40 protein-coding genes (1 of these 40 cut by a window edge) are annotated in these 43,318 nt (G+C 55.7%); 15 read left to right on the top strand and 25 right to left on the bottom strand.

All coding sequences use genetic code 11. The features are described 5' to 3' along the window. Window positions 1-311: 311 nt before the first annotated feature. Window positions 312-746: an OsmC family protein gene (locus FPY71_RS18355; RefSeq protein ID WP_149301798.1), complete on the bottom strand. Its 435-nt coding sequence runs from the start codon at window positions 744-746 to the stop codon at window positions 312-314. 148 nt (window positions 747-894) lie between these two features. Here FPY71_RS18355 and FPY71_RS18350 point away from each other — a divergent pair, with 148 nt between their 5' ends. From FPY71_RS18350 to FPY71_RS18545, 4 genes are all read left to right on the top strand, one after another. Next, window positions 895-1,836, top strand: a complete 942-nt coding sequence (locus FPY71_RS18350) for a tyrosine recombinase XerC (protein WP_149301797.1) — start codon at window positions 895-897, stop codon at window positions 1,834-1,836. Window positions 1,837-1,851: 15 nt separating this feature from the next. After that, window positions 1,852-2,874: a TraB/GumN family protein gene (locus FPY71_RS18345; RefSeq protein WP_149301796.1), complete on the top strand. Its 1,023-nt coding sequence runs from the start codon at window positions 1,852-1,854 to the stop codon at window positions 2,872-2,874. A 102-nt stretch (window positions 2,875-2,976) separates the two neighbouring features. Further along, on the top strand, window positions 2,977-3,729 hold the full coding sequence (locus tag FPY71_RS18340; protein WP_149301795.1) for a class I SAM-dependent methyltransferase: 753 nt from the start codon (window positions 2,977-2,979) through the stop codon (window positions 3,727-3,729). Window positions 3,730-3,800: 71 nt separating this feature from the next. Further along, a complete protein-coding gene (locus tag FPY71_RS18545) occupies window positions 3,801-3,953 on the top strand; it encodes a hypothetical protein (protein WP_188052411.1) in 153 nt (50 codons plus the stop codon). An 84-nt stretch (window positions 3,954-4,037) separates the two neighbouring features. Here the strand turns inward: FPY71_RS18545 and lpdA are convergent, their stop codons facing one another. The 13 genes from lpdA to FPY71_RS18275 form a co-directional block, all read right to left on the bottom strand. Then, window positions 4,038-5,447, bottom strand: a complete 1,410-nt coding sequence (gene lpdA / locus FPY71_RS18335) for a dihydrolipoyl dehydrogenase (protein ID WP_149301794.1) — start codon at window positions 5,445-5,447, stop codon at window positions 4,038-4,040. A 23-nt stretch (window positions 5,448-5,470) separates the two neighbouring features. Beyond that, complete coding sequence (locus FPY71_RS18330; protein WP_149301793.1) at window positions 5,471-5,875, bottom strand: MAPEG family protein; 405 nt, start codon at window positions 5,873-5,875, stop codon at window positions 5,471-5,473. 27 nt (window positions 5,876-5,902) lie between these two features. Continuing rightward, complete coding sequence (locus FPY71_RS18325) at window positions 5,903-6,664, bottom strand: SDR family oxidoreductase (RefSeq protein ID WP_149301792.1); 762 nt, start codon at window positions 6,662-6,664, stop codon at window positions 5,903-5,905. A 61-nt stretch (window positions 6,665-6,725) separates the two neighbouring features. Beyond that, complete coding sequence (gene odhB / locus FPY71_RS18320; protein ID WP_149301791.1) at window positions 6,726-7,952, bottom strand: 2-oxoglutarate dehydrogenase complex dihydrolipoyllysine-residue succinyltransferase; 1,227 nt, start codon at window positions 7,950-7,952, stop codon at window positions 6,726-6,728. A 44-nt stretch (window positions 7,953-7,996) separates the two neighbouring features. After that, the gene (locus tag FPY71_RS18315; protein WP_149301790.1) at window positions 7,997-11,002 is read right to left on the bottom strand and encodes a 2-oxoglutarate dehydrogenase E1 component; all 3,006 of its coding nucleotides are present in this window, start codon (window positions 11,000-11,002) and stop codon (window positions 7,997-7,999) included. A gap of 168 nt (window positions 11,003-11,170) precedes the next feature. Then, entirely contained in the window at window positions 11,171-12,073 is a 903-nt protein-coding gene (gene sucD / locus FPY71_RS18310) for a succinate--CoA ligase subunit alpha (RefSeq protein WP_149301789.1), read from the bottom strand. Between the two features lie 57 nt (window positions 12,074-12,130). Beyond that, window positions 12,131-13,321 (bottom strand): ADP-forming succinate--CoA ligase subunit beta, encoded by a 1,191-nt coding sequence (gene sucC, locus FPY71_RS18305; protein ID WP_149301788.1) that lies wholly within the window; start codon window positions 13,319-13,321, stop codon window positions 12,131-12,133. Window positions 13,322-13,492: 171 nt separating this feature from the next. Beyond that, complete coding sequence (gene mdh / locus FPY71_RS18300; RefSeq protein ID WP_149301787.1) at window positions 13,493-14,455, bottom strand: malate dehydrogenase; 963 nt, start codon at window positions 14,453-14,455, stop codon at window positions 13,493-13,495. 288 nt (window positions 14,456-14,743) lie between these two features. Continuing rightward, complete coding sequence (gene zapE, locus FPY71_RS18295; RefSeq protein WP_149301786.1) at window positions 14,744-15,910, bottom strand: cell division protein ZapE; 1,167 nt, start codon at window positions 15,908-15,910, stop codon at window positions 14,744-14,746. 146 nt (window positions 15,911-16,056) lie between these two features. Continuing rightward, a complete protein-coding gene (locus FPY71_RS18290) occupies window positions 16,057-16,575 on the bottom strand; it encodes a protease inhibitor Inh/omp19 family protein (protein WP_149301785.1) in 519 nt (172 codons plus the stop codon). Window positions 16,576-16,715: 140 nt separating this feature from the next. Further along, a complete protein-coding gene (locus FPY71_RS18285) occupies window positions 16,716-17,387 on the bottom strand; it encodes a carbonic anhydrase (RefSeq protein WP_149301784.1) in 672 nt (223 codons plus the stop codon). 74 nt (window positions 17,388-17,461) lie between these two features. Then, window positions 17,462-18,370, bottom strand: a complete 909-nt coding sequence (pdxY, locus tag FPY71_RS18280; protein ID WP_149301783.1) for a pyridoxal kinase — start codon at window positions 18,368-18,370, stop codon at window positions 17,462-17,464. Window positions 18,371-18,379: 9 nt separating this feature from the next. Next, window positions 18,380-18,637, bottom strand: coding sequence for a hypothetical protein (locus tag FPY71_RS18275; RefSeq protein WP_149301782.1), 258 nt, complete (start codon window positions 18,635-18,637; stop codon window positions 18,380-18,382). A gap of 191 nt (window positions 18,638-18,828) precedes the next feature. Here FPY71_RS18275 and FPY71_RS18270 point away from each other — a divergent pair, with 191 nt between their 5' ends. Further along, window positions 18,829-23,709 (top strand): NAD-glutamate dehydrogenase, encoded by a 4,881-nt coding sequence (locus tag FPY71_RS18270; RefSeq protein ID WP_149301781.1) that lies wholly within the window; start codon window positions 18,829-18,831, stop codon window positions 23,707-23,709. 104 nt (window positions 23,710-23,813) lie between these two features. Here the strand turns inward: FPY71_RS18270 and purH are convergent, their stop codons facing one another. The 4 genes from purH to htpX all read right to left on the bottom strand — a co-directional run bounded on the left by purH (window position 23,814) and on the right by htpX (window position 29,956). Next, the gene (purH, locus tag FPY71_RS18265; protein ID WP_149301780.1) at window positions 23,814-25,427 is read right to left on the bottom strand and encodes a bifunctional phosphoribosylaminoimidazolecarboxamide formyltransferase/IMP cyclohydrolase; all 1,614 of its coding nucleotides are present in this window, start codon (window positions 25,425-25,427) and stop codon (window positions 23,814-23,816) included. Between the two features lie 350 nt (window positions 25,428-25,777). Next, window positions 25,778-27,463: a heparinase II/III family protein gene (locus tag FPY71_RS18260; protein ID WP_149301779.1), complete on the bottom strand. Its 1,686-nt coding sequence runs from the start codon at window positions 27,461-27,463 to the stop codon at window positions 25,778-25,780. Window positions 27,464-27,596: 133 nt separating this feature from the next. Beyond that, window positions 27,597-28,976 carry an RsmB/NOP family class I SAM-dependent RNA methyltransferase gene (locus tag FPY71_RS18255; RefSeq protein WP_149301778.1) on the bottom strand — a complete coding sequence of 460 codons (1,380 nt, stop codon included), beginning with the start codon at window positions 28,974-28,976 and terminating at the stop codon, window positions 27,597-27,599. Continuing rightward, on the bottom strand, window positions 28,967-29,956 hold the full coding sequence (gene htpX / locus FPY71_RS18250; RefSeq protein WP_149301777.1) for a zinc metalloprotease HtpX: 990 nt from the start codon (window positions 29,954-29,956) through the stop codon (window positions 28,967-28,969). The genes FPY71_RS18255 and htpX overlap by 10 nt, the downstream gene beginning before the upstream one ends. Before the next feature lie 111 nt (window positions 29,957-30,067). On the opposite strand from htpX, the gene FPY71_RS18245 reads away from it, so the two are divergent. From FPY71_RS18245 to FPY71_RS18235, 3 genes are all read left to right on the top strand, one after another. Further along, complete coding sequence (locus tag FPY71_RS18245; protein ID WP_149301776.1) at window positions 30,068-30,262, top strand: DUF1674 domain-containing protein; 195 nt, start codon at window positions 30,068-30,070, stop codon at window positions 30,260-30,262. A gap of 142 nt (window positions 30,263-30,404) precedes the next feature. Further along, window positions 30,405-30,725: a DMT family transporter gene (locus FPY71_RS18240; protein ID WP_149301775.1), complete on the top strand. Its 321-nt coding sequence runs from the start codon at window positions 30,405-30,407 to the stop codon at window positions 30,723-30,725. Window positions 30,726-30,783: 58 nt separating this feature from the next. Next, window positions 30,784-32,082 (top strand): SAM-dependent methyltransferase, encoded by a 1,299-nt coding sequence (locus FPY71_RS18235; protein ID WP_246160719.1) that lies wholly within the window; start codon window positions 30,784-30,786, stop codon window positions 32,080-32,082. Between the two features lie 69 nt (window positions 32,083-32,151). Here FPY71_RS18235 and FPY71_RS18230 read toward each other — a convergent pair whose 3' ends face one another. From FPY71_RS18230 to FPY71_RS18220, 3 genes are read right to left on the bottom strand one after another with little or no spacing between them, the layout of a single operon-like run. Beyond that, entirely contained in the window at window positions 32,152-32,547 is a 396-nt protein-coding gene (locus FPY71_RS18230) for a helix-turn-helix domain-containing protein (protein ID WP_149301773.1), read from the bottom strand. Next, window positions 32,544-33,080: a Smr/MutS family protein gene (locus FPY71_RS18225; RefSeq protein ID WP_149301772.1), complete on the bottom strand. Its 537-nt coding sequence runs from the start codon at window positions 33,078-33,080 to the stop codon at window positions 32,544-32,546. The genes FPY71_RS18230 and FPY71_RS18225 overlap by 4 nt, the downstream gene beginning before the upstream one ends. A 31-nt stretch (window positions 33,081-33,111) precedes the next feature. After that, window positions 33,112-33,807, bottom strand: coding sequence for a Tim44/TimA family putative adaptor protein (locus FPY71_RS18220; RefSeq protein WP_149301771.1), 696 nt, complete (start codon window positions 33,805-33,807; stop codon window positions 33,112-33,114). A 183-nt stretch (window positions 33,808-33,990) separates the two neighbouring features. On the opposite strand from FPY71_RS18220, the gene FPY71_RS18215 reads away from it, so the two are divergent. Both FPY71_RS18215 and secB read left to right on the top strand, forming a co-directional pair. Continuing rightward, on the top strand, window positions 33,991-34,497 hold the full coding sequence (locus FPY71_RS18215) for an FxsA family protein (protein ID WP_149301770.1): 507 nt from the start codon (window positions 33,991-33,993) through the stop codon (window positions 34,495-34,497). A gap of 102 nt (window positions 34,498-34,599) precedes the next feature. Then, on the top strand, window positions 34,600-35,094 hold the full coding sequence (gene secB / locus FPY71_RS18210) for a protein-export chaperone SecB (RefSeq protein ID WP_149301769.1): 495 nt from the start codon (window positions 34,600-34,602) through the stop codon (window positions 35,092-35,094). A 94-nt stretch (window positions 35,095-35,188) separates the two neighbouring features. Here secB and dnaQ read toward each other — a convergent pair whose 3' ends face one another. The 4 genes from dnaQ to FPY71_RS18190 form a co-directional block, all read right to left on the bottom strand. Next, a complete protein-coding gene (gene dnaQ / locus FPY71_RS18205) occupies window positions 35,189-35,902 on the bottom strand; it encodes a DNA polymerase III subunit epsilon (RefSeq protein WP_149301768.1) in 714 nt (237 codons plus the stop codon). Between the two features lie 66 nt (window positions 35,903-35,968). Further along, window positions 35,969-36,547, bottom strand: a complete 579-nt coding sequence (gene coaE, locus FPY71_RS18200) for a dephospho-CoA kinase (protein ID WP_149301767.1) — start codon at window positions 36,545-36,547, stop codon at window positions 35,969-35,971. A gap of 32 nt (window positions 36,548-36,579) precedes the next feature. Beyond that, the gene (locus FPY71_RS18195; protein WP_149301766.1) at window positions 36,580-37,434 is read right to left on the bottom strand and encodes a shikimate dehydrogenase; all 855 of its coding nucleotides are present in this window, start codon (window positions 37,432-37,434) and stop codon (window positions 36,580-36,582) included. After that, the gene (locus FPY71_RS18190; protein ID WP_149301765.1) at window positions 37,427-38,044 is read right to left on the bottom strand and encodes a Maf family nucleotide pyrophosphatase; all 618 of its coding nucleotides are present in this window, start codon (window positions 38,042-38,044) and stop codon (window positions 37,427-37,429) included. The genes FPY71_RS18195 and FPY71_RS18190 overlap by 8 nt, the downstream gene beginning before the upstream one ends. Window positions 38,045-38,640: 596 nt before the next feature. On the opposite strand from FPY71_RS18190, the gene hemE reads away from it, so the two are divergent. The 5 genes from hemE to mnmE form a co-directional block, all read left to right on the top strand. Next, window positions 38,641-39,663 carry a uroporphyrinogen decarboxylase gene (hemE, locus tag FPY71_RS18185; protein ID WP_149301764.1) on the top strand — a complete coding sequence of 341 codons (1,023 nt, stop codon included), beginning with the start codon at window positions 38,641-38,643 and terminating at the stop codon, window positions 39,661-39,663. A gap of 47 nt (window positions 39,664-39,710) precedes the next feature. After that, entirely contained in the window at window positions 39,711-40,187 is a 477-nt protein-coding gene (gene hemJ, locus FPY71_RS18180) for a protoporphyrinogen oxidase HemJ (protein ID WP_246160729.1), read from the top strand. A 37-nt stretch (window positions 40,188-40,224) separates the two neighbouring features. After that, a complete protein-coding gene (locus tag FPY71_RS18175) occupies window positions 40,225-40,734 on the top strand; it encodes a gluconokinase (RefSeq protein WP_149301762.1) in 510 nt (169 codons plus the stop codon). A 203-nt stretch (window positions 40,735-40,937) separates the two neighbouring features. Beyond that, window positions 40,938-42,203: a transcription termination factor Rho gene (gene rho, locus FPY71_RS18170; protein ID WP_149301761.1), complete on the top strand. Its 1,266-nt coding sequence runs from the start codon at window positions 40,938-40,940 to the stop codon at window positions 42,201-42,203. 151 nt (window positions 42,204-42,354) lie between these two features. Further along, window positions 42,355-43,318 carry the 5' portion of a tRNA uridine-5-carboxymethylaminomethyl(34) synthesis GTPase MnmE gene (gene mnmE / locus FPY71_RS18165; protein WP_246160717.1) on the top strand. Its footprint extends 359 nt past the window's final position, so the window shows 964 of its 1,323 coding nt (coding positions 1-964); the start codon lies at window positions 42,355-42,357; its stop codon lies beyond the right edge, outside the window.

The following is a 43,318-nucleotide window of genomic DNA, read 5'->3' as shown; positions in this document are numbered from 1 at the left end:
TCTCCCTTTTGCGTCAATCAAAAAATCAAAACATTCGCCAAAAATTTTCAAACGCAAACAAAATCAATGGCCTAAACTCAAACCATTCGCTCACCCAACCGTCATCATGTCAGAATCATTACAACTCAACCCAACAAATAACCCCGGAATCAGACCCAAATCCAAACGGAATCGGAAAGCAAACCAAAAACGGAACCGGGGTTCAGCCCGATTCCGCTTCGGAAAAATCCGATGGTTCGATTGGATGGCGAGGCCATCGGTCAGATTCGCCCGGATTCGCCTATGCGGGCCTGATGTCTGGCTGGATAGTGTCAGACCAGCCGCGCGTCGAGCGTGACCTCAATTGCGCCCAGAGCTTTCGAGATGGGGCAGCCACTTTTCGCCTTGGCTGCGAGTGACTGAAACGTTGCATCGTCAACGCCCGGCACCTTTCCCTCCAGGGTCAAAGCGCTGGAGCGCACTTCAAATCCGCCATTGGTCTGCTCCACCGTCACGACAGCGCGCGCTTTAAGCTCATCTGCCGGAGTGCCGTTCTCCGCGAGAAAGTGTGAAAGCTGCATCGCAAAGCAGCCGGCATGCGCGGCTGCCAGAAGCTCTTCAGGATTGGTCCCGGACTTACCACTCTCATCCTCGAAGCGGGATTTGAATGAATAGCCATGGTCTGTCAGCGCTCCAGACTGGGTCGTCAAAGCGCCCTGTCCTTCGCCCAATGAGCCATTCCATATAGCGGTCGCATGACGTTTCATGAAGGTTTCTCCAATTTGCTCAGATAAAATTGCCTGGCATTGCTGCCAAAGATGGAACAGCCGCCCCATCTATCCAGAGCCGCTTTCAACTTTCAGCAAGTTTCATCATGCATGGTCGGGCAAGCAAGTGGACAAGTGACGGATGCCAATGAGCCAGATTCTGACATATGCGGATCCAGATGTTCTCATGCATCAGGCCGAATGGATGAAGCGCTTGCAGCATGGCAAGGGTGCCAGCGCCAACACGCTGGAAGCCTATGAGCGGGATGTCCGGCAGTTTCTGGGTTTCATGACCGGTCATCGGGGCCGCCCGGCACAGCTTTCGGACATTGCCGATCTTTCTCCAGGCGATATTCGCGGTTTTCTGGCCGCGCGCCAGCGCAATGGCGCCGGGGCCAGGACTCTGGGGCGCGGACTGGCAGGAGTGCGCTCCTTTATACGCCACCTGGAAAAGCAAGGGCAGGCTTCCAGCGCAGGCGTCATGGCCACACGATCTCCGCGCCAGCCAAAGTCACTGCCACGACCGTTGACCCCGGTTGATGCCATCACCGTGACCGAAGAGGCGGGTGCAATGGCAAATGAAGCCTGGGTTTCCGCAAGGAATATTGCGGTCATGACCCTGCTCTATGGCTGTGGCTTGCGCATATCAGAGGCACTTTCTCTTTCCGGTACGGATCTGGCAGATTCGCAAGCACGGTCGATGCGAATTCGCGGCAAGGGCGGGCGAGAAAGGCTGGTGCCTTTGTTGCCGGTGATTCATGAGGCGACACAGGAATACCGGCGCATTTGCCCCTATGCACTCACTGGAGACCAACCCTTGTTTCGCGGCACACGCGGAGGACCTTTGCGCCCGCAGATTGTGCAAGCGGAAATGCGCAAACTGCGCGGATTGCTGGGGCTGCCGGAATCTGCCACCCCGCACGCCTTGCGGCATTCCTTTGCCACACATCTGCTGGCCGCGGGCGGGGATTTGCGCACGATTCAGGAATTGCTGGGCCACGCCTCACTATCAACGACCCAGGCCTATACGGGTGTGGACGGCGCGAGGCTCATGGCTGTCTATACAATGGCGCACCCCAGAGCCCGATGATCCCGGTGAAGGCAGGTGATTGAAGTGATCCCCAAATATGCGACGACGCTCAGCGGTCTGATCATTGCAACATGCCTTGCTACGGCCACCGCTGCCTCTGCTCAATGTGACACAGGCATAAATATGGTCGATGCTTTGCCGGAGGCGCAACGGCAGGCGATTTTTCAGGAGGCCGCAACGCAAGCCAACGGCAAAGGTCGCTTCTATCGGATCGAAAAAGCCGACAAGGAACCGAGCTACCTTTTCGGCACCGTTCATTTGACGGATCCACGTGTGACCTACCTGCCTGAAAGCATATCGACAGCGTTTGATTCCGCATCGCAGCTTGTGCTGGAAACCACCGACCTGATCGATTCTGACGCTCTGGAAAAAATACTTCTGGAGCACCCAGACCTTACAACTCTGCCAGAGGGGCAGCGAATTACAGATTACCTTTCATCGGATGACACAGAGGCTCTGACGAGACTTGCGCAGAACGCCGGCACGCCACTTGAAAATTTCGCCACATTGCAGCCTTGGCTGGTTGCCGCTGCCGTAATGACAACGCCGTGCGAACAGCAGCGACAGGCTGAAGGCAAAATGATCCTGGATCTGACACTGGCACAAAAAGCTGAGGGGATGGGAAAGCCGATTGCCGGGCTGGAGTCTGCCTCTGAACAGTTCGGTGCCATGGCATCTCTGCCTTACGACCATCAGGCCGAGATGCTGCTGGCGACTTTCAAATTTCAGAATCGCATCCCGGACATCATCGAAACGTTGATTTCCCTGTATCTGCAGGGAAACATTGCCGTCATATCCCCCGCATTGGAACTCATAGCGCCAGCGGGAAGTGACGAAGCCCGATCTCTGGAACTTTGGAAGGAATTTGACGAGCGCATTATCCGGGACAGAAACCGGCTGATGGCGGACCGACTCCAGCCTGCCCTGACTCAAGGCGGGGCATTTGTTGCGGTGGGCGCACAGCACCTGATTGGCGATGAAGGGCTGGTGGAGCTTCTCAGGGATGCTGGCTGGACGCTATCTCCAGTAGCAGAATAGCAGAACGTATACTTCATACAGGTTTCTGGCAGGGGATCACGCTTATGTTATTATTCTAGCAGCGCAGCCCCACAGGCCATAACACGGCCCGATCGAGTCACCATGCCGGACACCTATTTCTCCGACTACCTGCTGAAAACTGACGAACGGGCGCTACACAAGTTCGAGCATTATATGCCGATCTACGACAACCTGATGCTGCCGTGGAAAAACCAGCCGACGACTTTTCTGGAAATTGGCGTTTTTAAAGGTGGTTCCATGCGGATGTGGCGCGATTACTTTGCGCCCGGTTCCAAGGTGAGTTTTCTGGATATTGATCCTGCCTGCAAAGCGTTGGAACTTCCCGACACGCAAGTTTTCATAGGTGATCAGGCAGATACCGCGCTGCTGGCGCAAATAGCCCTGGAACGCGGGCCCTTTGATATTGTGGTTGATGATGGGGGCCACCAGTCCCACCAGCAAACTGGTAGCTTTCAAGCCTTATGGCGTCAGATCAAAAACGGCGGCCTCTACATTGTAGAAGATGTGCACACCAGCTATTGGCCGGGTTTCGGCGGCGGGTATCGCAACCCGCAAAGCTTTATGGAATACAGCAAGCACCTGCTGGACGAGATGCACAGCTGGTATTCAGAAGACCAGAAGCAGTTTCCGCTAAGCTCGAAGGCATGGGAAATCGGGTCCGTGACGTTCCACGACAGCATGATCATTTTCAAAAAGCAGGCGAAGGCGGAGTGGCCAACCGCCATAGTTTCTGAAAATGGCAGGGTGCAGCGCAACCGGCATTATTCCCAGGTTCGGGACAAGCGGTCGATTTTTCAAAGCCAGCCAGGAACTGCATCTCACACAAAAACGTGATGCCCAACGCCTTGCTGTAGCCCGCAACTGCGCAGAACCTGTTGCTGTCAACGACTGTAGGAGAAGCAACCATGAAATACAGGACTGCTCTCATAACCGTGTTTGCGTTCAGCGCGCTCACGGCCACAGCCAGTGCGGCTTGCCCCGGCAAGGCGCATATTTCAGCAGACAACAAAACGCCGGTCAGCATTGAACAACCAACCACATCGGCTGATCGCGGATAAGAAAAGGCCCAGTCAACACATGTTTGACTGGGCCTTCTGCATATAAACAGCGCGTTAAAGCTCGTTCGCTTTTCGTTTCATACCTTAGCTGTGAATTGGCTTGGCAAATGTGGCCAATGCCGCTTCTCGCACAGCCTCTGACATGGTCGGGTGCGCATGGCAGGTCCGTGCCAAATCTTCGGAAGAACCGCCAAACTCCATTAATACCGCAGCTTCAGCAATCAATTCGCCTGCGCCAAAGCCAACAATGTGCACGCCCAGCACCCTGTCTGTAACCTTGTCGGCCAGAATTTTTACAAAACCATCTATATGCTGCATGGCGCGCGCGCGGCCATTGGCCATGAATGAGAATTTGCCAGACTTGTAATCCACGCCTGCAGATTTCAGCTCTTCTTCCGTTTTGCCGACAGACGCGACTTCCGGAGACGTGTAAACGACCGATGGAATGACGTTGTAATTGACATGGCCAGCCTGCCCGGCAAGAATTTCTGCAAGGGCAATGCCCTCATCCTCGGCCTTGTGAGCAAGCATAGGCCCCTTCACAACATCGCCGATCGCGTAAATTCCAGCAATGTTGGTGGCATAATGTCCGTCGATTTCCACGCGCCCGGCCTTGTCCAACTGAACCCCGGCTTCTTCCAAGCCGAGACCGGCCGTGTAGGGCCGGCGTCCTGTGGACACCAGAACAACATCCGCATCCACCGTGACGGGCTCGCCGCCGTTCACCGGCTCATAAGTGACACGGCCCTTGCCATCCACTGAAGCCACGGCCGTGACTTTGGCGCCAAGCTTGAAGTCCAGCCCCTGCTTTGCCAGCAGCTTCTGCAAAGCGGTTGAAGCCTCTGCATCCATCGATCCGAGGATTTTGTCGAGATATTCAACCACAGTGACCTTGGCACCAAGACGCGACCAGACAGAGCCCAGTTCAAGCCCGATAACTCCGCCACCGACAACGATCATGCTTTCGGGCACTTTCGCCAGAGCGATTGCATGATCGGATGAGACAATAACCTGCCCGTCAAACGCAACATCAACACCCGGAATACCGGCAACGTCCGATCCGGTGGCGATGACAATTGCCTTGGCAGAAAGTGACTGGCTGCTGCCATCTTCCTTTGTCACTGACACTTCGGACGCGGAAACAATGCGCCCCGTGCCGATAATGCCGGTGATCTTGTTCTTTTTGAACAGAAAGGAAATGCCATCAACATTGGCTTTGACCGTCTTGTCCTTGTGGCCCAACAGAGCCGCGAGATCCAGCTTCGGGTCTACAATCACGCCAAGGTCGGCATAGGAGTGCTTTGCTTCCGCATAAACTTCGGAAGCGTGCAGCAATGCTTTTGAAGGAATGCAGCCGACATTCAGACATGTGCCGCCGTAAGTCGCGCGCTTTTCCACCACCGCGACCTTCAACCCCAGTTGAGCGGCCTTGATGGCGCATACATAGCCGCCGGGACCTGATCCAATGACCACAAGGTCGAAGTTATCTGCCATTTTAAACTACCCAGTCTGGTTACTCAGAAAAAACGAACGAGCATTAATGTGAGCCCGAAGAACGACACGCCGAATACGATGCTGCGTATCACTGGCGTTCCCATAAGATAGAGCGGAAGGTAGACGCAGCGCGCCACTATCCAAAGCAGGGCCCCAACCGCACCAAGACCGCCTGTCTGACCGGTGACGGCAAGGCCAAGCGCCAGCGCCACAAAAGCCGGATAGGTTTCCTGAAAATTGCGCAGCGCCCGATCCGCGCGACCAGCCATAATACCCAAGGGCTTGCTTTCGTCGCGCGGGCCCGCATTCCATTTAAAGCCGCGTTCTTTGGTTGCAAACTGGCCTTGCAGCATGATGTGCAAAAACAGCAAAAGCACGGACAGGCCAAGAATGACCAGCTCTGTGGGCAACGATGTTTCTGCGTTCATGGCTTCCTCTCAACGATCAACGCCGGGTCAGGGCAGGATTGCTCTGCCGCCGGAAACATCCAGAATTGCGCCGGTTGAATAGGCAGCGTCATCGGATGCCAGCCACATGATGGCCTTTGCAACTTCTTCAGCTGTACCAGCGCGCTGCATTGTCAATGTTGGAACAACGCGCTGCAACCGATCCGGCTGACCACCAGAAGCATGAATTTCCGTGTCAATAATACCGGGGCGGACCGCGCAGACCCGAATACCTTCCATCGCCACTTCCTTGGCAAGCCCAACAGTAAACGTATCAATTGCGCCTTTTGTCCCGGCATAATCGACATTTTCTTTAGGAGAACCGAGCTTAGCGGCGGCCGACGTCAGATTGATGATCGCACCGCCTGCGCCGCCTCTTGAACGCGCCATCCGCTTGATGGCTTCACGGGCGCAAAGATAGCTGCCAAGAACATTGATGCGGAATGATTTCTCAATGCGCTCTGCTGTCATGTCCACGACAGGCATTGGATGAAGGATTACACCGGCATTGTTGATCAGAGCCGAAAGCTGACCGAAGGAGTCCGCAGCCTCGAACAAAGCAATGATATCTGCCTCGCTGGCGACGTCGCCCTTAACTGCAATCGCCTTGCTGCCAAGCGCTTCAATCTGGCCAACAATGTCCTCGGCCGCTTGGGCGTTGGAGGCATAATTGACGACCACGCGGTAACCAGCCTTTGCCGCAAGGAGCGCCGTGGACGCACCAATGCCACGCGATCCGCCTGTAATCACCATAACCCTGTCAGTTGCCATGCCGTATTCCGCTCCCGTTATGAAAACCGGGCGGGTTTAACCCCGCCCGCACCATTCCTGACTACAGGTCCAAAACCAGACGTTCCGGATCTTCCAGGGAATCCTTAACACGAACGAGGAACGTGACCGCTTCCTTGCCGTCAACAATTCGGTGATCATAGGAAAGAGCCAGGTACATCATCGGGCGGATTTCAACCTTGCCGCCAATCGCTACTGGCCGATCCTGAATCTTGTGCATTCCAAGAATGCCCGACTGCGGGGCGTTCAGGATTGGCGTGGACATCAGCGATCCATAAACACCACCGTTGGAAATGGTGAATGTGCCGCCCTGCATATCGGAAACTGTCAGTTTTCCATCACGCGCAGCAAGTCCCAGACGCCCGATTTCCTTTTCAATTTCTGCAATGCTCATCTGGTCGGCATCACGAACCACCGGCACCACGAGACCCTTTTCCGTGCCCACTGCCACGCCGACATGCGCAAAATTCTTGTAGATGAGGTCCGTGCCGTCGATTTCGGCGTTTACGGCTGGAATTTCCTTGAGCGCGTGGCATACGGCCTTGGTGAAAAAGCCCATGAAGCCCAGCTTTACGCCGTGCTTCTTTTCAAAGAGGTCCTTGTACTTCTTGCGCAGGTCCATAACCGCAGTCATGTCCACCTCGTTAAAGGTGGTCAGCATTGCTGCCGTGTCCTGTGCGTCTTTCAGACGGCGGGCAATGGTCTGGCGAAGCCGGGTCATTTTGACACGCTCTTCCCGCACCTCATCCTGTGCTCCAGATGGCGCACGCGCCGCCGCCGGAGCTTTGGCCGCAGACGCTGCGCCTTTGCTCAGTGCATCGATCACGTCACCCTTCAGCACTTGGCCACGCTTGCCGGAGCCAGCAACATCGCTTGCAGCCACGCCTTTTTCCGCCAGCATCTTCTGTGCGGAAGGTGATGCCGGCACACCATCGCTGTGGCTAGGGTTCGGCAGAGTTGTGTCGGAACCATCCGGCGCACCTTCCGGTGCAGCCTTTTCAACTGTCTTGGCGGGAGCGGCAGCAGCGCCGGATCCCTCGCCAATAACGCCAATCAACGCGCCAACTTCTACGGTTTCACCCGCCTGAACAACAATTTCCTGCAACACGCCTGCTGCAGGCGCTGGAACTTCAACCGTTACCTTGTCGGTTTCGAGTTCAGCAATTGTCTCATCCTGCTCCACCCGGTCGCCGGCCTTTTTGTACCACTGGCCAATCGTGGCTTCGGTTACGCTTTCGCCCAGGGTCGGAACTTTGATTTCAGTGCTCATGATCGGTCTTTTCTTTTAGCTGGTGACTGGCTGGTCGAGTACTGTCAGGAAAGGTCGCCGGATTCGCCGGTCCCCAAGGCTTCCTCCAGGAAGGCTTCCAACTGCGAAAGGTGTTTGGACATGGTACCGGCAGCCGGCGAAGCAGCGGCCTGCCTTCCGGCGTAACGCGCCCGGCGCTTTTCAGTGCCGACACGTTCCAGAACCCACTCCAGGTACGGATCGACGAAGGACCACGCACCCATGTTTTTCGGCTCTTCCTGACACCAGACGATTTCCGCCTGCTTGAAGCGGGTCAAAAGGTTCATCAGCGCCTTGACCGGGAACGGGTAAAGCTGTTCGACGCGCAGCAGGTAAATATCGTCAATGCCACGCTTTTCACGTTCGTCCAGCAAATCGTAGTAAACCTTGCCGGAGCACAGTACCACGCGACGTATTTTCTCGTCCTTGACCAGGGAAATGCCGCCGACTCCACGTTCTGCATCGTCGCGAAGCAACCGGTGGAAGCTTGCCTCTCCCGTAAAATCTGCCAGGGTCGAAACCGCACGCTTGTGACGCAGCAACGACTTGGGCGTCATCAGGATCAACGGCTTGCGGAAATCGCGCTTCATCTGACGGCGCAGAATGTGGAAATAGTTTGCCGGCGTTGTAACGTTGGCAACCTGCATGTTGTCCTGTGCGCACATTTGCAGGAACCGCTCCAGTCGCGCGGAAGAGTGTTCCGGACCCTGCCCCTCATATCCATGCGGCAGCAGCATAACCAGTCCGGACATGCGCAGCCACTTGGCTTCGCCCGAGGAAATGAACTGATCAACAACCACCTGGGCGCCGTTGGCAAAGTCACCAAACTGCGCTTCCCATAGTGTCAGAGCGTTTGGTTCGGCCAGTGAATAGCCATATTCAAAGCCAAGCACCGCCTCTTCAGACAGCATGGAGTTGATGACTTCGTAGACAGCCTGACCCTTGGCGATGTTCTGCAGCGGGATGTAGCGGTCTTCATTTTCCTGATGGTACAGAACCGAATGCCGCTGGCTGAATGTGCCGCGTTCGGAATCCTGACCTGACAACCGGATTGGATGGCCCTCTGAAACCAGAGAAGCAAAGGCAAGAGCCTCACCGGTTGCCCAATCAATGCCTTCGCCTGTTTCAATCGCCTTCGCGCGGTTGTCGAGGAAGCGCTGAATCGTGCGGTGGATCTCAAAACCTTCCGGAATCTCGGTCAGTTTGCGGCCAAGTTCTTTCAAGGTCTTGAGCGGCAGGCCGGTGGACCCACGACGTGGTTCATCTTCTTCATCCGCGCGGCGCAAGCCAGCCCAGGCACCATCCAGCCAGTCAGCCTTGTTCGGCTTGTAGCTCTGGCCTGCCTCAAATTCGGCCTCAAGCTGAGTCCGGAATTCGCTGCGGCGTGCGTCAACCTCTTCCTGCGTCATCACACCTTCTTCAATCAGCTTGCGGCTGTAGATTTCAAGTGTGGTCGCATGGTTGCGGATGGTGCGGTACATGATCGGCTGGGTGAAGCCGGGCTCGTCGCCTTCATTATGGCCAAAGCGGCGGTAGCAGAACATGTCGATGACGACAGGCTTGTGGAATGTCGCACGGAACTCCGTGGCAACCTTGGCTGCATAGACAACCGCTTCCGGATCATCGCCATTGACGTGAAAAATCGGCGCTTCGACAATTTTTGCCACGTCGGAAGGATAAGGCGATGAGCGCGAGAAACGTGGATTGGTGGTAAAACCGATCTGGTTGTTGATGATGACATGCAGCGAGCCACCAACCCGGTGCCCTTTCAGCCCCGAAAGGCCAAAGCACTCAGCAACCACACCCTGCCCCGCAAAAGCTGCATCACCGTGGATCAGCAGCGGCAACACCTGATTGCGAATTTCAGCCGGCACCAGTTCGGTGCGTGTTCTGCCGCCGCCGAGCTGGTCCTGCTTGGCGCGCGCCTTGCCCAGAACGACCGGGTTGACGATTTCAAGATGCGAAGGGTTGGCCGTCAGGGACAAATGCACCTTGTTGTTGTCAAACTCACGATCTGACGACGCGCCCAGATGGTATTTGACGTCGCCAGAACCTTCCACCTCGTCCGGCTTGTAGGATCCGCCCTTGAACTCGTGAAAAATGGCGCGATGCGGCTTGCCGAGAACCTGGGCCAGCACATTCAGCCGGCCACGGTGGGCCATGCCCAGCACAACTTCCTTCAGGCCGAGCTGGCCACCACGCTTGATGATCTGTTCCAGCGCTGGAATCAGCGCTTCACCGCCATCAAGACCAAAGCGCTTTGTGCCTTTGTATTTGACGTCGAGAAACTTTTCGAAGCCTTCTGCCTCAATCAGCTTGTTGAGAATTGCGCGCTTGCCCTCACGCGTGAATTCCACGCCTTTGTCCGGCCCTTCAATGCGCTCCTGCAACCAGGCTTTTTCAGCCGGGTTTGAAATGTGCATGAATTCAATGCCGATTGTCGAGCAATAGGTCCGCTGCAGAAGATCGACAATCTCGCGGATTGTCGCAAATTCCAGCCCAAGCACATTGTCGATGAAAATCTTGCGGTCCATGTCTTCCGGCGTGAAGCCGTAAGCTTCCGGAGACAACTCGTTATAATCGTCCTCCGGCTGGGCCAATCCCAAAGGATCAAGCTTGGCGTGCAGGTGACCACGCACGCGGAACGCGCGTATCAACATCAATGCACGCACGGAATCGCGCGTTGCCTGGCTGACCTGCCCGTCTGTCAGCTCAACGCCTTGGCTGCGGGCCTGCTCCTTGACCTTTTTCTCAACCCGGATTTCGGCTGCACCCCAATCGCCATCCAGAGCAGACACAAGGTCGCCATTGGCGGCAATCGGCCAGTTCGGCCGTGCCCACGAGGCACCCTGCGCATTTTTGCGCACCGTGGCCTTGTCGTCCTTCAGCTCGCTGAAGAAACTCTGCCATTCAGCAGCTACGGAAGCAGGGTTTTCCTCATAAGCCGCATACAGCTCTTCAATATAGTCGGCATTGCCACCATAAAGAAAAGAGGTCAGGGCGAAGGTCTCATTCGCTGGATTACGGGCCATCGTGCTTTTCGCGGCGCGGGTCCGTGCGCCGTCTCCCAGATTTTGTCTGGAGGGTCCATTATGGCCCCCCTGCTTACAGGTACACCGGCGCAGCAGCCGCTACGCCGGTTTTCTCTTCATGCCGGTATATAGGAAAGTCCACCGGCATTATCAGGAGTTGAAGGCTTTTCAGCCTTTCAACACTTCAACCAAAGTCTTGCCAAGCTGCGCCGGCGAAGGCGAAACCCGGATTCCAGCAGCTTCCATGGCTGTTATCTTGGATTCTGCATCGCCTTTACCGCCAGAAACGACAGCGCCAGCATGGCCCATTGTGCGTCCCTTGGGTGCCGTGCGGCCAGCAATGAAGCCAACCATAGGCTTTTTGCGACCCTTGCGTGCTTCATCCATCAGAAACTGCGCAGCTTCCTCTTCCGCGGAACCGCCAATTTCACCAATCATGATGATCGACTGGGTGGCATCGTCGGCGAGAAACATTTCCAAAACGTCAATGAATTCGGTGCCTTTGACAGGATCTCCGCCAATTCCAACCGCTGTTGTCTGGCCCAGCCCTTCATTGGAGGTCTGGAACACGGCCTCATAGGTCAATGTACCGGAGCGCGAGACAATGCCGACATTGCCTTTACGGAAAATTGATCCCGGCATGATGCCGATCTTGCACTCTTCAGGCGTCAGGACACCCGGGCAGTTTGGCCCAAGCAGGCGTGACTTCGACTTTTCCAGCCGCGCCTTCACCCGCACCATGTCCAGCACCGGAATGCCTTCGGTGATGCAAACGATGAAGGGCACTTCAGCCTCGATCGCTTCGATAATCGCGTCTGCTGCACCGGCTGGTGGAACATAGATAACCGAAGCGTCGGCGCCTGTGCGCTCTCTGGCTTCCGCCACGCTGGCATAGATAGGCAGCTGTTCACCAGCAGATCCCTGCCAGGTTTCGCCACCCTTTTTCGGGTGGATACCGGCCACCATCTTTGTTCCGAAATAGGCAAGTGCCTGTTCGGTATGGAAAGAGCCGGTCTTGCCGGTCAGGCCCTGGACAAGGACTTTGGTGTTCTTGTTGACGAGAATGGACATAGGATTCTTTCGAAAGTCGGTCGAGCAAAAGGAGCGGAAAGCAGCGCGTTGGCGCTGTTACTTGACCGCCGCGACAATTTTCTGGGCCGCATCATCCAGATCATCCGCCGCGGTGATTGCAAGGCCGGACTCGTTCAGGATTTTCTTGCCCAGTTCAACATTTGTGCCTTCGAGACGCACAACCAATGGCACTTGCAAGCCGACATCGCGCACTGCGGCAACAACACCCTCGGCAATAACGTCGCAACGCATGATGCCGCCGAAGATATTGACCAGAATGCCCTTCACGTTGGGATCGGCCGTGATGATCTTGAACGCCGCTGTGACTTTTTCCTTATTGGCACCACCGCCTACATCCAGGAAGTTTGCAGGCTCTTTGCCGTAAAGCTTGATGATGTCCATTGTTGCCATGGCAAGGCCGGCGCCATTTACCATGCAGCCAATGTCGCCATCCAGCGCAACATAGGCCAGATCATATTTGGAAGCCTCGATTTCCTTGGCGTCTTCTTCACTGATGTCGCGGAGCGCCTTCATGTCGTCATGGCGAAACAGGGCGTTGCCGTCAAAGGAAACCTTGGCGTCAAGAACACGCAGGCGACCATCCGTCATGACGATAAGCGGATTGACTTCCAGAAGAGCCATGTCCTTTTCGACGAAGGCCTTATACAGGATCGGGAAAAGCTTGAGTCCGTCTTCACGGCCAATGCCTGTCAGCCCGTATGCGTCTGCAATTTGTTCAGCATCTGCTGGCGTAACACCGGTTGCCGGGTCAATTGCCACGGTCACAATCTTTTCAGGCGTGTCATGCGCAACGGCTTCGATGTCCATTCCGCCTTCGGTTGAAACAACGAAGGCGACGCGACCGACGGAGCGATCGACGAGAAGCGAAAGGTAGAGCTCCTTGTCGATGTCAGCGCCATCTTCGATGTAGAGGCGGTTAACCTGCTTACCGGCATCACCGGTTTGGGCGGTTACGAGGGTGTTGCCCAGCATGTCTTGTGCGTTGGCCACAACTTCTTCGATTGTGCGGGCCAGGCGCACTCCGCCTTTTGCGTCGGCGCCAAGTTCCTTGAACTTGCCTTTGCCACGGCCACCGGCGTGGATTTGGCTTTTTACGACATAAAGCGGGCCAGGCAGTTGCTTGGCGGCGGCTTCTGCTTCGGAAGCAGCCGTGATTGCTACACCAGAGGCAACGGGAGCACCAAAGCCCTTGAGAACCTGCTTGGCCTGATATTCGTGAATGTTCATGGACGATTATCTCCGGTCCGCGGAAGGGTATTTAAGCAATTCCAGCAAAAGTGTTTACGGTTTTGCGTTCGGAATTGCGGCAGATAAGAATTTAGCAATTCCAGCAAAAGTTTTTCGGCTTTGCGATTGGACTTGCTGAAGGGGCCGCTTTTACAAGCGGCCCTTTATGAATTACTTCAGGTTTGGCGCGATGCCGATGCAGGCTTCCATCAAGCCCTTCACGGAATTGACCGAATTTGTGAATTGCGTCTGTTCATCGCCATTCAGTTCAATTTCAATGACGCGTTCCACGCCAGCAGCTCCAATAACAACCGGCACGCCGACATACAGGTCGTTCTGGCCATACTCGCCCTTCAGGGAAGCGGCGGCTGGCAGAACCCGCTTTTTGTCCTTGAGGTAGCTTTCAGCCATGACAATGGCCGATGCCGCAGGGGCATAATAAGCCGAGCCTGTCTTCAACAGACCGACAATTTCTGCACCGCCGTCGCGTGTGCGCTGAACAATTTCTTCCAGGCGCTCGGCGGTGAGCCAGCCCATTTTAACCAGGTCCGTCAGCGGCACACCGGCAACGGTTGAATAACGGGTGAGCGGCACCATTGTGTCACCATGGCCGCCCAGCACGAACGCGGTGACATCTTCGACCGAAACCTTGAATTCATCTGCGAGGAAGTGACGGAAGCGTGCCGAATCAAGAACGCCAGCCATGCCGACGACCTTATTCTTTGGAAGACCGGAGAATTTCTGCAATGCCCAGACCATTGCATCAAGCGGATTGGTGATGCAGATCACAAAAGCATTCGGCGCATATTTGGCAATACCGGCACCAACCTGCTCCATGACCTTCAGGTTGATACCCAGAAGATCATCGCGGCTCATTCCCGGCTTGCGGGCAACACCAGCAGTGACAATGCAGACGTCGGCGCCTTCAATGGCTGCATAGTCATTGGCACCGGAAAGGCGTGCGTCGAAACCTTCAACCGGGGCGGACTGGGCAATATCCAGCGCCTTTCCCTGAGGGGTACCTTCGGCAATATCGAAAAGAACAATATCGCCCAACTCTTTGAGACCTGCCAGATGAGCCAGCGTTCCGCCGATCATGCCCGAACCGATGAGTGCGATTTTCGCGCGTGCCATTCTTTTTCTGTTCCCTGAAGTTGTGCCGGATTGTTCCGCCAATTTGACTGGATATGCATTTCATGTCTGAACTGTTGTTAGGGCAGATCAGACCACAATTCGACCCTTCGCATAGACGCGGATTGGACCAAATTCAATCATCTTGCAAGTCACTTCAATTCATTCAAACGGTTAGAAGCAGTGGGAGTTACGTAAACGTAACTCAATTTTCCCTTTTCCCTTCAATGAGACACAGGAAAAGGTTGTGGTTGTGCATTTTTTTCGTGACACCGTTGAAATCTGCGAGATTCATGCGGCCTTGCTGCGGATTCGGTAGGCATCGGAACGCATTTCCGTCAAACGAGAAACTGTGCGATCGAACTCGAAGGCCTCGGTGCCGCGATTGCCCTGATACAAAGAGTGCGCAGGAACCTCGGCCGACAGCACAAGCTGCTTGCCTGCGTCATAGAAAGCATCCACGAGAATAATAAAGCGCTTCGCCTCATTGCGTTCTGCCAAAGTCAGTCGCGGCACATTCTCAACAATCAGAGTGTCAAATCGCGCCGCCATTTCCAGATAGTCGCGCGGCCCGAGCGGGCGGCTGAGCAAATCCTGGAAAGTAAAGCGCGCAGACCGGTTGCCATATCGAGGAACCGAAACGGTACGCCCGGTGACGGAGATTGCCGTCGGATGTTCAACTGAATCTTTCAGCAGTTTTTTCCAGACTGCATCAATCCGCTGATCAGCCGCCGGTCCGAGCGGTGTAATGAAAACATCGTCGCTGCCGAGCTTACCCAGCCGATAGTCCAGCGGCGCATCCAGCCAGTAAATTTCGGCGTGCGCCTTCAAAATATCGATGAAGGGCAGAAACAATGCCCGGTTCAACCCATCTCGATACAAATTCTCCGGTGCAACATTCGACGTTGCCACCAGCACCAATCCACGTTCGAACAATGCCGAGAACAGGCGCGACAGAATCATGGCATCGGCGATATCCGTTACCGTAAACTCGTCAAAGCACAGCAATTGAACCTGCTCGCTCAGCGCATCGGCTATCGGCGGTATGGGGTCATCACCCTTGGCGCGCCCCTCCTTGACCGCAAGCCTGTGCGCCTTGATCCTGTCGTGGATATCCGCCATGAAAACCAGAAAATGCATGCGTTTTCGGGCGGTAACGGGAGACAGATCGAAAAACATATCCATCATCATGGATTTGCCACGACCCACATCGCCATAAATGTACAGGCCTTTGACCGGCTCTGCCCGTTTGCGTGCACCAAAAAGCCAGCCAAGAGCACTTTTTTTGCTGGAAAGTGCGCGATCCCGCAGATCACGCGCCAGCCGGTCGAGTTTGTCTGCAAGCTGCTGCTGGATGGGATCAGGAGCAATCAGTCCCTCACGAACCCGCCGTTCAAGCTCGGTTCTGACCGGGCCGCGCTCAAGTCCAACCGCCCCGTATCGATCTGCCTGTGGCATTACGCTGTTCCTGACGCAAAACCGCTATACATCTGGTCATGGAGCGCTTCATGCATCAAACGACACATAAGCGCTCTGACTCATTGTTATTCCGCACTGTCCACCAGTTGAAACGCAATGCTTCACTGGAAAATGCTCTGGCAATGTTAGCGATACAGGCTGATCTGCGTGCCGCCTGAAGTCGTGCCTTCAAACCGCGTGTCGCCACTGTTGTTCAGCGTTGCAACCGTGTTGCCGGAATTGTCCTTCAAGACAACCTGACTGCCCGACACGTCCCAGGCCGACACATCTGCCACTTGGCCCGGACATCCACGCGAGGCAGCCCGGTAGCCGCCGGTCCACTGCGTCAACGCCATGAAAATCTGACAATTGCCCCCGCCGGAAGAAACCCGCCATGCGCCAACCAGGCTTTCCCGCGTGACGGGAGCCGTGGACGCGACCTGCCCCGGCATTGTCTGCGGAGTTGTTTGCGACATCGAAGGTGACTGTTCAACCGGGGCCGCTGGTGGCGGCGGCAGCTGGCTGGAATACACCTGCCCTGAGGGCGCCGGCGTCAACGGTGCAAGCTGGCCATAGCCGCCGCCTACCTGTGGTGCCGATTGCATGCACCCGCCGAGAAACATCAGAGCGGCACCGGCAGCGCCCATTCTCGTCCAATGCGTCATACACCCATCCTCATTTCATTGGCCAAACAGTACTTGTAAATGGCTCTTTAACGCGGTTCGCAAGGGTTCGTCACCCATTTTAAGAAGATTTTACGAAATCTTAAATCATCAACGGGCCCGAAACACATCGATTCCAAGCCTTATTTCGCTTGAATTGCGGCAATTTCAACATCAATGAGCGGTCGCTGAAAATCCCCGGTCGTTGGGTCCATAGCCCAAAGCTCACCGGTAGAAATATCAAACCAGGCGCCATGCAAGGTCAGTTTTCCCTTTGCCTCCAACTGCGACACGCATGGGAAGGTTCGCAAGTTTGCCAGCGAAAGCCGGATGGAAATCCGCTCCAGCGCCGTTTGTTTTTCAGAGGTTGTCAAAAGTTCGTTCGCACTGACCTGGCGCGCTTCTGTTTCCACCAGACTCATCCATTTGCCGATGAAATCACCCGGCGACAGCGGAGAAGAGGCAGGGTCCAGCGCGGCTTTGATGCCGCCGCATCGCCCATGCCCCATAACCACAACATGGCGCACCCTGAGCGCCTGTACGGCAAATTCCAATGCGGCAGACGTTCCGTGAAATTCACCATCCGGGGTGTAAGGGGGCACAAGATTGGCCACATTGCGCACCACAAACAACTCGCCGGGTGCTGCGCCAAAAACTGTTTCCGGTGCTGCGCGAGAGTCACAGCAGGCTATCACCATTGTCTCCGGCGCCTGACCATCCCGCGCCAGAGAGCGGTAGGTCTGGGTTTCTGCCAGATAGCGCCCCTCAATGAAGTGGCGGTATCCATTCAGTATATGTTCGGGCAAAAGGGTCATTGTTGCTCCGCATGACATTTCAAGGCGGGTTTAGCTGATTTTCCCGCCTCAGAACAACTGTCAACAGACAGCACTTAAATTCGCACGCCTGCAACACCGCCAACCTGGCGCATCTGCACCATGGCCAAAGGTGTCTTGAGGCTATCAATATCCGTTTCCAGCGTCAGCTCATCCGCCCCGCGTTTGGTGGTGCGAGCCAGAATTTCATACACAGTCGCCGTTGTCGCTTGCAGCGCCTTTTCCGGCTGTGCGCCGCCCAGTATGCGTGCCAGAAACACCGCAGCCGTCAGGTCACCCAGACCATTGGGGGCACCCTCGATATATCGATGCTCAGCCAGAATTGCCGTTGGGCCACCCACCAGCAGGTTGCCGATTCCGCCTCTCAGCATGGGGAAGGCTGAGGTGACGACCACCAGCCTTGGCCCCAAAGTTGCGGCCGCTTCTATCAGATGCGAATTGGACGACAGTTCAAGCCCGGTCAGAAACTGCAATTCATAACGGTTGGGCGTAGCAATATCTGCCAGCGGCAGCAGCAGATCACGAATACCCTGCAGGGTTGCATCGGGTTGAAACAACCGGCTGCCCGCCTCGCTTCCATCGCCGACCACCGGGTCGCAGACAAAGATTGCAGATGGATTGGCCAACTTTACAGCCTGAACCAGACGAGCCGTATCGGCGATCTGTTCCGGCGCCCCGAAATAGCCCGTTACCACAGCGCCCACCTCAGCCAGTTTTGGCGAAGAGATGAGATCATCAATAAAAGCGGAAAAATCTGCTGCCGAAGGTGTCAGCCAAGTGGAAGGTCCATGGCCAGGATGCCAAGGCATTGTAACCGTCGGGACAGACCAAACGGGAAAACCCAGTGCTTCCAGCGCAAACGCCATAGCCCGGTTCCCCACAGTGCCGCGCACCACGTAGCTGGAAAGACTGAGGACGGCCACCTTATCAGAGCGCGATGCGTCAATTGGCGGTGAACGTGTCATATCTTTGTATCAAGGCAGGAGGTAAGTAACGACAAGGGAAGCAACGAGAAACAGGAAGAAGCCCAAACCTGCCAGCCGGCCAATCCGCGTGCCGACAACCTCGATACGATCATTCTGGTCCGCATCGCCAGCAGTAAAATGCTTTTGCACATTCAGAAGCATCTTTTCGGTGTTGGCACCGATCTGCGGTTCGGTTTCCTCTCGCAGTCGCTTGAGGATCGCCGCCGATTCCTTTGCTCGCGCTTCATCATTGAGTTTTGGCTTCATAACCGTGAAAGTGACCGAAATCCTGACAAAGAGCAATCAGAATCCGGCAAACCGGATGCCCTTATGTTGGTATTGATAGACAAACATGCCCTAGCTGGCCTATGTGCCGCACTAAAGCGAATCGCTTACTTTGCCGCGCCTGCGGCTGGACAGAAATACCGGGAAATACTGGTGGGAGACAGTTACAATCCATGATTAGCAAACCAGCCAAAGCCACAATCATTGAAGACGCCCTGCAGGCTGTAACAAACGAGGGACCGGCAACGCTGCTGGTCCCTCTTTTGCTTGCACGCCCACCTGCAGACGACCTTGCTGCCTTTCCGCCGCGAGCTCTGGCAATTGCCGCCGAACAGGCCGGTGCCGCGCTTTCCAGCCACCGGTCCGGCCAGCCACTGGTGGCGACCGAGCGGCCGGAAGGGTTCACGCTGGAAGGCAAGCCGCTGCTGCTGGTGACCCTGGTTAATGATGACCGACCGTTTCTGTTTGACAGTGTGGTGGCCGAAGTCGCGGACTCGATGTCTGCCATCCACTACATTTCCCATCCAATTCTTGATGTTGTGCGCAACATTGAGGGCGTGATTGTCGACTTCTCGGCCTCCGCTCAATCAGAAACCGCATCCGGTACGCCAGGACGGGTCAGCCTGATTCAGTTTGCGCTGGAAATGCCGGTGGACCCGGAAGCTGCCAACCGGCTGAAAGAGCAGTTGACGACTATTCTGGCGCAGGTGCGGCTGGTCAATCAGGATTTTGAAGCCATGCTGGCCCGAACGGCCAGGGCTATTGACGATTTGCACAAGCAGGCTGAACGCGTTTCTGACCCGGAGGTTCATGCCACGGTTGAAGAGGCGGCCAAACTGCTGCAATGGCTGACGGACAGGAATTTCAGCTTTTTCGGCACGCGCGAATTTTCCTATGCCAATGGTCCAGATGGCGAGTTGATGGGCCGGGTGGAAGGCAGCGAGCTGGGTATCCTGCGCGATCAATCCGTGCGGGTTCTGCGCAAGGAAAACACCGCCGTAGTGACCAGCCCGGAAATGCGGGCTTTTCTGGAAGCGGACAATCCGCTGATCGTTGCCAAGGCCAATGCGCGGTCGCTGGTGCACCGTCGCGTTTACATGGACTATGTGGGCATCAAACAATATGATGATGATGGCAGGCTGACAGGTGAGCTGCGCATTGTCGGCCTTTTCACTTCCAGTGCTTACACGCGGTCCATTCTGACAATCCCCTACCTGCGCCAGAAGGCAGACCGGGTTATTGCCCGTTTTCCATTCCGCCCGCAGTCACATTCGGCCAAGGCACTTCTGAACATTCTGGAAACTTATCCTCGTGATGAGCTGTTCCAGATCGATGTCGACACGCTCACAGAGTTCGTCGGCACAATGATGGAGCTGGACGAACGGCCACGCGTGCGCCTGCTGCCGCGCATAGACCCGTTTCAGCGGTTTGTTTCGGCAATCGTGTTTGTTCCCCGCCAGCAATATGATTCGCGTCTGCGGGAAGAGATCGGCGTTCTGCTTTCCCAGGCCTATGATGGCCATGTATCCGCCTATTATCCATCCTTCTCGGATGGCCCTCTGACGTCGGTGCATTTCATCATTGGCCGGTCCGGGCTGCCCGGAGCATTTCCAGAAGCAGATGTGGCCGCGCTGGAAGCACGGATTATTGAACTGACCCGCGACTGGGCAACTGAATTTGAATCGGTTGTCGCCAGAACCGGCCGCGCCAGCGATCTGATTTCGCTGGTTCCAGGCCTGCCGGATGGCTACCGCGATGTCACCTCACCCGAGGATGCGGTTCTTGACGCCAAACGAATTGTCGATTTGAGCGAGACGTCACCTTTTGCCGTCGATTTCTATCGCCAGGAAGAGGATCCGGACAGTGTTCTGCGGCTGAAGCTCTATGCTTTGGGCGATACATTGCCGCTTTCCACACGCGTCCCGATTCTGGAGCAGATGGGCCTTTTGGCGCTGTCAGAAAAAAGCTTCATCATTCACCGCGCCGATGGGTCTGTGGTGCATCTTCACGACATGGACCTGACCCGGCGCGGCGGCGAAGCCATTCCGCTTGATGATGATGGACGCGCACTGGAAGAGCTGTTTCAGGCGGTATCGGATGGCAGAATTGAAAGTGATGCTTTCAACTCTCTGGTGCTGGAAGCGCGGCTTTCATGGCGTGAGGCCAACGTGCTGCGTGCCTATGCCCGCTATATGCGCCAGACCGGTCTGGCGCTTTCTCAGGAATTCATCGCCGGGACGCTGACGCGTTATCCAGCCATTGCCTCGAGCCTGTTTGCTCTTTTTGCTGCCAGTTTCGACCCGGATGTTTCACGCATTGCCGAAACAACGGACGAAGACGACGCGCTGGCAAAGGCCGCCGCAGCACGTGGTGTTGGCCAGTCCTTCAACGAACTGCGCGAGGCCTTGGAAAAAGTGGATGCGCTGGACGATGACCGTGTTCTGCGGCGCTATCTGACGCTGATATTGGCAACGTTGCGGACAAACTACTACAGCGTAGCATTGGTTTCTGCCGATCCGGCCAGCAGACCCGGCCATGTGGCACCAGCGCTTGCCTTCAAGTTCGACCCGCATCTGATTGACGGATTGCCGCAGCCAGTGCCCTTCGCTGAGATTTTTGTTTTCGACGCGCGTGTCGAGGGCGTGCATCTGCGCTTTGGTAAAGTGGCACGCGGTGGTTTGCGCTGGTCGGATCGCAGTCAGGATTACCGCACGGAAGTTCTGGGTCTGGTCAAGGCGCAGCAGGTCAAGAACTCGGTCATTGTGCCGGTTGGCGCCAAGGGTGGCTTCTATCCCAAGCGTTTGCCGGACCCGGCGGCACGTGATGAATGGTTCGAGGCTGGGCGGTCCGCTTATGTCGTGTTTATTGAATCGCTTTTGACCATCACCGACACGGTGGAAGGAGACGGCAGCAGAACACCTGAAAATGTTGTGCGCCATGACGAGCCTGACCCGTATTTTGTGGTTGCGGCAGATAAGGGCACCGCCACTTTCTCCGACACTGCCAACGCCATTGCCCAATCGCGTCAGTTCTGGCTGGATGATGCTTTCGCCTCTGGCGGCTCTGCCGGTTATGACCATAAGGGAATGGGCATAACCGCCCGTGGTGCCTGGGAAGCGGTCAAGCGCCATTTCCGCGAGATGAACCACGATATTCAGGTTGAGCCATTCACTGTCGTTGGCTGTGGTGACATGTCCGGTGACGTTTTCGGCAATGGAATGTTGCTTTCCGAACAGACCCGCCTGATAGCCGCATTCGATCATCGGGATATTTTCATTGATCCTGATCCTGACACCGCCAGTTCCTATGCGGAGCGCCAGCGCCTGTTCAATACGCCACGCACGTCCTGGGCAGATTATGACAAAGCGCTGATTTCCCGTGGTGGCGGTGTCTTCTCCCGAAGGGAAAAGCGCATCACACTGTCTGCGGAGGCTGCGCAGGCCGTTGGCTGGGACAAACAGACCGGCACACCGGCCGAAATTATCAATGCCATATTGAAAGCCCCGGTTGATCTGTTGTGGTTTGGCGGCATTGGCACTTATGTCCGGGCCGAGAGTGAACAGAACAGTGAAGTTGGCGATAAGGCGAATGATGCAGTGCGCGTCAGTGGCCGTGACATTCGCGCCAAGGTTCTGGGCGAAGGTGCCAATCTGGGTGCCACTCAGCGTGGCCGCATTGAATATGCCGCGCGCGGTGGGCGGGTGAACACCGACGCTATCGACAATTCTGCGGGCGTGAACACGTCCGACATTGAGGTCAATATCAAGATTGCTCTCAAGAATGCCATGGCGGAAAACCGCCTGACGCGAGATGAGCGCAATACTCTGCTGTCCGGAATGACCGCTGATGTGGCAAAGCTGGTTCTTGCAAACAACTACCAGCAGACTCTGGCCCTTTCGCTGGAGCATGAAGCCGGCGTTGGGCGCCTGCCACTGCAAAACCGTCTGATGACCCGGCTGGAGGCGGAAAAGCGTCTGGACCGCACAGTGGAATATCTGCCGTCCGATCGGGAAATTGCTGATCTCAAGGCAGCCCGCCGTGGCCTGACTCGGCCAGAGCTGGCCATTCTGATTGCCTATTCCAAAATCGACCTCTTCGATCAACTGGTGGCTGGCACATTGCCGGATGACCCATATCTGAACGAACGGCTGATGGACTATTTCCCGGATGCCATGCAGCAATCATTCAGCCAGGACATTGAAGGGCACCGTTTGCGGCGGGAAATCGTGGCAACCACCCTTGCCAACGAGCTCGTCAACCGGTTGGGACCTTGCACTCTGACCGCTACCAGCGAGTCAACGGGTGCAACAGCGTCCCAGATCGCGCGTGCCTATGTCGTTGCGTTCGATGCGCTGGGCGCAAAGGAGCTTTACGCGCGGATTGATGCGCTTGATGGCAAGATCGACGGCAGTTTGCAAAACAAGCTTTACGGTGCCATGAGCTTGTTTTTGAAGGTGGTGACGCACTGGCTGACACGCAACCTGACTGCCGACACCGAAACCTCTGTGGCAATTGCTGCTCTGTCGCGGGAACATGTTTCCCTGCGCCCACGTCTGCTTGAGCTGGCCAGCGACAGAGCCCGTGACAAATATGCGGAACGGCTGAAAACACTGTTGGCAGATGGCGTTCCCGAAGAACTGGCCGATGATATTGCCTTGCTTCCGTTGGTTGCGCTCATTCCGGATGCCGCACGTGTTTCACGTGAGACGTCGCAACCCGCAGACACGGTTCTGGCAGCCTATTTTGCGATGACGCGGCTTTTGAAGATCGGCCGACTGGAAACAGCGATTCTGACCCTGAATCCGCATGATTATTTTGAAACGCTGGCTCTTGCGCGTGCAGGAAGCCAGATTTCGGACGCACGCCGGGTTCTGACAGCCAATGCCCTGACACGGTTTGCCGGTTCGGCAGAGCCGGTTTCGGAATGGGAAGCTGTGGAAAGTGAGAAGGTTTCTCGCATTGCTGACCGCATTGTGGAACTGGCAGGTGGCGGTGAGACTTCAGTTGCACGTCTGACATTGGCCGCTGGTCTGTTGTCTGACCTTGCAGCATAAAAAAGCGGCTCAGCTTGCTGAGCCGCAGGTGGCCGATTGGTTATGAAACGTCCTGCAAAGCCCGTCTGACAAGTTTCAGACGGGCTTTTCTATACGCTGTCAGCTTAGTGCCGGAAATGACGCATTCCTGTCACCACCATGGCAATGCCATGCTCGTCAGCCGCCTGAATAACCTCGTCGTCCCGCATGGAACCGCCCGGCTGAATGACCGCCGTGGCACCCGCGGCAACGGCCGAGAGCAGGCCATCTGCAAATGGGAAGAAGGCATCCGAAGCAACAACGCTGCCTTTGGTCAAAACTTCGCCACCGGCAACCGCCGCGGCGTCTTCCGCCTTACGCGCAGCAATGCGGGCTGAATCCACCCGGCTCATCTGTCCGGCGCCGATGCCGACGGTTGCGAGGTTTTTGGCGTAAACAATCGCATTTGATTTCACGTGCTTGGCAATGCGGAAGGCGAATTTCAGATCTTCCAGCTCCCGCGCATCCGGTGCGCGCCGGGTGACGACCCGCAGATCCAGATCATCAACCATGCCATTGTCTCGGCTTTGCACCAACAACCCACCCGCAACCGATTTTACCAGCAATCCCGGTGCTCGACTGTCTGGCAATCCACCCGTCAAAAGCAGACGCAGGTTCTTTTTGCCGGCAACGATCGCCATCGCTTCTTCATCAGCGTCTGGTGCAATGATAACCTCAGTGAAGATTTTGGTGATTTCCGCGGCAGCGGCTGCGTCCAGACGCCGGTTCAGTGCAACAATGCCGCCGAAGGCCGATACCGTGTCACAGGCGTAAGCTCTCTGATAGGCTTCCAGAATGGTGCCACCCTCGGCCACGCCACACGGATTGGCGTGTTTGATGATTGCCACAGCCGCAGTGCGCTTTGGATCAAACTCGGCAACCAGCTCAAACGCGGCATCCGTGTCGTTGATGTTGTTGTAGGACAATTCCTTGCCCTGCACCTGCCGCGCTGTTGCAACGCCAGCGCGAACTTCCGAGGTTTTGTAAAAAGCAGCAGTCTGGTGCGGATTTTCGCCATAGCGCAGGGTTTCGGCCAGTTGCCCGGTAAAGCTGCGCCGCGAAGGGCTGACATCATTAAGCGATGAAGCAAACCATGAAGACACCGCGGTGTCGTAGGCGGCAGTCAATGCAAAAGCCTTGGCGGCCAGCCGCTTGCGAAGGTCCAGCCCAGTTTCACCCTCGCCTGCCTCCAGTTCTTCCAGAACGGAACGGTAATCGTTGGGATCGGTGACCACTGCAACATAAGGGTGGTTTTTTGCACCCGCGCGGATCATCGCCGGGCCGCCAATATCAATATTCTCGACAATCGCCGCCGCCTCGGCACCAGATGCGACAGTCTGCTCAAATGGGTAGAGATTGACGACAAGCAGATCAATGCCGGATATCTGGTGCTGGTCCATCGCAGCTGCATGGGATGGGTCGGCACGAATGCCCAGCAACCCGCCATGCACCCCGGGATGCAGCGTTTTAACCCTGCCATCCATCACTTCCGGGAAGCCGGTCAGTTCAGAAACATCCCGAACGGCCAGACCAGCTTCGCTCAGCGCGCGCGCCGTGCCACCCGTTGAAATGATTTCGACGCCACGTGCAGCCAGCCCCTGCGCCAGTTCCAGCAGTCCTGTTTTGTCAAACACCGAGATCAGAGCTCGTTTCAACGGCAATTTGTCGGGTGATGGATAGGTATTGGCGGCAATGGCCATTGTTAAGGCTCCGGCTGAGGCATTGAAAAATCGGATGAATTGCCCGTGTGCGAGCAGAATTTCTTCCGGCTTGATAATCAATGCAGCTCAGTGCAGCAAGCCACTGGCCGTTGATGCTTCGAAAACATAACAGCTTTTGCGCGCCGTCTGACTTATCTGAATCCTTCGGATTTGCGCCCAAGGTCGTCCATCGTCTGAGGCACGACCGTAACTGCCCGGTTCATTCCACACCCGGCCAGCAAGAAGGATCCGAGCAGCAGCACAGACAAGGAAATTCGCATAAGGCTGCCTCCACCGTTGATAAGCCGTGTGGAGTACTCTGACGTCAAAAAGCGGCGAATTTCTGAAAGTTAAAGCCGGCGTTCAAACCGCCAATGCACCTCTGCCTGCGCTTCACCAAATGTGACGACAATCTGCTTGGTGCGCTTCGCACCACGCGGGTCGGCAAAAAAGATCGAGTCTTCCAGGGCCAACGGACTGTCTGCAAAAAACCACCAGACCTCGTTGCCACAGGACAATCGAATTCCCGTACCTGCCGGATCAGCTTCAACATCCGGGTGCAGATGGAAACGCAGATTGGCCTCTCCCGCCTCTCCCTTGCGTTTGCGCGCCGGGCGCGACGCCTTGAACAAGCGGTCAGACCCTTCCAGCAAGCGCCCATCGCGCGACAGGAAAAGCTCTCGCTCATGAACCAGACCAAATGCCGCGCGATAACCATCATGCGCCATGGAAAGGCTCTGTCCCGCTGCGTCGTCCTCTCTGGAAACCGGAACCCGGCTTGGCCCCGACACCAGCGGGCTGCCCAGAAAGCGGTCCAGCAAACCGGATCGTGCAAAACGTGAAGATGACTGGTCGGCCACGGTCAGTGTCGAATGTGCAGCCGTGGTGCGCGCCAGCTTGCGCCAGCTATGCTCGGTTTTCTGCGGCGCGCCACAGTTGACCACAAGGCGTCTTTGGCCTGACGAAAACTCGAATGCCAGTGTTCCGGCATGTGCATCGCGAGACAATGCGCCCTGAGGTGTGGTGCCTGCATCGGCAATCACCACCACGCCATTCTGTGTCAGCCGCTGATAGCCACTCTGCCGCATATGCGACATTGGCTCGCCAAGGGTTTCATCGAAACGCAGCAGTGCCAGCAACAAACCCCGATCTCCGGCGCCCGCGCCATTGAACAGCGCAAAAGAGCCCTCGGCATGCCGGAAAAAGCGCAGAGCCGGCAACATGCGGTCAATCGCAGCCAGCAGCACACGCGGCACTGGCTGACTGCGCTGAGCGTAAAGCTGACGCAGCGGCAGCAATTGCGCCAGAATTTCGATGATCAGCTCGGGATTGCGCGATGCATGCCCGCCATCCGCGTGAACCTGGCGGTCCAGCTCGCTGGAAAGATTTTGCGTCGCCAGTTTGATCTGGTGGCCATGTGCGGGCAGGCACAAAGCCGAAAACGCCAGCGCAATGCGCACACCAAGGCGCGGCATTCCATCTGAAACCTCTGCCGCAATACGCCGCAAATAGCGCACTTCGGACGCCAGCAGGTCCAGAAACCTGCCGCGGAATGCATCATCGCCCTGTGCCATGATGATGGGGCAATGGGTGAGGAATGAAACGATCCTGCGAGCCATGACCTCCGGCTGTTCGCTGGCGGGCGAGCGACGGCGACGCGGCAGGTTCATGAAATCTAGAACCAGTGCACGGGCATTTTCTGCCGACAGGGCATCCTGCGTTTCAGACAGGTGGCGCAGCCAACTGAAGCCATAGAGCTCCACCTGCCAGGCCAACGGGGCATCCAGCCGCTCAAAGGGCGAACGGGCCGTCACTTCAATGCGATGGCCGGCCAGATGAAAACAACCGGCATAAATGGTTTCGGCGGTTGCCATATCCCCATGATGAAACTCTCGCGGAACGGCGAGAATGCGGTCGGGTCCGGCACCTGAAAAAAGCGGCAGCCATGGCGCACGCGTCGCGCGGCGCACCCGACGCCAGGCTTCTTTTAACGCCAACCCCGCCAATCGCGGATCATCTACCAGTTCCGCAGCCATGATTGCCCGGCTCCTGAAATGTGTATGACCCTTGGCTGAAGACGCCAGGGCCTGCACGCGCAAACTATTCAGGCGGGATTTTCACAAAACCTGGTAAAATATTCCCTAATTTCGGGCAAATAAACTGGATCGTTCAGGCCAGCCGTCGCAATCTTGCCGCATAAAATCCATCAAGACCGGATTGTTCTGCGGTTCCCCGCTGGAACATTGCGGGTGTTGTCCGCACATCTCCATTGGCACAGATGGCTTCTTCCAGCCCCGGGAGTTCATGGGCTTGAACCGGCAAACGTTCAAAATCGCGGCGCTCTGCCAAAAAGGCGGCAACCACCTCTTCACCTTCCACAGGGTCAAGCGAGCAGTTGGAGAAGACAATAACGCCGCCGTTTCGTACAAGACGGGCGGCATCGCGCAACAGCCCCGCCTGCACCTGCGCCAGTTTGCGAACTTCTGCCTCGTCCTTTGTGTAGGCCACATCCGGGTGGCGGCGAATGGTGCCGGTTGATGAACACGGAGCATCCAGCAAGACAGCATCAAATGGCTCAGACGGGTTGAAGCTGCGCAGATCACCAATGTGAGTTTCAACCGGCAGGGTCAGCCGAGAAAAATTGTCGAGCAGCCGCTTCATCCGGGAGGCGGAAATATCCACCGCGGTTACCTTGGCACCGGCCGCAGCGAGCTGAGCCGTTTTGCCACCCGGCGCCGCGCAAACATCGGCCACCTTCAGACCGGAAATATCGCCGAACAGCTTGGCAGGCAGGCTGGCCGCAGCATCCTGCACCCACCATTCGCCCTCGGCAAAGCCGGGCAGTGAGGCAATCTGACCGTCTGTTTCGGCGGAGAGGCGCACGGTGCCAAAGGGAAGCAATTGCGCCGGCATGCTTGCAGCGACCGCCGCCGCGTCATTTCTGGCGGTCAGATCAACCGGGGCCTGAACCTGGTGTGCCGCAGCGATCTGGATCGTTTGCTCAAGGCCGTAAGTTGCTATCAGACGCTGCTTCAGCCAGTCCGGCATGTTCAGCATCGGATCATTGAACTGAGCCAGGAGATCGTCTTTTTCGCGTGATGCGCGCCGTAATACGGCATTGACCAAACCGGCAAACCGGTCTGTGCGCGGATCTCCCGAGGCCAGCGTCACCGCCAGATCCACGGCGGCAGAATCCGGCACATCCAGAAACAGTATCTGGGTCAGTCCCGTATGCAGAATTGTTCGCAACGGCGCGGCACGCGGAGGCAAAGGTCGGTCGATGCACGCGTCCAATATGGCAGAGATTGTGCCCCGCCGCCGAAGGGCCGACACAAGAATGGCGCGAACCAGCGCCTGATCGCGCGGATCGAGCCTGCGAAACTCAGGATGCCCACCGACTTTGTCGGTTAGGCCGTCCAGCGACGTGCGGGCATCGACGATGGCGGAAAGGAGCCGGGCTGCAACACGGCGCACCGCCAGCCCCGGGCGCTGATCCTCAAATTCCTGAACAAAGGCTCGTTTTTGCTTAGCGGTGGATTTCAACCCCATGGACCTTTGCGCTTCCCGTGTGACGAATTCTTGTTGGTGCCCCAAGGCCCTCTGGTTTTCGGTGCTGGGCTATGAGGCGCACGAAATCCGATGCCGCCCTGACCACCATCGGCCCCTCCACCAAATGACGTGCCACCTGTCTGCGCCGCCATGTTCTGCAAGGCCGCAATACGGTTGCCGGTATCCGGGTGGGTGGAAAACAGATTGTCCATGCGCTGACCATTCAACGGGTTGATAATAAACATATGAGCAGTAGCCGGGGCACGCTCGGCATCAACATTGACGGTTCGACCCGCAGCCTTTGCAATTTTGCCCAGCGCTGAAGCCAGCCACAAAGGCTCACCGCATATTTCGGCTCCCCGTCGATCAGCGGCATATTCCCGAGTGCGGGAAACGGCCATTTGCACGATCATCGCAGCAAAGGGTGCAACGATGACGGCTACTAGCACTCCGATTATGCCTAGTGGATTGTTGTTATCCCGATTGCCGCCAAAAAAGAAGGCAAAATTGCCGAGCATGGAAATAGCACCCGCCAGCGTGGCGGTGATGGTCATAATCAGTGTATCGCGGTTTTCCACATGCGCAAGTTCGTGCGCCATCACACCCGCCACTTCTTCCGGCGTAAGCTGTCTCAGAAGACCGGTGGTCGCAGCCACGGCAGCATTTTGTGGATTGCGGCCAGTGGCAAACGCATTTGGCTGATCGTTCTCGATCAGATAAACCTTCGGCATTGGCAGCCCGGCATTCTCCGCCAATCCGCGGACCAAACGAACGTAATCCGGTGCTGTGCGCTCATCCACCTCATGGGCATGGTGCATTCTCAGCACCATTTTGTCCGCATTCCAATAAGCAAAGAAGTTCATTGCCACGGCGATGACCAAGGCAATCAACATGCCTCCCCGCCCGCCAATCAGCAAACCAACCCCCATAAACAGTGCGGTCATAACCGCAATCAACATGGCGGTCTTAATTATGTTCATTGGCGTACAGGTCTCCGTTTCGTGCTGGTATCAATCTGGTAATTTTAACGCAATGCTTCAATATTGTCTGGATAGATCAATTGCCAAATAGGCATGTCGGGAGAGTTCGCCATGGTCAACAATCGTTCGGATGGGTTGGAAAATCTTCCACCGGCAGCGCAAAGGGCGTTGGCTGAGGCTGCTGAACGCAGAGCAAAGCAGGAAGTGCAGGAACAGGAACGACCTGTGGAAGTGAACGGTAGAAAAGGCCCGGAACCAATTCGTTATGGCGACTGGGAGAAAAACGGTATCATCAGCGACTTCTAGGCGTGGTTTCACCTGAAAAATACTTGAAACTCGTGCGTTTAAGGTCCACATATCTGTGCGGATCATGACATCATGATCAGAGGACGACCTCTTCCATATGGACGTGCGCGATACGGGACGGCCCGAAAATCAGGGGTTCTCCATGGCTTGGGCCTATCTTTTCGTTGCCGGTCTTCTTGAAATTGTCTGGGCGTTTTCAATGAAGCAATCGCATGGCTTCACGCGCCTGACACCAACCATCGTAACATTTGTCTTCATGTTCGGCAGCTTCGCACTGTTGTCTCTGTCCATGCGCACCTTGCCACTTGGCACGGCTTATGTGATCTGGACCGGCATCGGTGCTGTCGGAGCCTTTGTGGTTGGCATCACATTTCTGGGTGAAAGCCTGTCACCCATGCGTGTGCTGGCCGCTGCGTTGATCGTGTCAGGACTGGTGCTGATGAAGCTTTCAACTCCCGCTTAATAAGCCTAAAATGACATGCTATGGTTTAGCCGCTCGGCCATAGACAAGGATGTTTCACGTGAGACATGAGACGGCTCAACAACTTGACACGCGCGGAGCTGATGCGCTGGAGGCGCTTATCCGCAAGGGATATGAAAGCTTCCAGCCACAGATCGGCGTGCGGCTTTGGAATGGCGGTACAATTGGTGATTGCAGCGGACCCATCGTCGCGCTGAACGATCCTTACGCCCTGTCGCATCTGGCATTTCGCCCCACTTTGCCAACACTGGTTGAATTGTGGATGGAAAAAGCGATCGACATTGAAAACGGCACTTTGTTTGACTTGGCGAAGGTCAAGAGCGCGGTCAAAACCCGTCACGCCCTGAAGCGGATCAACAAATGGGAAGTGGCAAAGGCGTTGCCTGCGCTTTTCAAACTGCGACGCCAGTCCAGACTTGTAAGGCCTCAGGCTGGCCAGGGCGCAGGAGAAAGCGGGTCTACCCAACAGGCGATCCAATATCACTACGACGTCTCGAACGACTTTTACCGCCTGTTTCTAGACGAGAACATGGTCTATTCCTGCGGATATTTTGACGGTTGGCATGAGGATATCGATAAGGCTCAGCATGACAAGCTGGACATGATCTGCCGTAAACTGCGCCTGAAGCCGGGAGAGCGACTTCTGGATATTGGCTGTGGCTGGGGCGCTCTGTTGATTCATGCAACGCGCTTTTTCGGTGTTACAGGCCACGGCGTAACACTCAGCCAGGCGCAATTTGACCTTGCAAGCCAACGTATTGCTGCCGCTGGTCTGGAAGACAGAATAACCATTGAGCTGAAGCCATTTCAACAGCTTCAAGGCGAGTACGACAAAATCTCATCCATCGGCATGTTTGAACATGTTGGCTTTGCTCATCACGACGAGTATTTTTCCACAGTTCATCGTCTGTTGAAACCGCGTGGGCTCTATCTGCATCACGCCATCACCCGCCCGGCTAAAAAGACCCTGCGCCAGTTTCACAAAAAATCACCGGAATACCGCGCTTTGACCCGCCTGATTTTCCCGGGGGGTGAACTGGATTACATCGGCCATTCGCTGCAGAAACTGGAAGCTCACCGGTTCGAAGTTCATGATGTGGAAGCCTGGCGTGAGCATTATGCCCGCACCTGCCGATTGTGGGCTGAACGATTGCAACAGAACTTTGACACCGCAATTGCCATGGTTGGCGAACCGAAGGCCCGACTGTGGTTGGCCTATCTTGCCGGTTGCGCCATCAGCTTTGAACGCGGCGATGCGTTGATCTTCCAAACGGTCGCCTCTCGAAAGGAAAAGGGGCCGAGCCAACTGGGACCGACCCGTCGCGAGCTGTATTCATGATCTGATTCAGGCGCGTCACTGGCTGCATTGTCCTGTAGCGGAAGCAATCACGCTTCTACCGGAAATTTCCTACCGGCGACGACGGGCCCGAATTTCGGCTTCTGCCCTTGCCGCTGCATCTTCCAGCGCCGCAAGCAGCACTTTGACATCGGCAGCGGAAAGCTTGGTAATCGTTTCAGCAAGGCGATTTGCCAGAGCAGTGGCTTCTGGTGACAATCCGCCAGTTTCCACGGTTACCCTGGGATGAGACAGAGCAGCCAGTCGCTCCAGCTCTTCAGCGTCGTCCCATATAATTCCCAGATAGCCGATAATTCGCTGCAGCAATTCCCAACTGGGACGGCCGCGCCTGCCGTGTTCCAATGCTGAAAGATATGGCCCGGAAATGTTCAAAGCCTTGGCCATCTCCGATTGAGTTACACCCTTCTTCTTACGAAGAGCCCGTACTTTCTGGCCAAAAGGAGTCATGAACGTCGCAATCGCAGATAAAATGCGCCGTCGCCACCGTGACCACGCGCCGCCGTTTCATAACCGGAAACCAGCCGCCTGAACATATCCGTAGCCAGCCAATGCGGTAAGGCTCGGCGGAGGGCGCCCTGCGAGCCAAGCGATGATCCACGGCCGGTGATCACCAGAACATGGCGAGTGCCCGCTGCGTGAGCTGCCGTTAAAAAATTCAACAGAGCGTAATGCGCAACTGCTTCGGTCTTGCCGTGCAGATCAATGCGGTCGTCGATCGAGATGCGCCCCTTGCCCAGTTTCCGCCGAACCGGGCGATCAATCAGATTCAAAGGCAATTTGCCTGGCTTTTTAACCGGCGACGGATCTGGAACAGCGGGACTCACCTTTGCGCTGACCGGCTGCGAGACTGCCTCAGCAAAGTCTGTCGCGACTTCCGCTGCCAGCTCTGGCAGGGTTTTACCACGTAATGGCGTTGCTGTGCGTGCAACGCTGACCCAGAGCTGCTTTTCCTCGCCGCTCAGCAGACGCCGTCGTTTCATGACTCAACTCGCGGGGGCAGAGTGCCCTGCCCTATTCATCCTCTGATTCTGTTTCAACCAGCTTCCAGTTAGGATCGCGCGAGCGCGTGTCATGAGCAAATGTCCAGATGTCGCGCACTTCCACAACTGTCTCCGGGTCGCCGTCGACGATTTCACCGCTTTGGCGAACAACTGCCGAAATCAGCTGGCAAACGATGCGAACCGTGACCAGGGCCTCATGCTCTTTCAGATCCGCGGAAACAATTTTCGCTTCGTTGATGCCAACGAATGAAGATTGCATGCGCTCGCCACGCTTCTCGCGCTCGGAGATCGCATTTTCAAAACCGCGGTAAACTTCGCTCGAAAGCAGGTTCTTCAACAATTTGCGATCGCCATCAGCAAAAGCGGTCACAATCATTTCATAAGCGATTTTTGCACCATCCAGAAATTGTGCCGCATCGAAGGATTCATCCGCATCGCCAATGGCACGCAGGCCATTGTTGACATCGCTTCCCGGCGTGGTCAGCTTGTCTATGCTTTCATAGGGCGTCTGGACAGAGGTTTCGTCCGGCAGTCGTCGGGTAGGCAGGGTTACAACATTGCCAGACTGTGTGCCTGCGGGTTCCTCAGTTCTTGAATAAGGATCATATGGCGGGCGCTCGTTGCCGGTGCGCCGGCCCAGCACAGCCCTCAGCTGGTATAGGACAATCACCGTCACTACGATAAAAAAGATCGTCCCGAAGCCCATTCCATACAGATCCTTCTAGTAGTCACCCGCGGTGACAATGCCACTATTGGCATATAGACATTTGCGCGCCAGCATTCAAATCAGAGCCAATGTCACCTATTTGCATTGGTTGAGGGCGACGGCAAGTCTAACCCTATCGAAAACCACCGGCCATGGCCTTGAATCGGAAAGCAAAACACCTTTATGCCCGCCAAATTCATTTTACTGGGCATTGTTGCCCTTCCCCTTGTTGAAATCGGCGTCTTCATTGCCGTCGGCGAAGCAATCGGCATTGGCTGGACTCTTGCGCTGGTGGTGCTCTCTTTCATTCTGGGAATCGTACTTCTGCGACGGCAGGGATATTCCACTTTACAATCTGCGCAGGCCCAGATGCGCGCCGGCGTTGCTCCTGACCGGGAAATTGTCCATGCGGCGATGATTTTCATCGCTGCGTTGCTGTTGATCATTCCCGGATTTGTGACCGATTTTTTCGGCCTTCTGCTGTTTCTCTCACCGGTTCGCGACTTTTTGTGGACACGAGCAAGAAGGCACATGGTGGTGGAGACGACCATGACGAGGGAGGGAACGCGCAATCCAGCCTCAACGGACAGCGGCGTTATCGACCTGCAGGATGACGAGTTTTCCAGAAGAGATGACAACAGCCCCTGGTCACGCGATGATGCCGGTGACGGGCCAGACAGATTGCGATGAATTTGCCTGCAAAGGCTGCAGGGCTGCGCAGTTTGCTTGTCACTCTTGTCGATGCATGATAGCGCAACCTGACAACAAGTTGAACATTATCAGGAAAAATCCATGTCTGACACTGAAGCAGCGAACGGTGCGGCAAATCCGGCCAGCGCTCCAAGCCTGAACGTTCTGACCCAGTATATCAAGGATCTGTCGTTCGAGAGCCCTAACGCTCCTGAAGCTCTGCGCGGACAATCCAACCCGCCAGCCATTAACATTGGCGTCAACGTCAGTGCCCTGCCCGTCAATGGTGCCGAAGGTGAATATGACGTCAAGCTGACGCTCAACGCCCGCGCTGGCGAAGGCGCCGAGTCACTGTTTCTGATCGAATTGCAGTATGGTGGCATTTTCCGCCTGCAGAATTTCCCTCAGGAGCACATTCTGCCGGTTCTGTTCATCGAGTGTCCGCGCCTGCTGTTCCCGTTTGCACGTCAGATCATCTCTGACCTGACACGCAATGGCGGATTCCCACCGCTGATGGTCGACCCGATCGACTTCGCTGCGCTTTTCCAGCAACGAATGGCCGAAGAGCGCGCTCGTCAGCAGGTCCAGGCTTCCTGATGACCCGACGGTAAGCAAAATCGTCCGACCCGGGCCCTTTCCTGTGATCATTCGATCACTTGAGGGGCCCTGGTCATTTGCTTTGTCGCAATTGCTATTCGCCTTCGACCGGAAGATATTTCTGCCACAAGGTCTCACTGCCAAGTGATTGAACAAAGGCCACATGGCGCGCCATATCTGCTGCATCCAGGCGCGATGGCAAAGGCACTGGTCGAGGCCTTATCTCCACAATCAAATCGTCTGCATCGTTGAACGAGCGTGATTTCTGATCATCGGTTCCAAGCAGCAATGCTGCCTGCCGCCCGCCAATCAGCTCAATGTAAACCTGCGCCAGAAGCTCGGAGTCGACCAGCGCGCCGTGTTTGTCACGCTTTGACGTATCAATCTGAAATCGCGAGCACAGCGCGTCCAGAGTGGCTGGAGCCATTGGAAATTTTCGCCGCGCCATTGGCAGCGTATCGATAACGCGGCTTTGCTCGATCGGGGGGCGACCCAGCCTGTCCAGCTCCGCGTTGAGAAAGCGTATGTCAAACGCAGCATTGTGCGCGATCAGCATTGCGCCGTCGAAAAACTCCAGAAACTGTTCGACAACATCGGCAAAAAGCGGCTTGTCTTTCAGAAAGTCGTCTGAAATCCCGTGAATGTCATAGGCGCCCGGGTCGACTTTGCGTGAGGCCGGGCGAATGAAGCAGTGAAACTCCCGCCCGGAGGGAATGTGGTTCAACAGTTCAATGCCACCGATTTCGATAACCCGATCCGCAGCGAAATCCAGCCCTGTTGTTTCCGTATCAAATACAATTTCACGCATGCCACATCCCCAGTGTCGCGCCCTTTGTGCATGGCCGGACTGATGGAAGCAACTGCTTTGGCCCAGTTAACCGAGCTCGTTCACAATGCTGGCAACCTCTTTACGTGCATGATCCAACCCCAGCGACGTATCGATGATAAAATCCGCCTTCTGCCGTTTTTCCTCATCCGGCATTTGCCGCGCCAGAATGTTCCGAAGTTTTTCCAAAGTCATTCCCGGCCGGGCGAACACACGCTGCCGCTGCACATCGGCTGGCGCGGTTACAACAAGCACCGCATCCACCGCCGCTTCCCTGCCCGTCTCAAACAACAAGGGTATGTCCAGAACCACCAGCGTCCTGCCCGCCTCACGCGCCTGTTTCAAAAACTCGGTCTCGGCCTGGCGAACCAGAGGATGAACAAGCTTTTCGAGGATACTCAACGCTTCCGGCCTGTCCAAAACCTGCGCTGCCAGCTTTCCGCGGTCCACGACACCATCAATCACTGTTCCCGGAAACTGCTTTTCGATCAGCTTTGCGTCCGGCCCGGAATAGATGGCGTGCACGGCGGCATCCGCCGAATGGATCGGCACACCCAATTCGGCAAACATGTCCGCCGTGGTGGATTTTCCCATTCCGATGGATCCGGTTAAACCCAGGATCACCATCGGCTTATGCTCAGCAGCTTGGCCCAAACCGATTACACTCGCTCAATGTCAGCCAGAAGCCTGCTGCGCAGCGTGGCATCCACCACAGGGCTCACGCCAAACCATTTTTCAAAACCGGGTACCGCCTGATGCAGGAGCATTCCCAGCCCGTCAGCAGTTTTGTGGCCAGCTTCCCGAGCAGCTTTTAAAATCGGCGTTTCAAGCGGTGTGTAGACAATGTCGGTTACCAACGCTCCATCAGGCAGACCGGTCAGGTCAAAAGCCTCCTCTGCCTCGCCATCATCCCGCAGGAATGCCGGGCGGGTGTTGATCAGCAAGTCCGCGCGGCCGATCAGGTCTGTCTCGTCTTCCAAGCCATGCCCATGCACGTTGCTGCCAAATTCATCCGCCACAGACCGGGCCCGCCCGGCATTGCGATTGACAATTCGCACCCTTGAAATGCCTGCTTCCAATACTGCGTGAACTACCGCTCTGGCAGCGCCGCCGGCACCCAGCACCAAGGCCTCTTCCGCCTCACGCCAGCCTTTCAAACGCTCGTCCAGATTGGTTGCGAAACCGTAGGCATCAGTATTGCCGCCAACAAGGACATCGCCTTCGTACCAGAGTGTATTGACTGCGCCGATAGCTGTAGCGGCGGCATCATGCCTGTCGACCGCAGCGAAGGCGACTTCCTTGTGCGGTATGGTGACATTGCCGCCTGCAAAGCCCTGATCTCTGAATGATGTCAGAAACTCGCCAATTTCCTCGGGCGGAACCCCCACTCGCTCGTATGAGCCAACAATTTGGAATTGCTGAAGCCAGTGTTGATGGATCATCGGTGATCGCGAGTGCCAGATCGGCCAGCCGGTAACAAATGCCCGCGGTCCGGTTTGAGTCATATCAGTCATTCAGCAATCCAAGCTCACGCAAATCGTTCAGCAAAGGCAGCATTGGCAGCCCGACAATTGTAAAGAAGTTCCCTCTTATGCCTTTTATAAGCTGCAGACCCCTGCCTTCTATCTGGTAACAGCCGACACTGGACAATGCAATTTCACCTGTTTTACCAAGATATTGTCCAATTTCTTCTGGAGTCAGATCGCGAAATTCTATTTCTGCACTTTCGACCCGGCTCTTTAAAACTTCAGAATTTCTGACAATACAATAGGCACTGTGCAAACGATGGGTCTGGCCGGACAGCTTCAACAATGTTCGCCTTGCAGCTTCCATCGTATCTGGCTTGTGCAGAAGTTCGCCATCAAGCTCCAATGTCTGGTCGGCCCCGATGACATAAGCCCCTGGCGAGCGTTCGGACACATTCTCAGCCTTGGCCTGCGCCAGAACCAGCGCGATATCTTCCGGGCCAACGCCGCCCTTCAGCATCGGAACTTCAACTGCGCGCTCATCAATCTGCGAGCGGGTGACAGACACTGCCACGCCGGCATTCTCAAGAAGTTTTCTGCGATGCTCACTGCCTGAAGCCAGAACAATAGTCTGGTTGGCCTGATCTGATGCCCCCACCTGACGTCTCCGTTTTTGTCGTGTTTATATGATTGGATCGACTTTTCGGCTTTCTCAAACGCGAGAATATTCCATTCAGCAGCGGTGTGAAGGGGCAGGGACTCGATTCTACCCCTTGTGGCAAGGACGTTGCGAACTTTGCCCCCGTAATTTCGCACCGCTTGTGGGAATCACTGAACAAATATGCTGTCAGCGTGTCCGGTCGCAAAAGCCTGTTGGTAACAACATGCTTCATCCACAGGTCTGGTGCAATTCCAGCCTGTGGACTGCGCGTATCGTGTATCGTGGAAAACCAAAGTCGGATTTCACAGTCTGTCCAATGACAATTCAAATGGAAAATAATCAGCCTTCTGGATTTAACCATTTGAAAACACTGATATATTTTCTCCAAAATTGGAACTTTTCCACAGTCTGTTGGAAAATTGACTGACAGGCACTTTCAATTGCGTCAGAAATGGCCTGCCGAATGGCCTTCCTCTGGGGATTCATGCAATCCACTGACTCATAGAATTAGAATCCAGATCTATCAGGATTCTTTTCTAGGAGGATAACCGCCACGGCCTGTGAACTTCCGCAGGACCAAAACAGGATTGATGATGCAAAATCGAAAAATGCTCCGCGTACTTTCAGGCGAAACTCTGCCAACGCCACCAATCTGGCTGATGCGGCAGGCAGGACGCTATCTGCCGGAATACCGGGCTGTCCGGGAAAAGGCAGGAAGTTTTCTCGATCTTTGCTACAACCCGGAACTTGCAAGCGAGGTGACGTTACAGCCCATCCGCCGATTTGGCTTCGATGCAGCCATTCTGTTTTCAGATATTCTGGTTATCCCCGATGCTTTGAACCGTAATGTACGCTTTGTAGCAGGCGAGGGTCCGCTGCTTGATCCGCTGGACGCAGATGGCGTTGATCATCTGGATCCGACAAACACCAAAGCTCATCTTGCGCCTGTGATCGAAACCGTCAGCCGGCTGCGGGGCACATTGCCGGACGAAACAACCTTGATCGGTTTCTGTGGCGCGCCATGGACCGTCGCAACCTACATGATCGCTGGCCATGGAACACCCGATCAGGGGCCAGCCAGGATGTTCGGTTATCAAAATCCGCAGGCCATGGAACAGCTTCTGAATGTTCTTGCGGATATGTCGGCTGATTACCTTGTCTGGCAGTTGCAGGCCGGTGCCGATTGCGTGCAGATATTCGACAGTTGGGCGGGCATTCTGGACGAACAGAGCTTTGAACGCTTCGTCATCAAGCCAACGCGCCGTTTGATTGATCGGGTGCGCACTGTCGTACCAGACGCCAAAATTATCGGCTTTGCCAAAGGCGCGAGTTCGCGCCTGGAAAACTACAGAAAAGGCACTGGCGTCACTGCGCTGGGACTTGACTGGTCAATCTCCATGGAAGCGGCGAAAAACCTGCAGCAATCCAGTCCTGTGCAGGGCAATCTGGACCCGATGCGCTTGATAGCCGGGGGCAGGGCTCTGGAAGAAGGTGTGGACCGCATCCTGGAAGAATTGGGGCAGGGACCACTTATCTTTAATCTTGGCCATGGTATCACGCCCAATGCGCCGATTGATCATGTTGAGAATTTGATTAAACGGGTTCGAAATCGATAAAAGGGGAAATGCTGATGGCCATTAGCAAAAGTCGGCAACTGGTTATTATGGCAGTTGCAAGCGCTGCGTTGATTATTGGCATGTTCGCCTTTGTGCCACCGGAAGCCATTTTATGGGTGAAGGCACTGCATGTCATTGCCGTCATTTCATGGATGGCGGGCATGCTGTATCTGCCAAGGCTGTTTGTCTACCATTCCGAAACGGCACCCGGCACGCAACAATCTGAAACCTTCAAGGTTATGGAACGCAGATTGCTGAAAGCCATCATCAACCCTGCCATGATCGTGACCTGGTCGGCTGGCCTGTGGCTTGCCTGGATCTTCAGCTTTCAAGGTGGTTGGCTGCATGCGAAAATTGCGCTGGTCCTGGTTCTGTCGGGCGTCCACGGCTTCCTTTCAGGATCGCAGCGCCGTTTTGAACGTGACCAGAACCGTCGAGGTCCAAAATTCTGGCGCACAATGAACGAAGTGCCCACAGTTTTGATGGTGTTGATTGTTATTCTGGTTGTGGTCAAACCATTTTGATGCAATTGGGCAAAAGGTCTGGTTCGTCGGAGGTCACATGCGGGCAGTTTGCATCATGGTCATGGGGCCTTCGGGAGTGGGGAAGACGACCACTGCAAAGGCAATTGCCAACGCCCTGAACTGGACTTTTGCTGAAGGTGACGAGTTTCATCCTGCCAGCAACATTGCCAAAATGTCGGCTGGAATTCCGCTTGACGATCAGGATCGTCAACCCTGGCTGGAAACAATCCGAGACTGGATGACGCAGAAATCCAAAGAGGGCGTCAACACGGTCATAACCTGTTCCGCACTCAAGCGTCGCTACAGGGACATTTTGCAGGGAACTGAGGCTGATCTGCGCTTTCTGCAGCTTGATGCCCCGGTGCAACTTGTCGGGGAGCGCATGTCCAGGCGCTCCGATCATTATATGCCACTGTCGCTGCTGAATTCACAGTTTGACGCTCTGGAGCCGCTGCAAAGCGACGAGAATGGCATTGTGATCAGCGTCGAGGAAAATCCTGAACAAGTTGTCAGCGCGGCCCTTCAGGCATTGGCGCCAAATATCTGATCTCCGGAAGCGGCCAACTCTTGCGCACAGGCTCAAGTCGGTTTATATGCCGCTTATCCCGCCTTTCATCGGCGCAGGTTCACACCTCCCGATCACACAGCATCGCCAAACGATATTCCTTTCAGTTTCTGGCTTGCGTTCTCTCATTCAAATAGTCGACTCACCGGTCATTTCTGGCCGTGCGAGGTGGAGCAATCAATCCTATGCCTGAGCTTAAACTCCAGGATCTTAAAAACAAAACAGCGCCCGAACTTATTGCCTTTGCGGAAGAAAATGGTGTTGAAAATGCCTCCGTGCTGCGAAAGCAGGAACTGCTTTTTGCCATATTGAAGCAACTGGCCGGGCAGGACGTCGAAATTATCGGCGAGGGCGTGGTTGAAGTTCTGCAGGATGGATTTGGCTTTCTGCGCTCCCCGGAAGCCAACTATCTTCCTGGGCCCGATGATATCTACATTTCGCCCTCCCAGCTTCGCAGGTTTTCATTGAAAACTGGCGATACGGTTGAAGGGCCAATTCGCGGACCCAAGGATGGCGAGCGCTATTTCGCACTGCTGAAGGTCAACACAATCAACTTTGATGACCCGGAAAAAATTCGCCATAAGAGCCATTTTGACAATCTGACCCCGCTTTATCCGAATGAGCGGTTCAAAATGGAAATTGGCGACCCCACGAAAAAAGACCTGTCTGCTCGCGTTATCGATCTCGTGGCACCTTTGGGCAAAGGCCAGCGTGGCTTGATCGTTGCGCCTCCACGCACCGGTAAAACCGTACTTTTGCAGAACATCGCTCACTCAATCACTGCAAACCACCCGGAATGCTATCTCATTGTTCTGCTGATCGACGAGCGTCCGGAAGAAGTGACCGACATGCAGCGCTCGGTTAAGGGTGAGGTTGTTTCGTCAACTTTTGACGAGCCTGCAACACGCCACGTTCAGGTTGCCGAGATGGTGATTGAAAAGGCAAAACGCCTTGTTGAGCATGGCCGTGATGTTGTTATTCTTCTGGATTCCATCACCCGCCTGGGCCGCGCTTACAACACCGTTGTTCCTTCATCCGGCAAGGTTTTGACCGGTGGTGTTGATGCCAATGCATTGCAAAGGCCCAAGCGGTTTTTCGGTGCTGCGCGTAATATTGAAGAAGGTGGCTCCCTGACAATCATCGCCACTGCGCTGATCGATACCGGCTCGCGCATGGACGAGGTTATTTTTGAAGAGTTCAAGGGCACGGGCAATTCTGAAATTGTGCTGGATCGCAAGGTTGCGGACAAGCGCATATTCCCGGCAATGGATATTCTGAAATCCGGTACACGTAAGGAAGATCTCCTGGTTCCGCGTCAGGATCTGCAGAAAATCTTCGTTCTGCGCCGAATTCTTGCACCAATGGGCACAACCGACGCCATTGAGTTCCTGAATGACAAATTGAAGCAGACAAAAACCAACAGCGATTTCTTCGACTCCATGAACACTTGAACCTGTTCCGAAATCGATGTGTATAGCAGGCCGCCGGTTCACCACCGGCGGCCTTTTGCATTGCTGACGACAACCACGTCGGCGGCAAGGCAATGCGATCAAATCTTGAGTGGGAGTGATTCAAGGGATCGAAGGAGCACGTGGACACTCTATGGCAGCGATGGCGACGATGAATGAAACGATAGTTGCTCTTTCCAGTGGTGGCCTGCCGAGCGGCGTGGCTGTGTTGCGCTTGAGCGGCACAATGGCGACCGTGGCCATACGCACTCTGGCTGGCTCTGTGCCTCCCGAGCGACGGGCAAGTCTTCGGGTGCTGAAAGACCACGATGGTCAGATTATCGATCGTGGGATTGTCGTATTCTTCCCGGGTCCAGATAGCGTCACCGGGGAAGATCTTGCGGAATTTCACCTTCATGGAGGAAAGGCAGTTGTTGCTGCCTGCCTGGCGGCGTTGACGGCGCTGCCAGATGTGCGTTTGGCTCAGCCTGGCGAGTTTACACGGCGCAGCTTCATCAATGGGCGTATTGACCTGACAGAGGCTGAGGGGCTGGCTGATTTGCTGGCTGCGGAAACTGAAGGTCAGCGGCGGCAGGCTGTGATGCAGGCGGGCGGGGAGACCCGGGCTTTGTATGAGGGCTGGATGAAGCGCCTGACTTTTTGCCGGGCCATGCTGGAGGCGGATTTCGACTTTGCTGATGAAGATGACGTCAGTGATGACGTCGCCGCAGATGTTTCACGTGAAATATCCGACCTGCTGGCAGAGATGCGTGGCTATGTCAGTCATGCACATCAGGGAGAGATATTCCGCAATGGTTTTTCCGTTGCCATTGCCGGTGTCCCGAACGCGGGAAAATCCAGCCTTATGAACGCACTGGCCCGGCGCGACGTCGCGATCGTTTCGGACATTCCGGGTACCACGCGAGATCTCATCGAGGTTTCACTGGATTTGCGGGGCATACCGGTTCGGTTGATTGACACTGCCGGGCTTCGCGACTCCCCGGACAGGATCGAGCAGTTGGGCATGGATAGGGCGCGCGAAGCGCTTTCGCATGCTGGGCTGGTTCTGCATCTGGTGCCGTCGGACGATGCGATGGAGCTTACCCTGAACGACTTAG

It is taken from the genome of Aureimonas fodinaquatilis (assembly GCF_008369445.1).
Lineage (GTDB): Bacteria > Pseudomonadota > Alphaproteobacteria > Rhizobiales > Rhizobiaceae > Aureimonas > Aureimonas fodinaquatilis.
This window is presented reverse-complemented; position numbering and strand designations above follow the sequence as displayed.

Excerpts from the sequence above, each read along its gene's own strand:
- rho (WP_149301761.1), top strand. The coding sequence starts at position 40,938 with ATGCCTGAGCTTAAACTCCAGGATCTTAAAAACAAAACAGCGCCCGAA.
- FPY71_RS18340 (WP_149301795.1), top strand. The coding sequence starts at position 2,977 with ATGCCGGACACCTATTTCTCCGACTACCTGCTGAAAACTGACGAACGG.
- FPY71_RS18325 (WP_149301792.1), bottom strand. The coding sequence starts at position 6,664 with ATGGCAACTGACAGGGTTATGGTGATTACAGGCGGATCGCGTGGCATT.
- dnaQ (WP_149301768.1), bottom strand. The coding sequence starts at position 35,902 with ATGCGTGAAATTGTATTTGATACGGAAACAACAGGGCTGGATTTCGCT.
- hemJ (WP_246160729.1), top strand. The coding sequence starts at position 39,711 with ATGGCAGTTGCAAGCGCTGCGTTGATTATTGGCATGTTCGCCTTTGTG.
- secB (WP_149301769.1), top strand. The coding sequence starts at position 34,600 with ATGTCTGACACTGAAGCAGCGAACGGTGCGGCAAATCCGGCCAGCGCT.
- FPY71_RS18270 (WP_149301781.1), top strand. The coding sequence starts at position 18,829 with ATGATTAGCAAACCAGCCAAAGCCACAATCATTGAAGACGCCCTGCAG.
- pdxY (WP_149301783.1), bottom strand. The coding sequence starts at position 18,370 with ATGACACGTTCACCGCCAATTGACGCATCGCGCTCTGATAAGGTGGCC.
- FPY71_RS18220 (WP_149301771.1), bottom strand. The coding sequence starts at position 33,807 with ATGGGCTTCGGGACGATCTTTTTTATCGTAGTGACGGTGATTGTCCTA.
- htpX (WP_149301777.1), bottom strand. The coding sequence starts at position 29,956 with ATGAACATAATTAAGACCGCCATGTTGATTGCGGTTATGACCGCACTG.
- FPY71_RS18285 (WP_149301784.1), bottom strand. The coding sequence starts at position 17,387 with ATGACCCTTTTGCCCGAACATATACTGAATGGATACCGCCACTTCATT.
- FPY71_RS18230 (WP_149301773.1), bottom strand. The coding sequence starts at position 32,547 with ATGACTCCTTTTGGCCAGAAAGTACGGGCTCTTCGTAAGAAGAAGGGT.
- FPY71_RS18275 (WP_149301782.1), bottom strand. The coding sequence starts at position 18,637 with ATGAAGCCAAAACTCAATGATGAAGCGCGAGCAAAGGAATCGGCGGCG.
- FPY71_RS18290 (WP_149301785.1), bottom strand. The coding sequence starts at position 16,575 with ATGACGCATTGGACGAGAATGGGCGCTGCCGGTGCCGCTCTGATGTTT.
- FPY71_RS18245 (WP_149301776.1), top strand. The coding sequence starts at position 30,068 with ATGGTCAACAATCGTTCGGATGGGTTGGAAAATCTTCCACCGGCAGCG.
- mdh (WP_149301787.1), bottom strand. The coding sequence starts at position 14,455 with ATGGCACGCGCGAAAATCGCACTCATCGGTTCGGGCATGATCGGCGGA.
- FPY71_RS18350 (WP_149301797.1), top strand. The coding sequence starts at position 895 with ATGAGCCAGATTCTGACATATGCGGATCCAGATGTTCTCATGCATCAG.
- lpdA (WP_149301794.1), bottom strand. The coding sequence starts at position 5,447 with ATGGCAGATAACTTCGACCTTGTGGTCATTGGATCAGGTCCCGGCGGC.
- sucC (WP_149301788.1), bottom strand. The coding sequence starts at position 13,321 with ATGAACATTCACGAATATCAGGCCAAGCAGGTTCTCAAGGGCTTTGGT.
- FPY71_RS18240 (WP_149301775.1), top strand. The coding sequence starts at position 30,405 with ATGGCTTGGGCCTATCTTTTCGTTGCCGGTCTTCTTGAAATTGTCTGG.
- FPY71_RS18260 (WP_149301779.1), bottom strand. The coding sequence starts at position 27,463 with ATGGCTGCGGAACTGGTAGATGATCCGCGATTGGCGGGGTTGGCGTTA.
- FPY71_RS18545 (WP_188052411.1), top strand. The coding sequence starts at position 3,801 with ATGAAATACAGGACTGCTCTCATAACCGTGTTTGCGTTCAGCGCGCTC.
- purH (WP_149301780.1), bottom strand. The coding sequence starts at position 25,427 with ATGGCCATTGCCGCCAATACCTATCCATCACCCGACAAATTGCCGTTG.
- FPY71_RS18255 (WP_149301778.1), bottom strand. The coding sequence starts at position 28,976 with ATGGGGTTGAAATCCACCGCTAAGCAAAAACGAGCCTTTGTTCAGGAA.
- FPY71_RS18225 (WP_149301772.1), bottom strand. The coding sequence starts at position 33,080 with ATGAAACGACGGCGTCTGCTGAGCGGCGAGGAAAAGCAGCTCTGGGTC.
- zapE (WP_149301786.1), bottom strand. The coding sequence starts at position 15,910 with ATGCCACAGGCAGATCGATACGGGGCGGTTGGACTTGAGCGCGGCCCG.
- odhB (WP_149301791.1), bottom strand. The coding sequence starts at position 7,952 with ATGAGCACTGAAATCAAAGTTCCGACCCTGGGCGAAAGCGTAACCGAA.
- hemE (WP_149301764.1), top strand. The coding sequence starts at position 38,641 with ATGCAAAATCGAAAAATGCTCCGCGTACTTTCAGGCGAAACTCTGCCA.
- sucD (WP_149301789.1), bottom strand. The coding sequence starts at position 12,073 with ATGTCCATTCTCGTCAACAAGAACACCAAAGTCCTTGTCCAGGGCCTG.
- coaE (WP_149301767.1), bottom strand. The coding sequence starts at position 36,547 with ATGGTGATCCTGGGTTTAACCGGATCCATCGGAATGGGAAAATCCACC.
- FPY71_RS18215 (WP_149301770.1), top strand. The coding sequence starts at position 33,991 with ATGCCCGCCAAATTCATTTTACTGGGCATTGTTGCCCTTCCCCTTGTT.
- FPY71_RS18315 (WP_149301790.1), bottom strand. The coding sequence starts at position 11,002 with ATGGCCCGTAATCCAGCGAATGAGACCTTCGCCCTGACCTCTTTTCTT.
- FPY71_RS18175 (WP_149301762.1), top strand. The coding sequence starts at position 40,225 with ATGCGGGCAGTTTGCATCATGGTCATGGGGCCTTCGGGAGTGGGGAAG.
- FPY71_RS18195 (WP_149301766.1), bottom strand. The coding sequence starts at position 37,434 with ATGACTGATATGACTCAAACCGGACCGCGGGCATTTGTTACCGGCTGG.
- FPY71_RS18330 (WP_149301793.1), bottom strand. The coding sequence starts at position 5,875 with ATGAACGCAGAAACATCGTTGCCCACAGAGCTGGTCATTCTTGGCCTG.
- FPY71_RS18355 (WP_149301798.1), bottom strand. The coding sequence starts at position 746 with ATGAAACGTCATGCGACCGCTATATGGAATGGCTCATTGGGCGAAGGA.